A 54980-nucleotide genomic window follows, 5' to 3' on the forward strand; every position below is an offset into this window, starting at 1 on the left:
TGTTTAGCCCGCTTTTCTGCGGCTGAAATGAACGAGGCTGCTTCAAATACTTTCATTTACGTCTCCTTTCCGCTTCTATCTGTCTAAATTTTACCATAGGATATAAGATTAGATGAATCTCTTGCATTTGTCGAACTGCTTTATTTAAGATCATAAAATTTCAAACAAAACCTTACACGAAGGAATCTGGGATCGGCAAAACAAAGCCAAATATAACATATGTTGAAAAATCTCTTGCATTTCCACACCCGCCATGCTATATTGATATAGCGATGAGCTGAATTGTGTAAGCCGATGCACATGCCCTTGCGGCACACACGAATGTGGCGTGTGGTGTATCGCCTCAATACGCAAAAGACGTTTGCTTCTGCAAACGTCTTTTTTTATTATCCGATTTTCGTTCCGTTCGGTACTGTCTGCTCTGGCGTAAGCAGGACAACATCTCCTTTTTCCGGGATGCCGCCGAGAACGAGAACTTCTGACTTAAATCCGGCGATCCGCCGCGGCGGAAAGTTGACAATAGCGGTAACCTGTCTGCCCGTCAGATCACCCGGTTCGTACCGTTTTGTAATCTGGGCGCTTGATTGTTTCATGCCGATCTCTTCGCCGAAATCTATTGTCATCTTAATGGCCGGCACCTTTGCTTCCGGGAATACTTCCGCTTTTACGACCGTTCCTATTCTAAGATCAAGCTTGATAAAATCTTCGATGACTGCCATATCAAAAACTCCTTTTTTACAATCATGATACCAAAAAAAGAAGCAGTTTATTTAACCGATTTTCAGGATTATTTATCAGATTGAAAGGTGTTTCGGAAGACGCGCGGCGTTATTCCCTTATGTCTGACAAACCATCTGGTAAAGGAAGACAAATTTTGAAAGCCGACCTCCTGACTGATGTCTGTCAGCCGGCATTTTGTTTCAATAAGCATTTGTTCCGCTTTCTTCATACGGAGCTCAGCAATATAAGCTTGCGGGCTTTTTCCCGTCTGCTTTTTAAACCAGTCGGAATAATACGCCGGGTGGTAATGTTCCATTGCGGCGAGCTCTTTAATTGTAAAAGTCTTTGAGAGATTTCGGCGGATATACGCAATTGAATCATTCGTACGGTTTTCTTGTATCTTTTCAGCAATATATTCTGCAAGCAGACTCAATGAATGAGCCGACTGCTGCTTTGTCTCTTCTGTCAGCAGAAACCGAATCGATGTCCAAAAAGGATCAAGCTTATTCAGAACGCCGGGGTCAAAGGAACCTTTGAAAAAAAATGCCGGTATGTCGAGAACAAGACATTCATTTCGCTCCAAAGAACGGAACCGATGTTCATGCCCGGGCGGAATATACAGCATTTGATCAGGTTTTAATCTGATTTCACGTCTTTCTGTCTCCAGGTCCAGCTGTCCTTCGAGCGGAAAGAGCATTTGGCAGTATGTGTGTGCATGAGAATCAAAAATATGTGAATAGGTGCGCCGCTCACAAATGATATGTTGTAATGAATCCATTTGTCCCTCCTTTTTATTTAGTTTACATAATAATATTATTGTTCCCTCTCCTGCAAACCTCTTAGGAAAGCAACAACTGCAAACTTCCGGCTTTCCTTAATTGATTCGGTTAATTCAAATGCACTCTGTTTTCTCAACACGGCAAATCCGTGAAGAAGGCTCCTCAGTCCTCTCGCAGCATGAATCGCAGTGTCAGACTGTGCATAACCGTTCGCTGTCAGCTGCCTGACAACAAGCTCTACAAGCAGGCTTGACAGATTCTCAATCCGGCCGTCTTTTATCTTTTGAAATGTTGCGTCATATAATCCGGGATTGGCTTCGGCGAAATTGATATAGGCATCGGCAAGAGCAAGCAAAGCCGTTTCGCCCGTCAGTCCTTCTGCAGAGGCCGCCATTTTTTCATATAACATAGTTAAACCGGAGACAGCCAGCTCTGTTTTAATTCCTTGAAGGCCATTGACAAAATTGTAAAGGGAAGGCGGTTTTACGTTTAAGGACTTTGCAACAGCCGCAAGCGTCACTTCGTTCAGCCCTTTTTCGTCAGCGATGCCTGCTGCGGCTCTCAATATCATGTCAAGGCTCATTCCGACTCTCGGTGACATTATGATCGGCCTCCCGGCAGGCTTCGTTCGGCTTCCTCAGCAGCCTCAGCCATCATTTCAACGGGATTGCAGAGAACATTTCCATGTCCGGCGGCCAGACTGCTTGGTTGATGAGCGATAAGCGTTCTTGCTGTTTTTACAGCTTCTTCTTTATTCCACGTAGCAAAAGCCGGAAACGGAAATTTCCATTTCAGCTTCCCAGAAACAGCAAGGCCTCCCCGTACTTGAAAGGCATCTCCGACGATCAGCATATCATTTCTCATATCTTTAAAAGCGAGGCTTCCCGGCGTATGACCGGGAGCGGGAATGACAAGTAAAGATCCGATCCGCTCGCCGCCTTTCAGCAGGCGATCAGGTTCGGTCTGAACATTTTTCGGCACTCCCCCCTTTATCGGCGTTTGTGCTTCATGCTCAAATAAAGAAGTGTCACCTTTCAGCAAGAAAGAATCCCGCTCAGAAATACAGACGGAAGCATCCGGAAATTCCGCAGCTAATGAGTCAAGCGAACCGATGTGATCCCCGTGCGCGTGGGTGAGTAATATGTCATTCAGCGGCTTCCCAAGCTGCCGCAATGCTTGTTTAATTCCTTTATGACTGTTAGGCAGTCCGGCGTCAATCAGGGTTACTCCTTCTTCTTCTTCAACCAAATAACAATTCACCGGGAAAAGCGCTGGAAAAAAAGTCAACTGCCAAACGGTTCCGTATTGTAAGATTCTCATCAACATCCCCCTAAAACTAATATCATTAGTTTTATTATAACTAATACCGTTAGTTTATCAAGAGTTTTCTGACTAAATCCTGAAAAAGGCGCGGGCGCTTCTCTTATGCAAAAAAAAGAAACGCGCATACTGTGATAAAAGATGCTTTCAGCCTGCGAATAAATCACACTACTAAAACCAGCCGGATAAGCATACACTACTCAACGGAGGGGGAGTTCCACACCATGCATATCACACTTCAAAGCATCTGCCCTGTCTTAATGATTGCCTTTTTCCTGTATAAAAAGGTGAAACGGTCTGTCGGCTTTCAGCCTTTGAAACCCCGCTGGCTTTATACCAGAATGATTTTGTTTTCATTGCTGGCCGCAGCTCTGGCGTTTTTCAGCATCACACACCCGGCTTTATACGGCCATCTTATATTCGGCACTTTTTGCGGCTGGCTTCTGGTCCTGTTTGCCAAACGGAACATTTCTTTTGAAGAACGCCGCGGAAAAATGTATTTTCGCACTCACCTATGGATTGAACTTATTCTATTAACGTTATTCCTATCGAGATTTGTTTATCGCGTTATTGAAATTTACCGGGTCACAGCGGACTTTACCCATCCGGAGGCATACAGCCAAACGGTCGGGGCCGATCCGCTGACCATCAGTATCTTTTATTTCATCGCAGTGTATTACAGCGGCTTCTCTTTTTATGTTTTAAAAACGAGCAGAGACCAAACCAATAACAGTCAGTACGGCTGACATCCCTGTCTAAAAAGCAGGGATGTTTTTTAATCGTGCCGCGTATGGTGAATCATTTGCTGAAGCACATCTAACACATGTTCATCCTCAGGAGAATAATAGATGGATGTTCCTTCTCTGCGTGATTTGACGAGGCGCAGATTTTTAAGAAAACGCAGCTGATGAGAAACGGTAGACTGCAGCAAATTCAGTTTTTCTGCGATATCATTTACCGCGTGCTCACCCTGTGACAGCAAATGGAGAATTCTGATTCTGGTCGGATCAGACAGCGCCTTAAAAGTCTGGGCAACCAAAAATAAAGTTTCCTCATCTAAATCGACAGCGGGGTCATTCGTGTTTCCGGACTCGTGAAATTCAGTCATATACCTCACCCTTCTTTTCTCAAGTAGCCCAATTATACCAAATGTCAATTGATGCAGATACATCCTGCGCCTGACAAAAGAACCGTTATTTTAAATTTATGTTTCAAATACGGGTTTCCGCTTGGTTTCGCGCATTCATCTGTGTCATAATGAAAAAGTCATAATGCTCCTGAAATTGAGGGTGAAACACAGTGGAGAAAAAGAAAAAAGGCTGTTTCGCTGCCGCGGGTCTTATGATGATATGTGTTTTTGTCATGGTTTCCTTCTTCCTCATTCTGTTATTTTCAAATAATGAATTGCTCAAAAGTCTTCCGTTTGATGTTAAACCGATCGTCCTTGAACGGCTGACAGATTACAAACCGCTTGTTGAAGACGAGCTGGATGAAAAAGGACTCACCAAATATACATCGCTTGTACTCGGCATGATATATCAGGAGTCAAAAGGAAGAGGAAATGATCCCATGCAGTCTTCAGAATCTCTGGGTTTAAAGCGAAATGAGATTAAAAACCCTCAAACCAGTATCAAACAGGGAATCAAACAATTCACTCTCATGTACCAAACAGGCAAGAAAAAAGGCGTAGACTTGGATACGATTATACAAAGCTACAACATGGGAGCCGGCTATATTGATTTTGTGGCTGAACATGGAGGATCGCATACTGAGGAACTGGCAAAACAATACTCCGAGCAGCAGGTCAAAAAGAATCCGAAACTTTACACTTGCGGAGGGAACAAAGACAATTTCCGTTATCCCTACTGCTATGGTGATTACACGTACGCAGAAAAAGTAAAAGCAAAAACAAAAACCGTTGAACAATCCTTAAATGTAACAACACTTGAAACGCTTGAAGAGTAAAAGGCGCCCTGATGAGGCGCCTTTTTCAATCAATAGAAAAAAGCCGCGCAGAGCACGGCTTTTTTTAATAATACGGTGAGATCATTAAGTATACAATGACGCCCGTCAGACTGACATACAGCCAGAGCGGCATCGTCCATCTGGCGATTTTTTTGTGGCGCTCCACCTGCATACTGAATCCTCTGATCAGCGTAAACAGCGCAAGCGGCACGATGATGAAGGAAAGGCAAATATGCGTAATTAAAATAAAGAAGTAAATCCCGCGCATGATGCCGTGGCCGCCGAATAAAGTATTCTCAGCTATCGAGTGGTACACGACATAGCAGATCAAAAACAGCAAAGTCGTCGTAAACGCCGCTAAAATAAAACGTTTATGCGCTTGAATGTTTTTTTGCTTAATCATAAAGAGCGCTGCCAGCAAAAAGATAAACGTGAAGCTGTTAAAAATGGCATTTAACATCGGCAGAATATGAATATTGGCAATGCTGACCTGACCTGATTTCGGCATAAAAAACAGTACCGCAATTAACCCGTTGATCAGAACGGTCAATGTCAGCACGATACCGGTATAACTTTTAGGTTTGTTTTCTGTCTGATTCATCTTATGACCTCTCTCAATTTTACTGACTATCCAAATGGTATGAGAATTCAGCTTTGATGTCAACGGTTTCGTCCGCTTCGTCAGAAATTAGACAAACTTAAGCCCTAAAAAGACCGGGTGTTTGAGACCCGGCCTTTCGTCATATTATGCTTCCTTCAACAGTTCTTCTATCACCTTATGCTCGTTTTCATTCAACAGATTTTTTGGAATGATCCGATCTATCGGTTTATTCATATGCTGATCGAGAATATCGGCTGTTTCTTTGTCCCCTGCGATTACGAGACGCTCCCATTGGTGTGAAGCGGCCTTTTGATCAAGATTTGAAGCCAATCGTTTATACAGCCTGTTTTGGTTTTCTTCGACGTGGGCTTTGGCGGCGTCTTCGTCCATTGAGGCGGAGCTTCCGCTTACATCCTGCGGTTTCCACGATTCATTGATGACGTCGTATTGATAATGCTCCACCCCTTCAATTTTTCCGAGTACGGTTTCTATGATCTTCACTTCATTCTGCTGGGTGAGAATAAAAGCCGTGCTCGGAAATTGTTCACGGAGAAGTTCTAATTGATCAAGGACAGCCGTTTCTTCCCAATAAAATCGTGTTTCGACAGGCACCTGCAATTCAATCGTCTCCCAAATACCGCCTTCTCCCGATGCAAAAAATACGAGACTTCGCGGCATCTCTTTACCAAGCCCATCGATATATTGATAGACACGTTCCATGATGCGGACGAGAGATTTTTCTTCTTCCGGATCACTGGCAGACAGATACTCTTTTAATCTCCGAAAACCGGTTTTCAAGGCGATTTTCCACTCTCCCCCCTGCTGATCCGGATTTCTCATATCCGTATTTACATATAAGGAAAGCATTTTATCAGGAGATTCCGTCATTACGTACTTCAATTTGCCGATGAGTGAGTCAATTGCCATTATAGATTCCTCCTTTTTCCGCTGCTCACTGTTCCTTTCCCTATCCGCACCGCCTTAAAAACGTCAATCCACATATAAACGGCAGACTTTTCTAAAAAAGTTTTTGCAAAACCCATTTACAAACCAAGACATCATTTACTACAATGGATACTTGTGTTTAACTAAGACTTTTACGCTGTGAAAGGAGTATGATTTTGTTTACTGCAGAAGAAAGAGATCAGAAAGAGCTGGAAAAAGAGCTTCATAAACTTGAATTTCAGATTTTCAGAATGCGGGAAAATCTGATAGATGTATCAAAAGACGCGCGAGTGCTTGGTATTGATCAATCGAACAATGACGATTGGATCATTGTTTCCTCGATTGATGATGGCCAAACATGTAAGATTATGCTGACTGATTGTGAGTCAGCCTACCGGGGAAGAGGCTGTTTTTCACTGATCGCCTCTTATTATGACAATGCCATTCATATCGGGGACATTAAAGGCCCGCCGAACCACGGCTACGGCTCGATCTGCATGAAATTTTTAAAACATATCGCCAGAGAGCAGAATATCCCGAAAGTGACGGGCGACATCGCTAAGCGTGATTGGGATCATGTCGACAGACTCGTTCATTTTTATGAAAAGCATCAATTTGATGTCTGGATTGACAATGATACGCAATCAGGCGGCATTAAATGGGTCGACTTGTAAAAAAATAATAGAGAAACCCTCTTTTATATGGTGTAATAGATTAAACCATATAAGGAGGGTTTTTTTGTATCCGGAAAAATTGAAAAAAGGTGACGGCATTCGTATTGTGTCTCCGGCCACAAGCATGTCCGTTATGTCAGATGAAAATATAAATGCCGCAAAGTCAAAATTGGAGGAGCTCGGCTTTCGTGTCTCTTTTTCAGAGCATGCGAAAGAAATAAATGAATTTGATTCATCATCCATTGAATCGCGTGTACAGGATCTGCACGAAGCTTTCGCTGATCCTGACATCAAAGCGATTTTGACGACACTCGGCGGGTTCCAATCAAATCAGCTGCTTCGCTATCTTGATTATGAAAACATCAAGCGGCATCCGAAAATCCTTTGCGGCTATTCAGATATTACCGCTCTCGGCCATGCCATATATCAAAAAACCGGCCTTATTACATATTCCGGTCCCCATTTTTCTTCATTTGCCATGAAAAAAGGGCTGGACTATACGATTAACTCTTTCTTGGCCTGCTGTGCTTCTGACAACCCGTATGAGATAAAGCCTTCATCCGAGTGGAGTGATGATAAATGGTATTTGAACCAGGAGGACAGACGTTTTTATCGGAATCCGGGACCGCTCGTTATTCAACCCGGATATGCGGAAGGAACACTGATCGGAGGAAATCTATGCACGCTGAATCTTCTGCAGGGCACGGAATACTTTCCGGAGATGGAACAAGTGATTCTGTTTATAGAAGATGATCATATGTCGGACATTCATATGTTTGACCGGGATTTGCAGTCACTCATCCACCTTCCCGCTTTTTCAGCTGTGAAGGGAATTGTCATCGGACGTTTCCAGCATGCTTCAAATGTGTCTGAGGAGGCTCTCTGTGCCGTCATCCGTACAAAAGAAGAACTGTCATCCATGCCTGTTATCGCAAATGCTGATTTCGGCCATACCTCCCCTTTGATGACATTCCCGATCGGAGGAACATGCAGAATAGAAGCCGGCTCAGAAGGCGTAAGGATATGGATCGATCGGCATTAATACATAAAGACGGGAAAACCGCCCCGTCTTTTTATTTTGACGCCTTATGCCGCGGCGTGCGCGGAGCGATCATAATTCGTCCGCCAGCCGCTGCCGTCACCCATACGGAAGCTCCTTCATAAAAACGGCTGATCTCTTCATTATATACGGCATGTGTCAGTTCACGTTTATCATGCGTTCCGTCTTGGTTTTTTACGTTTAAAATAAGCACAAGCTCGTGCCTGCCATTCTTCATCACACCAGTACGTCTCACCTTTTCAATAACGGCTGGCCTTCCTCTCCCTCTGTCAAGCGCCTGAAACAGCCTGACAGCCGGCATAGACAGTCCGATAACGATCACAATGGCCAAAGCGGTACAGATACATGCTTGAAACACCGGTGATTCTGTGAAGGCATTCCATAAACATATAAATTCCGGCTCCATCAGATTCATACACCCCTTCTGATTCCGTTTTCACATCCATTCCTTCTATATAATATTAGAGAAACGCTTTTTCTTTTTCCGCATATAACGATTATATACAGTCAAAAAAGGGAAGAAAAAAAGAACACAAAGCATTTCGCCTTGTGTTCTTCATCTCTATATGAAACTAGTCTAATACTTTAACATTTACTGTTCTGACGCCCCAGTTGTTAGCGTCACTTTTCTTTGCAACAAATACGTCAATTTTATTTCCTTTAATTGCGCCGCCTGTATCTGCTGCTGTTGCCACTCCGTAACCTTCAACATAAACCTTAGAGCCAAGCGGAATGACACTAGGGTCTACCGCGATGACTTTTGCATCAGGGTTTTTGTTTAAGTCAACACCGGTTGCCGTTACACCGGAAATGCCGCCGTCGTTAGCAGAGTAAGCAGTTGCAGTCATTGTCAGCTGCTTTTTAGGCTCTTGTTGGTTTGTATTTGATTGAACAGGCTGCTGTTTTGCTTCGACAGCCTTCGCTTCTTGTTTAGGTTGTTGTTCTTGAACAGGTTCTTGTTTAGGCTGCTCGTTTTTGACAGCTTCTTGTTTCGGCTGTTCTGTCTCAGCAGCTGGTTTTTGTTCAGTTTGCGGCTGGCTGGCTTCTTGAGCCGGCTGTGCAGCAGCCTGAGCCTGACCTTTCACATTTAACGTTGTGCCTGCGTAAATTATATCTGATTGCAAGTTATTCAAGCTTTTCAGATTGCCGACTGATGTTCCGAATTTCTGAGCAATTTTCCAGAGGCTGTCGCCCTGCTTCACTGTGTACTGCCCAGATGTGGTTGTTTCTACTGAAGAAATAGTCAGTTTCTCTCCTTCAATGATTAAATCAGAAGATAACTGATTCCATTCTTTTAAGTCCTTTAGGTTCACTCCGTTTTTTTGCGAGATTCCCCAGAGCGTGTCACCCTTTTGCACCGTGATTTCTTTAGCAGAAGCGTGAGCTCCGAATGCAGTTGTTGAAATTGCTGCAACTGCGACAAAGGACATAATCGTCTTCTTCATAAGTAAATCCTCCCTTGTTAGCTTTTTATTGGCGGCTAACAGGTGATATCGTAACATATGAAAATGTCAGTTCAATAACAAAACGATTTGAATTAGATTACAGTTCCTTTACATGAAACATTTCTCTCGCTTGGTAAGTCTTGCTGAAACCTTGATACAGCAAGGGTTTTCAAGCTTATGATTTTTCCGGCGCCAATGAAAAACACAATGTGCAAATTTCTAAAAAAACTTTTTTTCACTCTGTTTCTCTTACATAATTTCGGATTTCTTCTAAAAAAACCGCTCCGTATTTCAATCTTTTTTGTTCCCCGACCCCTTTTACGGAAAGAAGATCCTGATCCGTTTTCGGAAGTTTCGCTGACATTTCTTTTAACGTCTGATCCGAGAACACGACAAATGGAGGCACACCCTGTTCAGCTGCAATCCCTTTGCGGAGACGCCGGAGAAGCTCAAATAATTCATCATTTTCGGTAACGGCGGCGGCCTGTAAGGCTTCTTTTCTCGAGACTGCGCTTTTTCCAAGCAGAACGTCCCTGCCTTTTTGGGTGACCATAAGCGTCGGAAATGTGCCGTCCGCCATTCTGATATATTCATCTGAAATAAGGAATTCGATAAAATCACTGATTTCCGCTGCGGATTGATGCTTCATAATGCCGTAAGTGGACAGGCTGCTGAAGCCGTTTTCCAGCACTTTTTTATTTTTTGAGCCGCTAAGCACCTGCGCCACCATCGTTTTTCCGAAGCGCTCATTCATTCTGATGATGCATGATAATACCATCTGCGCTTCTTTTGTGACGTCATGGGCGGTCCTTGTATCAGTGCAATTGCCGCATGCTTCGCAAGCTTCCGCCTCATTCTCGCCGAAATACTTCAGAATAAACCGCTGCAGGCAATCTTCCGTATGACAGTAATCCACCATCTGTCTCAGTTTTTTGAGATCCTGCTTTTGTTTTTCTTCTCCGGCGGCCGATTGGTCTATTAAAAAACGCTGCACCATAATATCCTGCGGCGAAAATAAGAGCACACACTCGCTGTTAAGACCATCGCGCCCGGCCCGTCCGGCTTCCTGGTAATAGCTCTCCATATCTTTCGGAATCTGCGCGTGCAAAACGAACCTGATGTTGCTCTTATCGATTCCCATTCCGAAAGCGGACGTAGCTACCATCACTTGTATCTGATCGTTAAGAAACCGCTCCTGCTGGTCTTTTCTGTCATCATCCGCCAATCCGCCGTGATAACGGCCGGCATTGATGCCGCTGCGCTTTAATTTCTCATATAAACGGTCGGTTTCTTTTCTTGTCGCTGTATATATAATGCCGGCTTCGTGTTTATTTTTTTCCAGATACCGCTCGATAAACCGATCTTTGTTTTCGCCCTTTACTACTTTAAACGTTAAATTCTCTCTGGCAAAACCGGTATATACAGTTTGTTCTTTCTTAATATGAAGCTGCTTGCAGATGTCATCATGAACCTCAGGCGTAGCCGTCGCCGTTAATGCGATGATGACGGGCGGTTCTTTTAATTCATTAAAAAGGATTTCGATATTCCGGTAACTCGGCCTGAAATCATGTCCCCATTGCGATATACAGTGAGCTTCGTCAATGGCGACAAGAGGAACCGTAATATTCTGCAGGATGTGAATGAATTCAGAAGAAGTCAAACGCTCCGGTGTGATGTAAAAGAGCCGGTAAGCCCCTTGTTTCAAACCGGTCAGGCGCTCATGAATGTCTCGGCTTGTCTGGGTGCTGTTAATATAAGCTGCCGCGATACCCGCTTCTTCAAGCGCGTCGACTTGATCTTTCATTAAGGAAATAAGAGGGGAAATAACGATTGTGGTCCCTTCAAACAGCAGTGCGGGAATCTGATAGCAGATTGATTTTCCGCCCCCCGTCGGCATAATGCAGACCGTGTTTTTTCTCTCCTCTGCAACTGATTGTATCGCCTGCTTTTGGCCTGCGCGAAGACTGTCGTAGCCAAAATAATGCGCCAGAAGGGATTGGGCTTTATCCAGCATAAGTTGTAAAACCTCACTTTGTCTTTGATTCTTTCATTTTATCATACAGATAAAGTACGCTGCTCAAGGGCAATTCAAAATAAAAAGCCATCTCCGCAAGGGAAATGGCTTTCGCTACGTATGCCGTACGCAAGTAAGAAAGTTTTAAACCACCACTCCTCAAAGTGGGTGTTTGCAGAAGCGTTCCTGTCGTCCTCTGCAATGGAGGCATGACATTCCGGCTTCGATATAAAACTCCCTATTACAGCTTAAAGGTTAAAACTTAATTAACAATACGAACAATGTAGCTTCTCTTATATCCTACACCATCAGTCGTATTTTGGCAAGAGGGTTAATTCTTTTACAGAAAACCTTTTTTCTTTGTGAAAAATGCTTTATTCTACATAAAAATTGTTTTTTCGACAAAATATCAATATATCAATATAAGATCAGATCGAAAGCTGCCGCCAGTTTCTTCTATAATATAAAAAACTCTCACACCCTGTATGGGCGCAAGAGTTAATGGAAATTAGAATTTTGCAGCCAGATCTTTCGCTTCTTGCAGTCCTTTTTCAATGATCGCTTGAGCGTTATCCGGTGCAGCATTATGGCCTTCAACGACAACAGTGTGAAGATCTTGGACACCCCAGAAACCGAGAACGGTTTTCATGAAGTTTAATGACATTTCAAGAGATGCCATCGGTCCTTCAGAATATACGCCGCCGCGTGCGTTTAAGAGCGCTACTTTTTTATCTCCCATCAGACCTTTTGGTCCTTCAGGCGTGTATGTGAAAGTAACTCCTGCGCGAGACAGGTAATCAACATAAGTATGAAGCACAGCAGGCACTGTGAAGTTCCAAAGCGGGAATGCAAACACGACTTTGTCAGCTTTGACGAATTGATTTAAGTAAATGTCAGCAGTTGACGCTTGTTTTTTCTCTTCGTCTGTCATTTCAATTCCTTTTGAAGCTTTGAATGTTCCGTTAATCATATCTCTTCCGAGGTAAGGAAGGTTTTCTTTATGAAGATCAAGTTCGATCACTTCATCATTCGGATTGTTTTCTTTATAAGCAGCCAGAAACGCTTCGTATAATTTTACGGATACGCCTTCTTCAGCCGTACGGTCACTTGATTTTACAAATAATACTTGAGACATTCTAAATTCCTCCCGGTAATCTTTTAATATTTACTTACAAATAGTATGTTACTTTCTTTTTTATATAAAGTCAATGATTTTATTTCGATTCTGAGATTTTTTATGGAATAAAAAAACAGGTACATATGAATGTACCTGCTGCTATTATTGTGAATCCTGCTCGCGATCCAGGATTTCGTAAGTTTGTGAGCTTTTTTGATCAACGGTTTCTTTATTTGAGAGGTCTTTCACCTGCTCGTGAAATTCCCTTTCATATGACGGAGCGTCTGTTTTCACATCCCCTTCTGTTTCTCGCTGCGCTTCGACGGTCATTCTGGCGTACGGCACAGCTTCAAGTCTTTCATAAGGAATTTCTTTTCCCGTTTTCTCGCAAATCCCGTATGTTCCTTTATCCATTCGTTCAAGCGCGGCGTGCACCTCATCTAAAAGATTCTGATCGACACCGTCCAGCGTCTGATTCGTGACTCTGTCCAAATAAATGCTTCCGTGATCAGCTAAGTGATTATCTACTCCGTTCGACAGTTCTCCTGTGTCTTCGCTCATTGAATGATTTTCTTTTGATTCTCCCTGAAGACTTTCCTTTAAATCGATTAATTTATGATAAAGGCTGTCCTGCTGTTCTTTTGATAATGACATATTCATCATCTCCTTTTTCGTCTGTATTCTTCGCTGCATCTGTTAATACATACCCTCGAAAAAGGAGGCTGAAACAACGGGGTCAATGCTTTCTTCCCCTGATGGTGACATTGGGTGTCTGCTGCTTTGTCTGGCTTTTTTCTTTCGCAGCATCATTTTGCGGGTTGTCCCGACATTCTTCAGCGCAGGCTTGTTTGAGCCTGTGCACCGGTGTATGGTAAGTGGCGCCGATATTCAGCATACCGCTCAGCTCTTCTATACTCAGCTTTTCAAAATCAATATTGTATTCAACCTTGTCCACTTTGACATGCTCAATATGGACATATGTTTTTTCCCCTTCAACCGTTTGCGGCTCAAAATGACACTTATCCTGAAGCTCATCAAGCTGTTGTTCCACTTTCTTAAGCCGGTCTAATTCTTCTTCACACACTTTTTTGAAAATCTCTTTCATTATTTTTTTCAAAGAAAATCACTTCTTTCCCCGTCACTCTTGGAAAGTTCTATGCGTCCCGCATTGCGAATATATAAACATGATATACAAAAAGGAGGCGAATCATGATGTTTTTTCCATCCGTTATCAACTTTGAGTATATAAAAATGAACGGAATCAGCGGCGGAGCAGCTTTTAACACCGGCTCTTCCGTTATGGTGAGAAACACAGCAGCCAATAAAAGAAATGAAGGGTACGGTGAACAAAACGGTGATTGCACCGTTGTCGTCATCCCTATCATGAGTATCGATGATTCAGATCTGATAGATGGCACAGCAAACAAGATCAGCCTTCGATAATGATCTGGCTTGCATCCCCCAGATGTTTAGCAATCGATATATATAAAATCCCGTCTTTGAATACCGCCTGCATTCCCTTCGTTCCCTGAGCGGAATGCGGAAGGTCGAGTTTTTTTTCAAAATCGCCGTATTTTCCGGTCTTCTGTTTAAAATCCTGTTCATTAAAAAAGGATTTTCTCGTGCCTTTTACGACGATATATTCTCCGTAGGACAGCAGCTGAACATCTTGTTTCCGGTAGCCGGGCAGATACAGCAAAAATTGGAGCTCATCATGGGTTTCCACAATATCTATAAGAGGAAAAGCATCCTCATTTCTTCTCATTTGCCCATCTCCCTGTTGAAAGGGAAAATGAGAATGGCCGTTTTGAAATGATTTCAGTTGTTCATCATCAAAAACGTTTTTCCAAAAGTCGCCGCCGGACATGTTTTGCGCCATTTCCATCCATTGCTTCATCTTATCGAAATCCATTTTTATCGCCCCCTGTCTAAGCATACGGTCATAACAGCCGGCATACACCTGTATTAAAGGAGGTTTGCCTGTGGTTCAACCAACTCCATATATCAATATTAATATTTTCATGTTGAAAATTAATTCCTTTGAAAATGCTTCAGCGGTGAATGTCGGACAAAATTTACTGGCGGAATGGCAGAATTCTGATAAAAAGAATCAGGGATACGGACAGAACTTCGGAGATGCAAGCGGCTTCATCGGCACGAACGGCAAAGTGGATGACCGGGATCAAATTGATTCTCCATCTGCCTTTGAGTCTGCATGCGATAAAATCCCTGCCGGAAAAGGAGGCCCATTATGATGTTTTCGCCAGTTTTGGTAAATGTAGGGGGCTTTAAAGTAAATGCAGTCGACCGCGGTTCTTCCATTACGATCGGCCCGTATCAGCAAATCGATTATTTTTTATCCAATAAGATCAACTACGGATTCGGTGAAGAAAATGGTGATTTGGCGCCGATTTATATCCCCATCAGTTCTATTGCTGATCCGGATCTCATTGATTCGAACTCCGGAAAAACAAGCATTATATAATAAAAAGGCCATCCGCATGCATTCGGATGGCTTTTATGTGATATTTAACTGCATAAGTATTTTGTTAAGATGGCTTGAACCTCAGTCAAGTCCGTTTCTTTTGCAAATTCCAATTCGAAAGTTTTTCCCCTTGTCATTAATACAAGCCCGGTATCGGGATCAAACATCCCTGCTTCTTGAATGGCGAAGCTTTCAATTGTTTTATATGGAAGAAATACGCGCACTTTCTTTTTGGAGAACATTTTATTATCAAAGAAAATCACTCGTTTATTCGTAAAGCATATTTGGTCAACCCGCAGTTTATAAATCGTTTCGATCCGTTCTCCCTCAACGAGCAAAGCCTCCAGCTTTTTTGTGTCGGTTGATCTGCTGACAGAAAAAATTCCCAATGAAGAACCCCACTTTCTGCTTCTATACTATTGTTTTATTACAATCATAAAAAAATAAGTTCTTTATCCCTATATAAGAATACGACATAGACGGCATTTAAACCATTACGAACAGATTACATTTTTAGAACGTTCATCAAAAAAGCCCTTCGCGAAAGGTGCCGCTGTTATGAAGTAGTACGGTTCAGCGAAAGAAAAGGTTTCAAGAAAACGGTATTTTTTTCGAAAAGTCAGTTTTTTATTTTCGCCATAAAAAACCGCGGCTTCTCCAATGCCGCGGTTTCAACAAAACATCAACGATCCGTATCTTCAATTGTTCCTTCTTTATAGGTATCTGAAATTTGTTCCATCGTCGTGTCGGTGCCTTCTTCAGGTTGCACTTGCTGAAGCTGATCTGATGTTTTATTTTGTTTGTCTTGCTCTGTTTTTTTCATTTTGCAGCCACCCTTTATATGTAGTCTTTTTTAGTATGGCTCAGGCAAAATAAATTCATACAGCTTTAAACTTCTTCAAAATACTCTTTGTAGAAGCCTCCGACTTTGTTTGTATTGTCTACAACAAAAATGAATTCTTCTGTTTCATTTTTGACTTCATACTCTTTACCCGGCGTCAGCACATTTTTGACAATGTATTTTTTCGCATCTGTATGTACGCATTTGACCTTTTTGACGCTTTCTTTTGTCTGCCAATTATTATGAATCATTTATAAAACTCCTTTTCTTAATCGATAAGCTTATTGTAGCCGTTTTTTCTTGTGAATTGCAATAACGGTTATCGATTGATTTTACCGGAGGTGTTATTATAGAATGACTGTATGCGCTTACTTTGCGCGGACATCAAGATGCTCAAAACAGACCATAAAAAAATTTCGGGAGGTTTGTTACGAATGAGTTCTTTAACGATGCAGATCACAAAAAGGCTGGAAACATTTTTACAGGGCACGAAGAAGCTTTATATTGACGGAAAATTTGTTCCGAGCGCTTCAGGATCAACATTTGTCACACCGAATCCGGCAACCGGGGAAACGCTGATGACGCTTTACGAGGCACAGTCAGAAGACATTGACAGTGCAGTGAAAGCGGCACGCAAAGCCTTTGATCACGGCGAATGGCGCACTATGCCGGCCGCTTCCAGAAGCAGGCTGATGTATAAGCTTGCCGATTTAATGGAAGAGCACAAAACGGAACTCGCGCAGCTTGAAACACTTGATAATGGAAAACCGATTAATGAAACGACGAATGGGGATATCCCGCTCGCAATTGAGCATATGCGTTATTATGCCGGGTGGTCTACAAAGATAACCGGACAAACGATTCCGGTCGCCGGCTCATATTTTAATTACACCCGCCATGAGCCTGTCGGCGTCGTGGGGCAGATCATCCCTTGGAACTTCCCGCTCCTTATGGCGATGTGGAAAATGGGCGCCGCCCTTGCCACAGGCTGCACAATCGTTTTGAAACCGGCGGAGCAGACACCGCTGACTGCCCTCTATTTAGCGGAATTAATAGATCAGGCGGGCTTCCCTGACGGCGTCATCAATATTGTCCCAGGGTTCGGCGAAACGGCCGGGGAAGCGCTGACCAACCATGACGATGTCGATAAACTCGCTTTTACCGGTTCTACACAAATCGGCAAAAAAATCATGGAAAAAGCCGCAAAAAAAATTAAACGCGTGACACTGGAGCTTGGCGGAAAGTCACCTAACATCATTTTGCCTGACGCCAATTTGAAGAAAGCCATTCCCGGCGCTTTAAACGGGGTCATGTTTAATCAGGGGCAGGTATGCTGTGCAGGCTCCCGTGTCTTCATTCACAAAGACAAATATGATGAGGTCGTCAGCGAAATGGTTTCATATGCGAAATCGCTTCAGCAAGGCGCCGGCCTTCACCAAGATACACAAATCGGCCCGCTCGTCAGTAAGGAACAGCATGAGCGCGTGCTTTCATATATTGAAAAAGGAAAAGCGGAAGGAGCCAAAGCTGTCGCGGGCGGCAGCTGCCCGTTTGAAGAAGGGTATTTTGTCTCCCCGACTGTATTTGCGGATGTGGATGACAGCATGACCATCGCAAAAGAAGAAATTTTCGGCCCGGTTTTAGCCGCCATTCCGTATGATACGGTAGATGAAGTGATTGAGCGGGCGAACCGCTCGGAATACGGCCTTGCAGCCGGACTTTGGACTGAGAATGTCAAAAACGCCCATTACATTGCTGACCGTCTCCAAGCCGGCACCGTTTGGGTCAACTGCTACAATGTTTTCGATGCGGCATCTCCTTTCGGCGGCTATAAGCAATCCGGCCTCGGGCGGGAAATGGGCTCTTACGCTCTGGATAATTATACAGAAGTGAAAAGCGTCTGGATCAATCTGGAAGATTAATCAAACAAGAAACTGCTGCCTGTCAGCAGTTTCTTTCTTTTGTCATGCGGCCTTTTACATATGAATATATATGCTTCTGAAGGAGTTGAGCGAGTGTGAGCACAATTCATGAAAACGTCAGAAGCCGCCAAAAGAAAACCATCTCCCTATTAAGAGAAACGCAAAATGCGGACGGCTCATGGTCATTTTGTTTTGAAGGACCGATTTTGACAAACGCCTTTCTGATCCTCCTCCTCACTTCTCTTGGAGACAATGATAAAGAACTGATCGCTGAGCTTGCAGAAGGCATTCGCGCTAAACAGCGCCCGGACGGAACTTTTGCCAACTATCCTGATGACCGGAAAGGAAATGTGACCGCCACTGTACAGGGCTATGCCGGCTTGCTGGCTTCCGGTTTATATAGCCGTTCTGAGGCGCATATGATTCAGGCCGAACGCTTTATCATCTCAAATGGCGGCTTGCGCAACGTACACTTCATGACAAAGTGGATGCTTGCGGCAAACGGCCTTTATCCATGGCCCGCGCTGCATCTGCCATTATCTTTCTTAGTCATTCCCCCATCCTTCCCGCTGCATTTTTACCAGTTCAGTACATACGCCCGTATTCATTTTGTACCGATGGCCGTGACGCTTAACAAAAGATTTTCGCTGAAAAATCCCAACGTTCCGTCTCTCGCGCATTTAGATCGGCATATGACTAAAAATCCGTTTACATGGCTTCGTTCCGATCAGGATGAGAACAGAGACCTCTCTTCTCTTTTCGCGCACTGGAAGCGGCTTTTGCAGATTCCTGCCGCTTTTCACCAGCTCGGTCTGCGTACGGCCAAAACGTATATGCTTGACCGGATTGAAGAAGACGGCACATTATACAGCTATGCGAGCGCCACTATTTTTATGGTGTACGGCCTGCTCGCTCTCGGTGTATCGCGCCACTCCCCCGTTATTAAAAAAGCGCTTGCCGGCACGAAAGCTTTGCTCACGTCTTGCGGCAATATACCGTACCTGGAAAATTCAACGTCGACCGTTTGGGATACGGCGCTTCTCAGCTATGCGCTTATGAAAAGCGGCATCCCAGATAACGATCAGATGATAACCAGCGCCGCCCGGTTTCTGCGTGAACGGCAGCAGACGAAAGTCGCTGATTGGGCCGTTCACAACCCGCATGCTGAACCGGGAGGATGGGGTTTTTCAAACATCAATACAAATAATCCTGATTGTGATGACACAGCCGCAGTGCTCAAAGCCATTCCGCGAAAACTTTATCCCGCCTCATGGGAACGCGGACTGAGCTGGCTTTTGTCCATGCAAAACAGTGACGGCGGCTTCTCTGCTTTTGAGAAAAATGTCAATCATCCGCTGGTCCGCCTGCTGCCGCTGGAATCGGCTGAGGAAGCTGCCATCGATCCTTCAACAAGCGACTTAACCGGACGGGTGCTGCACTGTTTAGGAGAAGCGGGGCTTTCTTCTGATCACCCTCAGATTGAAAAAGCCGTCCAATGGCTGATCCGCCATCAAGAAGAGGACGGATCGTGGTACGGCAGATGGGGTGTCTGCTATATTTACGGCACATGGGCGGCGCTGACAGGGATGAAGGCTTGCGGCGTGAGCCAAAACCACCCGGCCGTAAAAAAAGCGATCCGCTGGCTGAAGTCCATTCAAAACGAGGACGGAAGCTGGGGGGAATCCTGTAAAAGTGCAGAAGAGAAAACCTATGTTCCGCTTTCTTACGGGACGCTTATACAGACGGCTTGGGCGGCCGAAGCTTTGCTGCAATACGAAAAACCTCATCATCAAGCCGTCACAAAAGGCATATCTTTTCTTATTGAAAACCGGCATTACGAAGGAGCCGCTTTCAGCTATCCGACCGGAATCGGCCTGCCGAAACAGTTTTACATCAGGTATCACAGCTACCCGTATGTGTTTTCTTTGCTTGCGCTCAGCACTTTTATGAAAATGAGTGAAAAGGAGGAAGAAAAATGAAACGGCACGCTTATCAAACCGAGATGCTGAATTGGTGTGAAACCTTGAAGGAACAAGTCATTCAGCAAGGTCGGTTCGATCGCTTCGCGGCACAAATCGACCGGATTTTTCACACCCTTCAGGATGATGGATTAACGGAGGCGGAATGGTACGAACAGGCATCAGCACTTTACCGGGACATTACTGAACCCGAAGAGCCGGATGAGCGCAGAGCCTATGTGCCGATCGGCAAGCATGTCCTCCCTAAACTGCCTTACAGTTATTCCGCACTGGAACCGTATATTTCAAGAGAGATTATGAAACTCCACCATACAAAACACCATCAGAGCTATGTTGACGGTCTGAATAAAGCAGAACTGGAGCTCAAAAAAGCGAGACAGACGAAACAGTACGACTTAGTGGCACATTGGGAGCGGCAATTGGCGTTTCACGGCGCGGGCCATTATTTACACAGTATTTTCTGGTTTTCGATGAATCCAAACGGAAAAAGACGGCCGACGGGTGCACTCTTTCAAATGATTGATGTGTCATTCGGAAGCTATTCCGCTTTTAAAGAGCAATTTTCTCAAGCGGCGAAAAAAGTCGAAGGAGTCGGCTGGGCTATCCTAGTCTGGGCGCCGCGCGCCGGGCGGCTGGAGATTTTGGCCGCTGAGAAGCATCAGCTCTACAGCCAGTGGGACGTCATTCCTTTGCTTCCGCTGGATGTGTGGGAACACGCTTATTATTTACAATATAAAAACGACCGCGCGGCTTACGTGGATCAATGGTGGAATGTCGTTGATTGGCGGGAGGCGGAGAAACGGTTCGAGCAAGCGCACCGCGTGATATGGCCGCTTTATTAAAAAAGCCCCCGTCTTGAACGGGGGCGTGCTTCTTTTGGTTTAAAAAATACCAAGCACGTGCAGAAAAACGATAATAATGGCTACAGGAGCCACATAACGGATTAATAGGAGCCAGACTGCAAACCATTTTCGTTTTATACCGGAACCGCTTTTCAGTTCGTCAAACAACATCTGTTTCGGAATTTTCAGCGGTACGAAAACGGCAATTAAAAGCGCGCCCAGCGGCATTAAGACATTGCTGACCAGAAAATCCGCAGCGTCAAAAATACTGCGGTGAAAAAGAGAAACATCACTCAAAATTCCGTACGACAGCGCCGAAGGGACCCCGACAATAAATATAGCAAGTCCCCCGATCCATGCATACCGCTTCCGTTTTGCCGAATCGCCTTTTGACAAAACAGCAACTAAAATTTCAAGCATTGAAAAAGCCGATGTCAGCGTCGCAAATAAAAACAGCAGCAAAAAGGCGAGTAAAAACACGATGCCCAACGGCATTTGGTTAAAGACGGTCGGCAGCACGTTAAATAAAAGCTGCGGGCCTTGATCCGGCTTGAGGCCGAATGCAAACACCGCCGGAAAAATCGCCACTCCCGCCATCACAGCAACAAGGACATTTAATACCGTCACCGATACGGCGGATTGAACAATATTTTCTTCTTTTTCTAAATATGCGCTGTATGTAACCATTACGGACACTCCGACGCTTAACGAGAAAAATGATTGTCCCATCGCATATAAAATGGTATTGGCATCCATCGCGCCAAAATCAGGCATGAAGAAGAATTTTAATCCCTTCGCTGCATCATGCAGCGTAACGGAGCGGATCATTAAAAGAATAAACAGAATAAACAGAGCCGGCATCAGCACCTGGCTTACCTTTTCGATGCCGCTGCTCACCCCTTTTGCCACAACTAAAATCGTCAGCACGATAAACAGCAGCTGACCGAAAACGGCTGCATAAGGATTTGAAATGGTATCGATAAATAACGTATCAAATCCCGAAGAAAGCGATAAGCCGCCTGTAAAGCCTTTTATAATGTAGATTAATATCCATCCCCCCACTACGCTGTAGAAGGATAATAGAATAAAACACGTAATGATTCCGAGATATCCGATCCAGTGCCACTTTTTCCCCGGCGCGAGCGCCTTATAGGATTCAACGGCGTTTTTTTGTGTTTTTCTGCCGATAATAAATTCAGCAAGCAAAAGCGGCAGTCCGATTAAAACAGTAAATAAAATAAAAACAAGCAGAAAAGCGCCGCCTCCGCTGGTTCCCGCTACGTAAGGGAACTTCCATATTGCGCCGAGCCCGATTGCAGAGCCGGCCGTAGCTAAAATAAATCCCAGCTTAGATGACCATTGATTAGCTTCTTTCACTTCAGCACTCCCAATTCATTTCAGTATAAAAATCAATTGTAAGAATATATGTCTGAATAGTCAAGAAGATGTTAGTTTACATAATAATTTTATTGAAAACTTATATTAAATATTGAATTATTCAGAAAATTATTTATAATGGAATACAGAAAAGTCAGTCATATTTTCTGACTGATTGATTGAATGTAAAAGGAGCTGTGTTTATGGAATGGCTGAAAAAAATAAGCGGGTTTGCGGGCCAAACCTTTGGCTTGTGGGTTATCGTCTTTGCCGGTTTAGGATTCGCCTGCCCTGATTTGTTTTCTTGGATCAGTTCTTATATGACGATTTTCCTTGGTATTATTATGTTTGGGATGGGGCTTACTCTTCAAGCAGACGATTTTAAAGAATTAATCAGAAAGCCTTGGCATGTCGTGATCGGAGTCGCTGCCCAGTTTACGATTATGCCGCTTACGGCTTTCTGTTTATCAATCGGGCTCCGCCTCCCCGCAGAAATCGCCGCGGGCGTCATTCTGGTCGGATGCTGTCCGGGCGGTACGGCATCAAACGTCATGACATTTTTGGCGAAAGGCAATACGGCGCTTTCTGTTGCGGTCACCACGATCTCAACATTGCTTGCTCCTATTGTAACGCCGGCACTTATTATGCTGTTTGCGAAAGAGTGGCTCCCCGTTTCTTTCGGCTCACTGTTTGTTTCCATAATGCAAGCCGTGCTTTTGCCGATCGTCCTCGGGGTGATTGTGAAGCTGTTCTTCAAAAAACAGGTCGGACAAGCCGTGCACGCGCTTCCTCTCGTGTCGGTAATCGGCATCGTAGCGATTGTATCCTCTGTCGTCAGCGTAAATCGTGAGCATCTGCTTCAATCAGGACTGCTGATTGTGTCTGTCGTCATCTTACATAACGGAATCGGATATTTGTTAGGATTCCTGACTGCAAAGCTGTTCAAAATGGATTATGCTTCACAAAAAGCGATTGCGATCGAAGTCGGAATGCAAAACTCCGGACTGGGCGCAGCGCTTGCGACAGCGCATTTCTCCCCTTTGTCAGCCGTGCCGAGCGCAATTTTCAGCATATGGCACAATCTGTCGGGGTCTGTTCTTGCCACCTACTGGTCTAAGAAAAAAGAGAAAAACAGCGCCGAGGTAGAAGAAACGGCAAAGATTCCGTTTTCATAACTGAACAAGGATAGGATAGACTGGCCGCTCCTATCCTTTTTTATTCTGCAGATCATGAAACAGGCGCAAAAGCGCTTTTTTTACATCCCCCTGAAATAAACCTCCATGATAACAAATCAATTGGCGGATATCGTAATCGAGCAGCAGCTGCACAGAACGGACCGCATCATCCATATGTAACGTATAACTAGGATTAGCAAGGTTCAGCTTTCCGTCTTCAATGACGACCGCATCACCTGTGACCATAGTTTTTTCGGCAGGCAGATAAAGACTGATATGGCCGGGTGTATGACCCGGCGTGGCTACAACGCGAATGCCTCCGCACCAAGGCAGCAGCTCGCCGTCAGTAACTGTCCGGTGAACTGGAGCCGATTCGACTGATTGAAGCGAGCGGATGAACTGTTTTGCATAAGGCTTTGCATCCTCTGGCAATGAACAAAACGTTGATTCAGCCTGCTCAAGCCGTAAAGATTTTTTAGAGCCGTCAATATACGGCGCTTCACGCTCATGTGCTGTCACGCTGACATCCGGATGCAAACGGTGTAATGCAGCGAGTGAGCCGATATGGTCTATGTCGTGATGCGTTACAATAATTTTTGTCAATGAATGAAGCGACATTCCATGCCGGACGGCAGCATGTTGAAGATGGTTTGTAAAACCGGGATATCCGCAGTCTATTAATATCGTGTCATGTTCGTCTTGCAGAAGAACCGGAGTGATAGAATGCAATTCTTCATTATATTCAAATTCGATCTCAAGCGGATAACAGCTTTTCATATAAATTCTCCCCTTCTCTCAATAAAAAAAGTACACTGCTTGTAAGGGCAGTGTACTTTTTGTCTGTCTCAAATTATCCTTCCAGCAACAGCTGTTCCGGATCTTCAAGCAGGTTTTTAATGGTGACAAGGAATCCGACCGCTTCTTTACCATCTACAATTCTGTGATCATATGATAAAGCGATGTACATCATCGGACGGTTTTCAGAGCGCTCCGCATCAATCGCTACTGGGCGCAGCTGAATTTTGTGCATACCTAAGATCCCAACCTGAGGGCTGTTTAGGATTGGTGTTGACATTAGCGATCCGAATGTACCTCCGTTTGTGATCGTGAAGGAGCCTCCTTGCAGCTCACCTAATGTTAATTTATTGTTTCGCGCTTTTTTCGCAAGTTCGCCGATCTCTCTTTCAATGCCGGCAAACGTCAGGCGGTCAGCGTCACGCACGACTGGGACGACAAGCCCTTCTTCAGCCGCGACAGCGATACCGATGTCATAGAATTTTTTCACGATCAGCTCATCGCCTTGAATTTCAGCGTTAAGGAGCGGGAATTTTTTCAATGCAGCCACGACGGCTTTTGTAAAGAACGACATGAAACCGAGTTTTACTTCGTTTTGCTCAAGGAATTGGTCTTTACGGCGTTTTCTTAGATTCATAACGGCCGTCATGTCAACTTCGTTAAATGTAGTCAGCATCGCAGAAGTCTGCTGCACTTCAACCAATCGTTTCGCGATCGTCTGTCTGCGGCGGGACATTTTTTGCACTTCGACAGGTTTGTCAAAGCTTTGCTGTGTTTTTTGAGCCTGCTGTTTCGGCTGTGCCGCAGGTTTTGAAGCCGGTTTTTCATAAGCTTCCACATCTTGCTTGCGCACGCGGCCGAGCGGGTCCCCCGTCGGAATTTGTGATAGATCAATTCCTTTTTCCCTTGCCAGCTTGCGTGCAGCCGGAGACGCTATCGTTCTGGATTTCGCTTCTGATTGTGCTTCCTGGCTGACTTCTTGTGCAGCAGGTTCAGCTTTTGCTTCCTCTTTCGTTTGTTCATTGGCTGGAGCACTTTCTGAAGGGGCGGGTGCAGAACTTTCGCCAGCGCCTTCTGTAATAGTACCGATAATTTCTCCTACTTGGACGGTATCACCCGAATCTTTCAATACCTCTTTTAGAACACCCGATTCTTCTGCTGTCAATTCAACATTTACTTTGTCCGTCTCCAGTTCAAGCAAGTACTCACCCTGTTCTACATAATCACCGGGCTGCTTTAACCATTGGGCTATCGTTCCTTCTGAGATTGATTCTGCTAATTCAGGTACCTTAATTTCCGCCATTTTTTCATTTCCCCCTTAGTTTTTGCGAGTCAAGCTATCAGATACAATGCGTTCCTGTTCTTTTTTGTGGACTGTCGGATCTCCTTCTGCGGGACTGGATCGTCTTCTTCGGCCGATGTATTGGACATTTACTCCTTTTGGCGCGATTTCCGTCAGATACGGGCTGATATAACTCCATGCCCCCATGTTCTGCGGCTCTTCCTGAACCCAAACGATCTCTTGCAGGTTCGGCAGTTTGGCGAAAAGCTCCTTCGTATCTTTTGCCGGGAACGGATACAGCTGTTCGATTCTGGCAATATGAAGCCAATCCTTATCGCCTTCCATTTTGTTGAAGTGATCGCTGATATCAATTGACACTTTTCCGCTTGATAATACGACGCGAGTCACTTTTTCGTAAGCATGGGAAAGTCCGGACTGCTCATAGACAGGCTTGAATCGGCTTTCGCTCAGTTCCTGCACTTCAGATACCGTATTCGGGTTGCGCAGCAGGCTCTTCGGCGTCATGATCACAAGCGGGCGAATTTCCTCACGAAGCAGCATTTTCGCTTGTCTTCTTAAAATGTGGAAATACTGAGCCGCACTTGTCAGGTTGGCCACCGTCCAGTTGTTTTCCGCCGCCAGCTGCAGGAACCGCTCGACGCGGCCGCTGGAGTGTTCAGGGCCCTGCCCTTCGTAACCGTGAGGCAGCAGCATGACCAGGCCTGATTTTTGTCCCCATTTTGCCCGTCCTGCGGATATAAATTGATCAAAATAGACTTGAGCCGCATTGGCAAAGTCCCCGTACTGCGCCTCCCACATCACAAGCGTTTCAGGCGAATACACGTTGTATCCATATTCAAAGCCGAGAACCGATCCTTCAGAGAGCGGGCTGTTATGCACCGTAAATGAAGCAGCGCAGTCGTCTAAGTGATGGAGGGCAACAAATTCTTCTCCTGTTTCGCTGTCATGCAGCACAAGGTTTCTTTGAGCGAACGTTCCGCGCTCTGAATCCTGTCCGGTCAGCCGGATCGGCGTGCCGTCTTTCAAAATGGAAGCAAACGCAAGCGATTCAGCCAATGACCATTCAACTTTACGGTCATCATCAAACGCTTTTGCACGTCTTTCCAGAATTCTTTTCAGCTTGCCGAACACGTTAAAAGATTCCGGCCAGTTGATAAGTTCGCCGTTCAGCTTGCGGAGAACATCAAAATCAATGGCTGTGTCAACGTCTGGAAAACCGTTGGACACCGGTTCCGGCAATTCAATTTCCCGTACGGCGTCTTCTTTTTTGGCGGGCACCTTTTTATAGGCGTCTTCAATTCGTTTTGTCACTGCCGTTTCGATGTTTTGCGCTTGTTCCTCGCTGATCAGTCCTTCACTTACGAGTTTTTCCGCAAAGATCCGCTTGACAGTCGGGTGTTTTCTGACGGCGTCATACAGCATCGGCTGTGTCGTTGACGGCTCATCCATTTCATTGTGGCCGTACCGTCTGTATCCGATTAAATCGATTAAGAAATCTTTATTGAACCGCTTCCGGTATTCAACCGCAAATTTAACGGCTGACAGGCATGCTTCCGGATCATCCGCGTTGACGTGAACGATCGGGATTTCGTAGCCCTTAGCCAAATCACTGGCATATTTCGTGGACCGTGATTCATCGCTTTCTGTTGTAAAGCCGATCATATTATTGGCGATGATATGAATGGCCCCGCCGACCTGATAGCCTTTCAGAGAGCTTAAGTTCAGCGTCTCGGCGACAATGCCTTCTCCCGGAAACGCTGCGTCACCGTGAATTAAAATGGCGAGCGATTTTGTTTCGTCTTGAACCGGGTACCCCTTTTGCGTTCTTGTTTCCTGTGCCGCCCGCGTGCTTCCTTCCACAATCGGATTGATGAATTCCAAGTGGCTCGGGTTATTTGCAAGCGTAATCCGCGCGCTTTTGGTTTCAGCATCCTGAAGCTGTCTGTCTGCACCGAGGTGATATTTTACATCGCCCGTCCAGCCGTAGCTGATGCCGGTCGATCCTTCAGACGGCACAAGGTCTTTATTCGGCGCGTGCTGGAATTCCGAGAAAATAATCTCATACGGTTTGCCGAGCACATGCGCAAGCACATTTAAACGGCCTCTGTGCGCCATCCCGATATTGACATTGGTTGTGCCCGCTTTCACAGACTGGGCGATAATGTCGTCAAGAACCGGCACAAGCGCGTCTAATCCCTCAATTGAGAAACGCTTCTGACCGACGAATGTCCGGTGTAAAAATTGTTCAAATCCTTCTACTTCCGTCAGTCTTTCTAAAACGGCTGACAGTTTTTCCGGTGAATTTTTCCGGAACAGTTCTCCGGATTCGACCATTTTTGTAATCCATGCGCGCTCTTCGAAATCATGCACATGGTCAAACTCGAAGGAGATGGTTCTTTTATAGGTATTGCGTAAATGCTGGATGGCTTCTAAGCCGTTTGTTATATTGGCAGGTGCGTCTTTACAGATGACAGACGCGGGTATTGCTTTCATTTCTTCTTCTGTAAGCCCGTACTCGGATAACGGAAAGAGCTCGCTCTTTTTCGGATCCTTTCTGAGCGGATTGACGGAAGCGTTCAGATGGCCATAGGTTCGAATATCTTCTGCAAGTTTAACTGCTGCTGCGATCTTTTGAATCAGATCTGCGGTGACGCGTCCCTGTTCCTTTGTTCCCGATGCCTCTTTTATTTGGCTTGGCGGAGCGCCGAGTTCGTCAAACATGTCTTTCAGATCCGGATCAATGCTGTCTGGATCTTCAGCATATTGGTCGTACAGCTCCAGTGCGTAGCCGAGGTTCGGTCCGTAAAAATCTTCCCAATTCATTCTTTGTTTCATATTATTTTGAAACATTTGAATATTACCCCCAACCTAGATAATCAAGTGATCAATTCACTATCTTGAAATAACTTTTGAACGCTGTGCCCAAAATTATGTAATAAAAACGCTTCCAAGGATATTTTACCACTGATTGCGTTTGGATTCTACCTTGATTGTTCACAAAATAGTAAAAAAAACAGATCAATACCGAAAAAATTAAATCATTTTAAAATAAAAAGCGAAAAAGCATAGGAAAAAGCCTATCCTATGCTTTTATGAAGCAGTTTTTTCAAGAGCGGATACAGTACATCGGGCAGCTGATCGACATCCGGAACAAAAATACTGTACTTTCCGTACATATCCTGAATGGTTTTCATCTGTGATTCTTCTATCGCAGTATTGGACAGAAAAACATTTATGACTTCTATCCCTTTTTTTCTCGCTTCGATGACAGCCTCGCTCGTATCGACGATGCCGTTTTGTTCGTATCCGAATGCTGCCGGCTCTCCGTCTGAAAACACGATTAAAAATTTTTGCGCCTCACTCCGCCGCATCAGCTGTTTCGTCATTTGTCTGATGGCGTACCCGTCTCTGTTATCTTCTTCAGGCGCAAGCTGCATGATCAGCGGACCCGCCGCCTGCAGCAGCGACTCTTCAAACGGAATGACGGTATTGAAGAAATTCGGCTGGCTCGTTTCGGTCGCTTCGTTCGTATCCTCCCAAAATCCGACGATCTGGTGCGGTACGGACACTGATTTCAAGGCTTCATGAAAAAGAACGATCCCTCTTTTTGTTTCATCCATTTTGTCGAACATGCTGGCCGAACAATCGACAAGCAATGTAAAAACGGCGTCAATGTCTGAAGATGGGTCCTGCTTTTTATAGAAAAGGCGCGGGTTCCGCTCCGTAAAATAACGGATCAGTTTGCGATTCAGCCGGCCTGCGTGAAGGTCGGTCCGCGGGAGCGTTTTTTTGTGCTCAAGTGTTTTTTGTATCATCTGCTTCAGGCGTTTTTGATATGATTCTATCGTTTTTGCCTGTTCTTTATAAGACTGCTCCTCTTCAGGAGACGCTTTATGAGGCGTTTGATAAACCGGGAAGGCAAATTTGTTTTCTTTTCCGTCAGCCAGCCCCGCGCCCTTATGTTCATCCTGAATGGATTCAAGCGCTTCCAGTTTGGAGTAATCCTCTCTTTTCGTCTGACGTGCGGAGCCTTGAACGGAGCCGAGCGCCTGGTCACCGTCATCGCCTTCTCTGGCCGCGTCTTTCCCAAGATCTGATTTCGCGCCGTGCTCAATATCAAATTGAAGGAAACTTTTTGACGGCGCTTCGGTTTCCCGGTGCCACGTATTCATTTTCTCTTCAAGGATTTCTTCATCTCCGTCGGAAGACTCAGGGAGCGTGAGATCGTCACTTAACGAAGGCGCTTTTTTTACGCTTTCGAATAAAGGCTCTTCAGCCGCTTTTTCGTAATCAAGTTCCGGCAGAAAAAAGTACGTGTTCAGCATATCTTTCTCAAGCACTTCATCAAGGCCTTCCATGAGGTCTTCCGTTATTCTTGCGATTTGTTCCGTAGAATCCGCCTCATACACCCGGATGAGCTGACGTTCAATATACGGTATCATCATATCAATATGTTCATGCATGGAAGGAATGCCTTCAAGCGGAGACTCAGCCGTCAGCTTGACAAACATCGCGCAATACAAAGCGTCGGTGAAAATGCTCCGTTCTAAATTCAATGTCAGCTGCGTCGTGAAATATTTCCTGTACATCTCCCTCCGCTTCTGAAAAACACGTTTCGTTCCCGGCCGTTCTTTTTTGATCAGCTCTTCAATTCTGATATCCTCAAGCAGCATAAACAGCTGCTTGGCAAAGCTTTGGCGGGTAAAGTGCCGGTGAACGTCATTTAAAAACCCCGCAAATTCCCGAAATGAGCTGCTGCGTGTTCCGACAGCGCGCAAATAGACATCGCTTTTCAGGCCGGCTTCCATATCCCCGGCTGAGCGGTCTTTCCAAAAGTGGCTCATGTAAATTTTCTTTTCAAAGGGATTGTAGTAAGACTGCACGCCGTATTCCACTTCAACTTCACTGCTTCTGGTCAGTGTTTTGGCCAGATCAGTCAGCATCATGAACAAAAACGAATCAATCGTGCTGTCGTTAAATTTGATAAACTTCATTGTATGTCCCTCATTCGAACAGCGTTTCTGCAATATTTCTGACAGCGGCTTTTTCCCTGTCGTCGTCAAGTTTTTCTACGATGCCTCTTTCAATCGCCCGTTTCGGCGGGATGTACGCAGCCAAGTCGCACGTATCAATGAGAGCCCTGATGGACGCCGCTTCTTCTGACACTTGTCCGTTATGCGCTTGTGCGATTAAATCAGAAGACAGCGTCATAAAGCGTTCAATTAATTTCTCATCTTTTAAGACAGACTGAGAGGTCAGCACCTGTTTCAGGAGGCTTCCTTTAATATACGGAACATCAATGATGACAAAACGGTTTTTAAGGGCTTCGTTCAGCGGAACGGTGCCGACGTAGCCTTCATTAATCGCGGCGATAACACCGAATCCTTCGCTTGCCTTAATCACTTCTCCTGTAAAGGGATTTGTCATCATTTTTCTGTAATCAAGCACGCCGTTTAGAATCGGAAGGGTTTCAGGCTTTGCCATATTGATTTCGTCAATGTATAAAAAATGTCCCTCGTTCATTGCGGTTGTTACAGGTCCGGGAACGAATTCAATTGTCGCCTGTCCCTGTTCATTTTCAATCGTTTTATAGCCGACAAGCGCTTCTGCATCAAGGTCTACGGAGCAGTTGACGCTGTGCATCGGTTTATGAAAATAGTTCGAAAGCGTTTCCGCCAATTTTGTTTTCCCTGAGCCCGTCGGTCCTTTTAATAAGATATTTTTTCCCATTGTCAAAGCGATGACGGCATCGAATACAATCGCTTTATCTTCGGCCTCATAGCCTGATGATCCGATTAAATCCCGGAATTCTTGGGAAACGGGATGATTTTGATAAGCCTGCAGTTTGTTTTGTATATCTTCCGGAAGTGATAGGTGCTGTAATTCTGAAGTCATAGGTGATGTTTCCTTTCCATTTGTATTCCATAACCGAGTATACTAAAAAAGCCCTTGTATACTCAATACAAAAGGGCTCATTCCCTGCGGGCGCTTTTTGTCAGGGGAGCGCAGGCGATTCTGGCTCCGGAATTTCCGCTTGGGTTTGTTAAATAATCGTCCGTATGTTCATGAATGACGAACGCACTTCCGTCCCGGTCGAGCAGGCTGAGTCTGCTCCCTTCTTTTAATGAAGTTTGCGGCGCGTTCATAATGACATCCACTTTACCGTCAGCCCCCACTTCAAGATTGGGGAGATCCCCGGCGTGATGACCCATCGGATTGTTGAAGCCGTGTTCTTTGTTCAAAGGGTTGAACGGTCCCCCGGCTGATTCGAAATCAGGTGCCTGACAAGTCCCTTTTTCATAAATATGAAATCCGAGAGAAGTGCCGGGCGGCAGATGCCCCGCTGATATATGAATGTCTGACCCTTCATCATCAGATTCCCTCACTTCGATATATCCGATCGTTTTTCCGTTTTGATTGATGAGTCCGGCATGCTCACGGTATGCAGATGCTTCCAATGCGCGGCTTTCCTCATGTTTTTTGGGCGGAACGGGAGCGGGTCTCCCCCCGCAGCCGCAAAGCGTAATTGATGCGAGCATGAGAAAAAGCAAGAGACGATGCATGCTTCCTCCCCCTTGTTTTTTTACCCATCAGTCTTGTCAAAACGTGAAAATGGTAAACAAAAAAAAGCCCCGAAAGGCTTTTTTTAAAAATAACTGCGCGCTCCTAAATACGCTTTTTTCCAATACGGATTGCTTAAGTTTGAAACTTCAACCCCGGAGGAGCTTGCGTGAATAAAATCTCCTCCGCCCAAATACATTCCCATATGAGAAGGGCCCGCTTTATATGTCGTAAAGAAGACGAAGTCGCCAGCTGACGGCTGGCTGATATGTTTCATCGTATTCCAATATCCGGCCGTGCTCAGACGGGAAACAGAGCTTACCTTATTTAAAAGGTAATAGATGTAACCGCTGCAATCGAAGCCCGCAGGCGTATTGCCTCCCCAGCGGTAAGGCACGCCGACATGTTTTTTCGCCTCGCCTATCATTCTGTCAATCTTTGACCCTGTCACCGGAGGTTCGGGAGTATTCGGCTTGTTTGGCTTTGCCGGTTTGTTATCCGGCTGCCGCACAGGATCTTCTGTTTTTCCCGTTCCGTTAATCACCAGAACTTGTCCGATTTGAAGCACATCAGTTGTCAATTTATTTTTTTCTCTGATGAGCTGAGCGGTGATGCCGAACCGATTAGCAATTTTCCAGAGGGAATCGCCTGCTTTTACTTTGTAAGTGGATGGCTTCTCAGAAGGGTTTGAATGAGATGGCGGTGTTGTGCCGCTGTTTCCGTTATGTGAACCTTTGATCTTTAACACTTGATTCGGATACAGCATGTCTGATGTTAATTGATTCAGCTTTTTCAGTTCGGCGATGGTGACGCCGGTTTGATTGGCGATTTTCCACAGCGAGTCACCCGGCTTCACAGTGTAAGTCCCTGATGCGCCTTTATCAGGCTTTGTCTGTCTGCCGCCTCCGTCCGTGCCGCCGGCAGACCCTTTAATTTTCAGTTTCTGGCCGGGATAGATGACATCTGAACTCAAACGGTTCAGGCTTCTCAGCTCAGAAACGCTCATTTTGTATTTTTTTGCGATCACCCATAATGAGTCTCCGTATGTAACTGTGTAAGCACCCGTGCTTCGTTTTCCTTTTTGACCCGTTTTATGTGTGCCGCTGCCGTCAGGAATGTGCAGCCGCTGTCCTGGGTGGAGTATCGTTGATTTCAGTTTATTTTCCGCCTGCAGGGCTGAAATACTTGTATGATATTGCCGGGAAAGCTTCCAAAGAGAGTCGCCGCTTTTTACTTGAATGGTTTTTGCTTCAGCTGGATGCACGGCGAAGGTTGAAGTCATTACTGCAGATACAGCCAGACCGGCTGCGATTTTTTTCTTCATATAACGAAAAACCTCCTATTTATCATTGCTGAAAGGGACGTTCCTTTTCTTTGGACGCCGCCTGTTATGCAGGATTCATTCAGAAGTCGACATTAATTCCGATTCATTTGGCCTTAGATCATCACCAATGCCACACATTTTACATAAATTGAGAACATTTCACAAAAGACTTTGGAATCATTTTCATAACATGGCTTTTTTCCGCGACATTCCACCTTTCTTGTCTGTTTTTCATACAATTCTCTTTACGGCGTGAAAAATCCTCCCGAAAAACAATCAAAAAAAGCCCGCTTCCTTTAAAGGAAGCGGGTGACGGCTGTGATTACAGAACCCGGGTCTCGGCAGTTTTCACGTCTTCTGCTATCAATTCCGCTGCACGCTGTGCTCCGCCGGCCGCTTTCAGGGATTCTCCGATTTCAGAAGCTTTTGTCTGATATTCAGGATTTTCGCTCAATTCTTTTATTGCTTCAGTGAGCAGTTCGGCTGTTACATCTTCTTTTTTAAACATCTTGCCCGCGCCCGTGTTTTCCACTTGGCTTCCGACGGCGAACTGATCTGCGCCCATCGGAATGACGATCATCGGGGTTTTGTAGTAAAGCCCTTCGCTCGTACTGTTCATTCCGCCGTGAGTGATAAATAAGTCCGCTCTCTTCAGGATCTCAAGCTGCGGAACATAAGGCTTTACAATGACATTCTCAGGAATTTCATCAAGCTCCGCCGGATCAAGATGTTTGCCGATTGACATGACGGCTTTTCCGTTAAAGTTTCTGGCCGCTTTTAAGCATTTATTAAACAATTCCTTCTGATTGTTAAAAATCGTGCCCATGGAAATAAACAGGACGTTTTCTCCTTCAAGCTGTTCAAACGGGAAATCTTGAGCCGCCGCCCTTTCGGTTATGGACGGACCGACAAAGAGATAAGATTCGCCAAACTCTTCTTCTTTCGGCTGAAACGCTCTTGAAGTAAACACGATGGTTTTTCTGCCGTCATTTGAGAAAATATCATACGGCGTTTTAATGTCTGCGCTGAATTCTTCATTGAGCCGGCTGACCGCTTCGGTATAAGCCGGATAATGAGATGATTCCTCTGATACAAGGTTTGTATTTGAAAACACTTCTTTAATAAATGCTTCATTCATTGCAAATGTCGTACAAAGTGAATATGCCGGCAGTTTCAGCTGGTTTCTCACGAGCCTTCCTGCCAGAAAATGATGATCATACAGGATGTAGTCGTAGGATTCATCCTTTACTTCTTCAAGAATACGGAGAGCGGCTTTTTTGGAAGTCTCAATCATTAATAGTAAAAACTCGGTAGCGTCCCGCTGTTCATCACCCGTTGCGTTTTTTCCGAATTCATCTTTTCGGAAATCTTCATATTCACGGAATTCCGCTCCGCTTGACGCGATTTTGTTCTCATATTCCTTCACGCCGTAATATACGACATGTTCCCCTTTTGCCTTCAGTTCTTTTACGACTCCTAAAGACGGATTGATATGGCCTTCTCCCGGAAAGCCGATCATCAATACATTTGCCATCTTTCCACTCCCTATTCTTTTAAATTTTATGTATATTTAAACGATAACATCAATACAGAAAAAGGTAAAGATGTTCACCTTATTAATATTAAATGGGTACAATATTCCCATTTTCTTATTATTTCGTATGAAGCGCCCGCGGCGAAACAAGCGGATACAGTCCGCCGTCTTTAGCAAAGGACATTTTTCCCGTTTCTTCTGAAACAACGAGCACGAGTGCATCAGTCACGGCCGAAAGACCCATCGCGGCCCTGTGGCGCGTCCCGTATTTGAGATCGACATGTTTTGTTGTGAGCGGAAGCACATTGGCTGCTGATACAACCCGGTTTTCTCTGACCAATACGGCTCCGTCGTGAAGCGGATTGCCGGGATAAAAAATACTCTCAATTAAAGCCGCACTGATCTCGGCATGCAGGCTGGTCCCTTTTTGTATTATTCCGTCCAGCGGATCTGCACGTTCAATCACAATCAGCGCTCCGTGTTTTTCTTCCGCCAGATGCTGCACGGCCCTCGCCAGCTCTGTATAGGAAGGCGTAAAATGTTCGATATATGTCTGCAGGTAAAACGACGAAGCGACAGCCTGCATTTCCTGAAACGTATGTCCCAGTTCATCTAATTCGCAAAGAAGGCATTGGTCTTTTTCATCCAATGTCCGCAGTATCATTCCGGCATCCTCCGTAATTTGTTTCAAATACGTTTGAACGGCAGCGGTAAACGCGCTTTCCGTCATTTGAGTGTGGCGCATGTCACATCAGCTCCTTTCCCTTATTTTCTGCATCGCGCGCATGGATATGCGCCGCTGTGTGCACCATAATCATGAAAGGAGGCGCACATCATATGGAATTCGCACGGCTGATGCAATATATCTGCACTTTTTTAGGGGTCATTTCACTTTCATTCATTTATGCCAAGATGTTTAAAAAGCCGAAACCGGACAAAAAAGAGTAGGCCGGCTTTCATTGCTTTTTATACATAAAATGTTATAATTTCTCTCGTTAAAATAAAGAAACGGGGAACCTAACTTGAGAGAAACGAACACGATCGGCCAAAAGGTCAGACAGCTGTTACATATCTTCATTCCGATTTTAATCACACAGGCGGGCCTTTCCCTGATCACCTTTTTGGATACGGTGATGTCAGGAAAAGTGAGCGCCGCCGATTTAGCCGGGGTTGCAATCGGTTCAAGCCTGTGGACACCGGTTTATACGGGCCTTGCAGGAATATTAATGGCCGTTACGCCCGTTGTTTCGCAGCTGTTTGGAGCCGGCAGACAAAAGGAAGTGCCGTTTTCCGTCATCCAGGCCGTTTATGTAGCGGCCGTTCTCAGTGCGGCGGTTATCCTGATCGGCTTTTTCACCGTTGATATGATCTTGGGACATTTGGGACTGGAACCTCGTGTCCGGACGATCGCAAAACACTTTTTAGGATTTTTATCCCTCGGTATTTTTCCTTTGTTTGTGTACACCGTTTTGCGCTCGTTTATTGATGCACTCGGCAAAACGCGAGTCACAATGCTTATTACGCTTTGCTCATTGCCTATTAATTTTGTTTTAAATTATGTATTTATTTTCGGGAAATTCAACATGCCGGCATTGGGCGGAGTCGGTGCGGGGTTCGCTTCCGCCCTGACTTACTGGTGTATTTGCGCCATCAGTTTTTTTATCGTCTGCAGATTTGAGCCGTTTGCCGGGTACTCTGTATTTCGGAAACTGTACCGTTTTTCTCCGTCTGAATGCAGAAAACTTTTGAAAATCGGTTTGCCTATCGGTTTTGCGGTATTTTTTGAAACGAGCATTTTTGCGGCTGTCACACTGCTTATGAGCCATTTTCAGACGGTGACGATTGCAGCCCACCAGGCGGCAATGAATTTTGCCTCCCTCTTGTATATGCTGCCGCTCAGCGTATCCATGGCCATGACCATTTTGGTCGGCTTTGAAGCAGGCGCAAAGCGCTATAGAGATGCCCGCTCATACAGCTATATCGGGATCGTGATGGCGCTTAGTTTTTCTTTATGCACGGCGGCTTTCATTTTACTGTTCAGACCGCAAATCGCCGGAATGTATACATCAGATCCGGCGGTGCTCATGTTGACGCAGCACTTTTTAATCTATGCGCTGTTTTTCCAGCTTTCTGATGCCGTAGCAGCTCCGATACAAGGCGCTCTGAGAGGATATAAGGATGTCAACTATACACTCGGCGCGGCTTTTGTGTCGTATTGGATTATCGGGCTTCCGCTCGGTTACGCAGTCGGCACTTATACGGGCCTCGGGGCATACGGCTACTGGATCGGGTTAATTGCAGGACTTGCCGCAGGAGCTGTCGGTTTATTCTTCAGACTGATGAAACTGCAAAAGCGTTATGTGAAAAAAATGATGATTTTATAAAGGAGGAGCAGCAATGCCAAAACATAAACTGCTGTACGATTATTTAACTGAACGGGCGGAGGACATCAGTCAGACATGGTTTGATACGCTTCATGAAACGGATCCTGATTCTGTTTATGCTTCTACTGACCCGGCTGTACTCACAAATCTGAAAAAACAAAATCTGGCGTTTAATTATCAACTCAATCGGATTTTTTCTGAAGAGAAGGAAGTATATACAGCGGCCTTGGAAAAGTGGGCGTTTAAAGCCGCACGGGATAAAGAACATTTAAAAACTCCCATCCATTATATTATTCGCGAGTTTATCAGAGTTCGTGATTTGTATGTCGGCCATGTCAAGCAGTTTACCAGACTTCATACGGACACCGTGACAGAAGAAGATGCCGAAGATATATTCCATACGCTGATCAAATCGTTTGATGTGGTCATTCATATTTTCATAGAGGAAATGTATAAAAACACAAACATTCAGCTTGAAGCGCAAAAAGAATTGATCACCGAGCTGAGCTCGCCGGTAATTGTGCTTTTTGACAATGTCGGACTGCTGCCGCTGATCGGGGATATTGACACGGCAAGAGCCAAAATGATTTTGGAGAATACGCTGCACTAGTGTTCAGAGAAGCGCATCACTCAGCTGTACATTGATTTATCGGGCGTAGCCATGATTGTTACGATGGTTGCCCAACAGCTTTTCACCTTAATTGAATCACTCGGAATGCTCGGCGTGAAAGCGACATTATCCGGAATCCGTCCTGAAATCGCCCAAACCGCGGTGCAGCTCGGACTGAGTTTTTCAAATTTATCAATACGGTCTTCGCTTGCGGAAGCGATCGCTTCCGATCTGGCACAAAAAAAGGGATAAGGCATTTCAGCCTTATCCCTTTTTTATCAGTCTTTCCACGGATATGTCCAATACACTTCTTCTTCAAACCATGTCTGAAGAACCGGCTCGTTATTTTTTATTTTTTCTTCCAGCTCTCTCAGCATGCCTTCCGTTTGGGTGCGGTGCGCTTTTAAGGCATTCATTTTTATATCGGCAACCTCTTTAATATCAAGAATGACATCAGGCTTGCCGACGGCTTCCTCCCTGTTGCGGGTGATTGCCATGCAAAGTGTGCGCGGGCGGTCCTCTTTTTTCTTTCTGTAAAGCGCTCTGATGACCGCTTCGCCGCATGCATCATGATCCGGATGGACGCCGTGCTCCGGATAGAATGTGACAATCAGACTCGGTTTTACATCGTCGATAATCTCTTCCATCATATCCGCGAGCCACTCGTCATCTTCAAATTCAAGTGTTTTATCACGAAGCCCGAGCATTCTCAGGTCAGTAACGTCCATTGCTTTGCATGCGTCAATCAGCTCTTGCTTTCTTAACAGCGGCAGTGTTTCACGGTTCGCGAAAAAAGGGTCTCCCATGTTTCGGCCCATTTCGCCAAGCGTTGCGCATGCATACGTAACGGGAATATCTTTTTGTCTGTGTAAAGCAATCAGCCCTGCCACTCCGTATGATTCATCATCAGGGTGAGGCAGGATGACGAGTACATGTTCTTTCATGATTTTCACCCTTTTCTTTAAACTGTAAACGGCTTTTCGCTGATTTGAAGCGAAATCGCCAATTTTCCGCCCGGCAGATGCCCTGCCATTAACAGACGGTCTTCGTCATCTACTGTATACTCAGTCAGACCTTCTGCGTAAATCCAGCCCTCTTCTGTTTTCAAACCGACGCGGTACGGGCCGTTTCCTTTGATTTTCGCCTGATGGTACGTCACTTTTGCATTGCGTATATAGGCTACAACCGTCATGTTTTTCTCATTCAGATGCGCTGAATAAGAACCGGTCGTTGTTTCCAAATGGATATATACAGGACGATCGGCATATCGCTCTAAAGAAGTTTGCACATCTTCTTTTATGATCGCTTTCATAGCTGCTCCCCTCTTTCTTCTTTTAAAAATTGCAAACGCTTCGTATGTAGTTCAACCAATTCATATTTCTCAATCGGCCGCAGCCGGGAATCTACAATTCGCTGCACCGCCAGAGCAAACTTTTCCTCGGGTGACTTCCGGAGCCTCGGATGTGTTCTTTGATCAAGCAGTTCAAGATCAATTGCCTTCTCCGCTTCTTCAAGAGTTGAAGCCGGGAGAGTGCGGTTATTCCACAGTGTCTGATAGGCTTTTGCTATGTCTTTATCAGTGCCCATTGTACAGCTCCTTTACATACTCGTAATGATTATACATAATTTAAGCTATCGCTGGAAAGCGAAAGGCTTAGCGGCTTTTTATCGGCCGCTTCCATTTGATCTGTGAAAAGGTAAACAAAAGCAATGCTGCCCATATACAAATGAAGGTAAACGCTTTTTGCCCGGAAAATGGTTCATGATACACAAATACGCCGAGCATAAGGGTAATGGTCGGCGCTATATATTGCAAAATGCCGACTTGATACAGCAGCAGACGCTTTGCCCCCTCTGCAAACAGTAACAGCGGTAAGGCCGTAAATACGCCTGCGAAAAATAGGAGCGCCCATGTTCCTGCCCCCAAGGACCCGGAAGTGCTCCCGTCAGCTGTATATCCTAAATAAATAAGTGCAGCCGGGGTAATCAAAAGCGTCTCCAGCGTCAGTCCGATCGTGCTGGACATGCGGGTTCTTTTTTTACATAAGCCGTACAGGCCGAAGCTGAATGCAAGCAGCAATGCGATATAAGGAACCGCGCCATATTGAAACGCAGATATGATCACGGCCGCCCCGGCAATAGAAACGGCTGCTGTTTGCATCTTGTTAAGCTTTTCTTTTAAGAATAGGATGCCCAAAAGAACGGAAACGAGCGGATTAATGTAGTACCCGAGACTTGCTTCAAGCAAAAAGCCGTGATTGACGGCCCATATGTACACAAACCAATTAACGGAAATTAAAACGGAAGCGAAAAAAAGCGCCAGCAGGCCCCCTTCCGATTTCAAAAGACGCAGTTCACGCCATCCGGTTTTCCACTTCTTAAGCACAGTTAAAAGCACACACATGAAAACAAATGACCATAAAATCCGGTGAGCTAAAATGTCCAATGCGGGTATTTGTTCAAGAAGTTTCCAATAGACCGGAAACAGCCCCCACATGGCGAAAGAACAAGCGGTATAAATGATTCCTTTTCTTGCGTTATTCCCTTGCACGGCCTTCCCCTTCCTTTCTGTAAACAGATTATATTATATCACGGGAAGCTTCCGGCGGGCATATACTATGTTGTCCGTTAAGAAAGGGTGAGATGCCGTGTTTGATTGGAACAGATATTTTCCCTTCCAAAATCAGTTCTCTAAAGAAACGTTTAAAAATGCTGATCCGAAAGATGTCGAGACATATGTCAACCGAGTGATGGAAAGCGTATTCGGCGCCGGTTATGCCGGACAGTTCCCTTTTCGCGACCCAATGTCCAAAAAGGCCGATCCGGTCGAAGCGGAACCGCCCAAGCCGGAAATTGACCTGTTTGAAACATCCGATCATGTTTTTGCGAAAATTCCCGCAGAACAAGAGGAACTCGACCGTATCAGGATTAAGCATACGTCACACAGCCTCGTTGTAGAGAACAGCAGTCTGGGAGAAGGAAAAAAAGAAATCATCCTTCCGAGCCTCGTCAAACGGAAAGGAACAAAAGCAGTCTATAAAGACGGGATGATTGAAGTTATGTTTTCAAAACAGGAAGACTACAATTTATCGGAAGTGGAGATTTTAAGATAAAAAAAACGGCCCGCGCGATGCAGGCCGTTTTTTCTTTAATAAAATGGCGGATAACCGCCGGCTCCCGGACCGAAACCGCCGTATGGGACGCCTCCGTATCCGTAACCGGCGAACCCGTACGGATAGCGGGGTCTTGTAAAACCTGTGGCAATTACGCCTCCGAGAAGACCGCCTAAAAATCCGCCGAATAAAGGAGCGCCGAACAAAAAAGGACTTCTCGCCGGAAATCCGGCAGGACCGAAATTCCCGCGATACAATGCATGACGAGGGTACATGTTTTTCCTCCTTTATGTCTGCCTATTCTTAAGCGTATTCATAAAATGAGGAAATTGATTGGGCGATTGTAACAACATGTGCCTCTCTCTGATATTGCATTAACGTATAAATATTTTGGTTATAATTTGATTACATTTTGATTAACTGTTATACTTTTTTACAAGTTGCGACATTATAAAAAACCATCAGGGGGAATAAAATATGCCATTACTTCGTTTTGACGTTATTGAAGGCCGGGATGACGCAGCATTAAAAAAACTACTGGATACCGCCCATTACGCCATGGTTAAAGCTTTTGACGTCCCTGTAACGGACCGTTATCAGATCGTTCACCAGCATCGGCCTCATGAGCTTATCATTGAAGATACCGGGCTCGGTTTCAAAAGAAGCAAAGATCTTGTCATCATCAGCATTGTCAGCAAAGCGCGCACCGAACATCAAAAAGAAACATTATATCAACTGATGGCTGATCAGCTTAAAACAGAATGCGGCATATCACCCGAGGACGTCATGATTTCCATTACAGAAAACGGGAACGCCGATTGGAGCTTCGGGCTTGGTGAGGCTCAGTTTTTAACCGGCAAACTGTAAAAGGCCTCCCCGCTTGTTCTGAATGATTGCAAACTGAATAAAAGAGGGATGTATGTTGGTTAGTGAGTTGTACCCTTGTTTGATATGCGGATTTAAAGGATTAGAGACAAGTCCCGTTTATAACGGCGAATATCAAAAAACATTTGATATTTGCCCCTGCTGCGGGTTTGAATTCGGCTACAGTGAGGACCATGACGTAAGCTTAGGGTTTATTGTAACGCCTGATCATTTAATTGAAGCGGCATTTCAGTTATACCGGAAACAGTGGATTGATCCGGCGGAATGTAAAAATGATCATTTCCTTACATTCGATGCTTTATTAAAGCAATTAAAAGGCTTGAACCTCAATCTGAACAATTTTGATATTAATGGTTTTTATGACGAGTAAACATTATTATTAAGAAAAGGCTGCCTTGGGCAGCCTTTGTTATTCATCACATGTGTCGTTGGCAGATCCCCCGGGCTCGCAAAAACTGTCTGCCCATTTTTGCATTTCCTGAAAAACGGCTTGCAGGGCCATGCCTTTATCAGTCAGTTTATAAATGACTTTGACAGGTGTTTCAGGCAGCACCTGACGCTCGACGATTTCATTTTGTTCCAGCTCTTTGAGCCGCTCCGCGAGCATTTTTTGGCTGATTGTCGGTATCGTTTCGGTCATATCTTTAAATCGTTTCGGCCCGTCCATCAGTACATGGATAATGAGGCCGTTCCAGCGCTTTCCCAAAAGAGAAAAAGCGGATTCCATTTTAGGACACATTGTATATCCCACGTGAGTTCATCCCTTCATCTATGAATTGACAAGTTTTTTGTGATCCATTAAAATTAGTTTTCGAGTTACATTTAGTAAGCTTCTAACTTTTCTATTATGATAACACGTTTATCCGAAGGAGGAAACATGATGACATCCGTATTAGACGTTTTAAAGGAACGCGCATCTGTTAAAGAATACGATAAAGACGCGGTCATTACAAAAGAGGAATTAACAGAACTCCTTGAAATCACAACGCAAGCGCCTTCCGCCTGGAACCTTCAGCATTGGCATTTTCAAGTCTTTCACAGTGATGAAGCAAAAGCTGCCCTGCTTCCGGTTGCTTTTAATCAAAAACAGATTATTGATTCATCAGCAGTTATTGCCGTATTAGGCGATTTAAAAGCAAATGAAAATGGTGAAGACGTTTATGCTGAACTGGCTGAGCAAGGCAATATCACAGAAGAGATTAAACAAACGCTTTTAGGCCAGATTAACGGCGCATACCAAAATGATCAGTTTGCCCGTGATTCAGCATTTTTAAACGCTTCTTTAGCAGCGATGCAGCTGATGCTTGCCGCTAAAGCAAAAGGCTACGACACTTGCGCGATCGGCGGATTCAATAAAGAGCAATTCGTTAAGGAATTCGACGTGAGCGAGCGTTTCGTGCCCGTCATGCTGATTTCAATCGGCAAAGCCGTTAAGCCGGCGCATAAAAGCAACCGGCTGCCTGTATCTAAAGTGTCAACTTGGCTGTAAGATGAAAGAAACCCTTAGTCCGCTTAAGCAGACTAAGGGTTTTTTATAGGAATCGCTCACTGTACCAGGTTCTCGCCTGCTCTGCTTCCTGCTGTGTGAGCTGATGACCGCCCTCCTGCCAAACAAGAGAAACGGATGCATGAGCATCTGTCAGATACTGATAAAGCTCCTCCGATTCTTCTTTTGTACATAGGGGATCGCGTTTTCCCGCACCGATAAACACAGGCAGCCCTTCCATATCAGGCAGCTTCACTCCGCGTATCGGCACCATCGGATGATGCAGAACCGCTCCTTTCAGTACATCTTTATAATGAAACAAAAGACTTGCTGCAATATTGGCGCCGTTTGAATAGCCGGCAGCAATCACGTTTTCTCTGCTGAATCCGTACATTTGCGCCGCTTCATCAATAAAATTCTTTAATTCTTCCGTCCGTTCAATTAAATCTTTCTCGTCAAATACGCCTTCTTTCAGCCGCTTAAAAAAACGGGGCATGCCGTTTTCCGACACTGATCCTCTGACCCCGAGCAAACTTGCTTTCGGATCGATAAAACGTCCGAGCGACAGAAGATCATGTTCATTTCCCCCCGTTCCGTGCAAAAGCAGCAGAACATTCTCTGACGTTCCCTGTTCAAACACATGTTTCATTATCATTCTCCTTTCTCCATTTTGGGCAGAACAGCTGTAATCTGGCTGCGATGCTCTTCCAGCCATTCCGGAAGCTTCAGCTCTGTTCCGAGATTTTCAAAGGATTCATCCGTCATAAAGCCCGGTTCATCGGTTGCCATTTCAAATAAAATGCCGCCGCTTTCTCTGAAATAGATTGAAGTAAAGTAAGACCTGTCAAGAATGTCAGATGAAGCAAGATGAGAAGCAGCAAGAATGTCCTTCCACTCCGCCTGCTCTTTTTCGGTAGTGCGGAAAGCGACATGATGGACTGTCCCGTAACCGCCGATACCTGCTTCTTTCGGCGCGAGATCAACATCTATAATATGTCCGATCCGGGCCTCCGATTGCAGCCTGACAATCTGATTTTCTTCTCCTGTCTTTGAATAACCGAAGCGTTCTATGAGAAATTGAATGGTTGCTTCAGGACGGTACGAGTACAAAAGAACACCTCTCATGCCTGTGATCGCTTCTTTTTCAGTAATGCCCGAAGGCGTCCATTCACTCTGTCCGCTTCTTTCATCTTCCATTATGGCAAGCGGCAGGTCTTCTGTATCATTAAAGAGAAGCACTTGTTCAGACAGCATGATCTGTTCTTTTACATTCAAGCCGTTTTCTTCAAGCCGGCGCTTCCAAAATGCGAGTGCTCCTTTCGGCACGGAGAAATAAATTCTTCCGGCCTGCCCTTTTCCCACGGTTCCCGGGCGGCTTCCCTGAAAAGGAAAAAATGTAATGATCGTGCCTGGCTCTCCGTTTTGGTTGCCGAAATAAAAGTGGTAAGTGGCCGGGTCGTCAAAATTAACGGTTTTTTTAACGAGCCGCAAACCCAGCACTTCAGTATAAAACCGAAGATTTTCAGCAGGATCTTTTGCAAATGCGGTAACATGGTGCAATCCTTGTGTATTCAATGTATTCACTCCTAAATATCTTGATTTCGAGATATTAACTATTCTAATTTAATATGAATGAAGATGCAACTAAAGTGTTTCAGTTAAAAAAGTAATAGAATTCTTTTTTTTCTGAAAAATATCTTGTGATCTTTTCTGACACCTGCTATGATAAGGAGCATTATCAAGTTTCAGGAGGAAAGTAAATGGTCAGAAAAGCACTAATTTTCGTTCTCATCTTAATCCCTTTCAGCCAGCTGGCCCTGCTGTCAGTCTCTAATCGGGTTCATCCGATCATTATCGGGCTGCCTTTTTTTCATTTCTGGCTGCTTTTATGGATCGCAGTCACTCCATTATGTTCGTTTCTTATTTATAGGCTGCAGAAGAAACAAGGAGGACTGGACTGATGCCCGCAAATATAACAGCATTGATCATTACAGCCGTCATCGTTTTAACCGTTGTCTGCATCGGCTTTATAGCCGGGAGAGACAAATCATCACGCACTTCTGTTGAGGAATGGTCTGTCGGCGGCAGACGGTTCGGGGGGCTCCTCGTCTGGTTTTTAGTCGGCGCGGATCTTTATACGGCTTATACGTTTTTAGGCTTAACAAGCACAGCCTACACAGGGGGAAGCGTTGCTTTTTTTGCAATCCCGTATTCTGTTTTGGCGTATTTTATCGCTTATTTCTTTCTGCCGAAGCTGTGGAAAGTGGCAAAAATACACAAATTAACGACACTTGCCGATTATGCCCGTGAGCGTTTTGACAGTAAACTTTTGGCCAGTCTTGTCGCGATTGTCGGCGTTCTTATGCTCATTCCTTATATTTGTCTCCAGTTGAGCGGAATTCAAGATACGCTTCAGGTGGCCGGAACGGGTGTCATTAATGTCAATATGGTCGTCATCATCTCTTTTATTCTTGTAGCGCTGTATACTTTTTTCAGCGGAATTAAAGGGCCGACGTTTACGGCGATTATTAAAGACATTCTCGTGTGGGTGATTATGCTGTTTATGGTCGTCTCACTCCCGCTGATCCATTTTCACGGCTGGACGCCGATGATTCACACTTTGGCTGAAAAAGCGCCGCAAATGCTGACGATCCCGGACTCGGGGCCGAAAGGAATTCCTTGGTTTATCACAGCTTCCATCGTATCTGCGCTGGCGCTCTTTATGTGGGCGCATGCGGCAACCGGCGTATTTACGGCAAAAAGCGCAGATGCCGTCCGCAAAAACAGCATGTTTCTGCCGCTTTATAATATTGTTTTGATTCTTGTTATTTTTCTCGGCTTTATCGCGTTTCTTGTCCTGCCGGAAGATACCAATCCGCGGCTCGCTTTATTGAAGCTGATTCAAACGTCTTACGGCGGGGTCGCGCAGGGCTTTGCTTACTCCACGATTGCCCTTGCGTCATTGATTCCCTGCTCTATCATGGCCATCGGAGCATCAAACTTATTTGCGAATAACTTATATCGGGATTTGATTCACCCGAATGTGTCACCAAGCAAGCTGACGATGATCACCCGTTCAATGGTATTTGTCGTCATCGGGCTCGCGCTTTTATTCGGCATGCTGTTCCCGACTGCGCTCGTTACCCTTCAGCTTCTCGGTGTTTCCGGCATGGTTCAGATCTTTCCGGCTATCGCCGTCAGTCTGTTTTGGAAGAATCAAACGAAAGAAGCGACAATTATCGGTCTTCTCGTCGGTCTTATCGTGACATTCACGGTAAATATCACCCAATCCGCCCACGGTATATATGAAGGCTTTTGGGGTTTGACCGCTAACATGGCAGCCGTTATTATCCTTAACCCGTTTTTTGTAAAAAAAGCGGCTTCAAACGCCGTCAAAGACGGTTTATTCAATAAAGCGCCTTCTGATCAACTGAACCAAAAAGGCGCTTAACAGAAAGAAGCCGGCACGTAAATGTGCCGGTTTTTACTTTTTTTGCTTCCATTTGTAGGTAGCCACAGTTTTAGCCGGGATGACAGCTTCAAACTGCCGATTTTCTGAAACGACATGGAATTTTTGATCGGCGGATGTCTGGTTGATTACGACTGTCACAATGGATTGATCAGGATTAAGGAACGATACATTCGAGACTGTGTTTTTGGAGCCGTAATTACTTTCTATCCGCTTTGCTCCCCGGTCGATAAATTTTGAAAAGTTGCCTGTCATATGAAAGATCGGGATATTCCAATAGCGGTCAGGGTTTTTGGCATCCTGAATAAACAGCGTCGGGTCCGGGGTGCCTATCCAATGATGCGTCTTGATTTGACTGTTGAGCATCGTCACCCACGCATTGTAGCTCGACGCGCCGTTGCGGAAATACTGCGCGATCCGGTCCGCCCCTGCCGTCCCCCAGACAGACCGCTCCGTTAAGTGAATAGATTGATCAGGATATCTCTTTCCGATTTCCGACATGACGGAAAGGTCACCGTCATAATCGTGAAAAGCGATGCCGTCTGCCGCCCGGTTTCCTTTTTTATCATCTAAAATCGGCGGAATATAGTTCCACGCCCCGCTCGCATTGTGATCATAAATCCAAATTTTCGTGTCAATTACGTGTTTTTTCATTTCTTTTTTTAAGGCCAGTGCCAGTTTACGCTGCTGAGACGGCGGCATATACATGCTCGGATAGTCGATTTCCAGCAAAGGTTCATTTTGAAGGGTCATCGCATAAATCGGAATTCCCTGCTTTTCGTACGCCTCAATAAATTTGCGGAAGTAAACAGCCAGTGCGCCGATATATTTATCTTTCAGCTTTCCCCGCTTGAGGTTTTCATTCGTTTTCATCCAAGCCGGCGGGCTCCACGGCGAGGCAACGATTTTCAGTTCCGGATTTATCGCCAGCGCTTCCTTGATGGTTGCTGTAATGTGTAAATCAATATCCTTTTGGATCGAGAAATGACGGAGCTTAGGATCTGTTTGGCCTTCAGGCATATCATCATACGTATAAAATTCCTGTGCCGTAAAATCAGATGTCCCAATCGTTATGCGCATAACGTCCATTCCGATACCATCTTTTGGATCAACCAGTTTTTTCAGCACTTCTTTTCTTTTTGCGGGTGTCATTTTTGATAAATTATGGATTGTGGATTCTTCCAGGGACGATCCTACGCCTAACACACTTTGATAGCGGCGCGACGGATCAATATACACAGCGGCGGAGTCAGAAGCCTTCTTTTTTGTCAATGTAAGCGGTGTTTGTTCGTCTAAGGCGTATTTCACTTCCAGCGGCCCGTCATACCACGTACGGGAAGCCGGATCTTTTTCAGAACTGACCCACACCCTTACTTTGTTTTTGTCTGAAGCCTTCCGATCAGCCGCATACACTTCGGTTTCCGTGCTGCTTGATATGAAAAAGAAAAACATAAGAAAAACCAGCGTCATGTGCAGACCTTTTTTAAAAAACATGAGCCACCATCCCTTTCCTTATTTTTATAAGCGATTCTAAATGAAAAGCCGGACAGTCACCTCCTTCCTGCTTGAATGAATACGCTTTCAAAATTACTGATAAAAAGCCGGCTTCACACAACGGTGAAGCCTTCCCTTTTACACCTTTAGGATACATATGAGCCGTTTGTTTCAATCACTTTTTTATACCATTCAAATGAGTCTTTCTTAAGCCGCCTCATTGAACCGTTGCCTTCATTATCCCGATCAACATAAATCATGCCGTAGCGTTTTTTCATTTCTCCGGTTGTAAATGACACGATATCAATAATTCCCCATGGTGTATAGCCCATTACATCCACACCATCATATGTGATTGCTTTTTTCAAAGCTTTTATATGTGACGATAAATATTCAATTCTTGAAGCGTCATGAATTGAACCGTCCTCTTCTAATGTGTCAATGGCGCCGAATCCGTTTTCCACGATAAATAATGGAATCTGGTAGCGGTCGTATAAGCGGTTTAATGTGTACCGTAAACCGGTCGGGTCAATCGCCCAGCCCCAATCACTCGCTGTAATATAAGGATTTTCCACGCCGTTTGGCAATCCTCCGTTTACGACATCCCCGGTATTATCGTTTGATACATCACTTTTTACGGTTGTAGACATGTAATAGCTGAATCCGAGGTAGTCCACCCGGCCGTTTTTCAAAATCTCTTCATCACCGTCTTCAAAGTGTATCTGATAGCCTTCTCTTTCAAATTCTTTTAACGCATAGCTTGGATAATATCCGCGAACCTGCACGTCCGGGAAGAAAAAACGCTGTCTCATCGTTTCTTCAGCCAGCATCACATCATCGGGGTGAGATGAGTACGGGTAAATCGGGACATGTGATACCATCGCGCCGATCCTGAACTCGGGATTGATTTTCCTTCCCTTCGAAACAGCCAATGCGCTTGCCAGCAGTTCGTGATGGCCGGCCTGATACATGACTTCTTTTGCGTTTTCGTTTTCTTTAACGGCGACGCCTGAGTTCGTCCATAAAAAGATCGGATTATTCACATCCATCTTATTATTGATTTCGTTAAACGTCATCCAATACTTCACCTTATGTTTATAGCGTTCAAAACACACTTCAGCGAATTTCACAAAAAATCCGACTGTTTTTCTGTTTCTGAAACCGCCGTATTCCCTCGCCAAATGCAGCGGCATCTCAAAATGTGACAGCGTGATTACCGGTTCAATCCCATGTTTCAGCAATTCATCAAACACCCGGTCGTAAAAAGCCAATCCTTCCTCATTGGGCTCGGCTTCATCACCTTTAGGAAAAATTCTGCTCCAGCCGATGGACGTTCTTAAACATTTCAGACCCAGCTCGCTGAATAATGCGATGTCCTCTTTATAACGATGATAAAAATCGATCGCTTCATGATTCGGATAAAATTCCCGCTCTTCAATTGTATCTGTTATTTTCCGGGGCACACCATGCGCGCCTGCCGTCATGACGTCCACTACACTCGGCCCCTTGCCGCCTTTATTCCATCCCCCTTCAAATTGGTGGGCGGCGAGAGCGCCTCCCCATAAAAAATCTTTTGGCAATGTCCCCATCGTTTATATCCTCCTTTATTTGACTGCCGCTTGCATGCCGAATAAATGCACTACAGCCGCTTCAAGCATCCGCTTCGATAGTGCAGAAGAATTCCTGCCTTTATTTTCATATTATACGTTTACATTATAATTGTACCGGTATAATTTATCAATACATAAACAATTATAGTTACTTTACGAAATGGCTTTTAAAAACGATTATGCTATAATTCTGAAAGAAGCGGGACAATAAATGAATGAGGAATGTATATGTTAAAATACCAGCAAATCGCGATAGATATTGAAAAATACATAGAAGAACATCAGCTGCAGCAAGGGGATAAACTGCCTGTGCTGCAAACCTTAATGACCCGGTTTAACGTGAGCAAAAGCACGATCACCAAGTCCTTGGATTTATTAGAAAAAAAGGGGATTGTGTTTCAAGTGAGGGGAAGCGGCATTTTTGTCAGACGGAATAAAAGAAAAGGGTATATCAGTCTGCTTTCTAATCAGGGATTTAAAGAATCACTTGAAGATTTTAATGTCACTTCCAAATTATTAGCTCTGGAAGTGAGAAAACCCACGCCTGAGGCTGCCCAAAATCTGAATATGCCGCCTGACGGCGACGTGTATTATGTTAAGCGAATCAGATATATTGACGGGCTGACATTGTGTATCGAAGAGTCATTTTACAACAAATCGATTATTACGTATTTGAATAAAGAGATCGTGGCAGAATCAATATTTGATTATATTAGAGAAGGTCTCGGGTTAAAGCGCGGTTTTTCAGATTTATATCTGTACGCGGGGATGTTAAATGAGGAAGAAGCGGAGTACTTAGGTCTGTTTACAGGAGCGCCTAAGCTTTGCGTTGAAACGATTTTTCATTTAACCAACGGCCAGCCGTTTGACTACTCAAAAGTCACCTATCACTATGAGCAATCACAGTTTTTCATTCAGGCGAACAGCCACCTTTTTGAACAGGAAACGACATAAGACGGGCTTTTCGCAAACAAAAAACACCCAATGCGCGAGCGACGCATCGGGTGTTTTTTACTATTTCATATTCTTATTTAATGTTTCAACGGCTTTTTTCATTTGTGTATCGTTGTCCGCAAGCTGTTTTTGCAGATCCGTCATCAATTTTGCCGTTGTGTCTCCCGTTACAATGCCTGTTTGTTTCAGTTTCTCTTTTGCTTGGAATTGTTTAACGGCTTGTTCAAATGCTTTATCATACGTGCCGTTTACTTTCACGCTGTACCCCAGCGCTTTCATCATTTTTTGCGCATTGGTGACGGTGGCTCCGGAATCCCCGTATTTGTATGTTTTTTTCGCATCTAAATACGGCAGGTTCGCATATTCAGGAAGCTTAACCTGATATTGCGGTTTGATGCCTTTTTTATGAATCCACTCTCCGTCCGCTGTCAGCCATTTAGCGATTGTCAGTTTAACGGTAGAACCGTCGCTGTAATCTTTTGCCGTCTGCACGGTTCCTTTTCCGAACGTTTTCTCGCCGATCAGCGGAATGCCCGATGATTCATGCAGCGCAGCCGACATGATTTCCGCGGCGCTCGCGGTGCCGTCATTGACGAGGACGACTGTCGGTTTTGTCACTTTGCGCTCTTTCGTCGCTTTCATGACCTCTTTCGTGCCGTCTTTGTATTCGACCTGCATGATATTTTTCCCTTTATCGATAAACATGTTGCTCATTTTGATGGCTTCATCCATCAGTCCGCCCGGGTTGCCCCTTAAATCGAGAATGTATCCTTTCGCTCCTTGTTTTTCGAGGCTGTCAATGGCTGAATTCAGCTCTTTTGCCGTCGATTCGGAGAAGGATGTGATTTGGATTTCGCCGATGTCTCCTTTTTTCATTTCAGAGTACACCGTTTCAACCGGGATGGTGTCACGTTTGATCGACAGGTTCAGATCGCCGACACCCGCTCTGTGCAGCACGAGCTTGACGTTTGTTCCCTTTTTGCCGCGGATTAATGCGACGGCTTCGTTTACATTAAGGCCTTTAACGCTTTTGCCGTTGACCTTCAAGATCTGGTCATTCGGTTTAACCCCCGCTTTTTCCGCGGGTGACCCTTTAATCGGCGATACGATCAGGATGCTGCCGTCCTTTTCTTCCACTTGTGCGCCGATGCCTTCAAACGAAGCGGAAATTGTTTCTTCAAAAGACTTTCCTTCCTGCGGGTCCATATAAGAAGAATATGGATCATCCAGGGAACTGATCATGCCTTTTATCGCTCCGTCTACTAATTTGCTGTCATCTGTTTTTTGATAGTAATCACTTTTAATCTGCTCGTAGGCTTTATTGAATTTCTCAAATTTGCTGTTCGTCAAAGCAGCCGGGCCTTGTCCGAAAATGGTCGTATTGCCCGTGATAAACAGCGTAAGCGCCGAGGCTGCGACCGCAGTGATCAATATAATAAAAAACAGTTTAAATTGCCGCTTCAAGAAAACACCACCTTTTTATTCTTACATTATTATCATAGACGAACGCTCATTCGTCAACTTCAAACGTGAGGCGCCCTTCTTTCCCGTTTACCCAAACCTATGCTTTTCTCTCAACATATGCTGAGGAAAAAAGGAGGATTCGGCCTTTGAGCAAATATTTAGAAATGCTGTCCTTATTCGGAGTCGGAGGGGCTCACCCCGGCGGACTCGCTTTTTCCAAAGCCGTTCTCACAAAAGCGGCTCCTCCTCCTGGCGAACCGATTCTTGACGCCGGCTGCGGAACGGGACAGACGGCCGCTTATCTCGGCCACCTGCTGTATCCCGTCACCTGTGTTGATAAGGACCCCCTTATGCTTGAAAAAGCAGCAAAACGATTTGCCGCTGAAGGCTTAACCATTCCGGGCTATTTGGCGGAGCTTGAGCGGCTTCCGTTTGCTGAAAATCAATTTTCCGCCGTTCTTTCCGAATCAGTTCTCACCTTTTCAAATCTTGATGCATCGCTGTCTGAAATCCTGCGGGTCCTTAAACCCGGGGGTATGCTGATCGGCATTGAAGCTGCTTTACAAAAGCCCATGCCGGAAAACGCCATCACGCAGATAAAAGACTTCTACGGTTTTACCGTATTGCAGGATGAAACGGCATGGAAACAGAGATTGCTTCAGCAAGGCTTTCAGAAAGCGGATTTCATTCCCGCTGTCTATGAAAACAATGCGCAGGAGCCGACTACAGAAATGGATTTATCGCCCGTTATTCAGCCGGTTCACTACGATACGCTGACGGCTCATTACGAGCTTATGCAGACGTACCGTGAATATATGGGACACTGCGCTTTTGTCGCTTACAAGTAAAACGGCGATTGTCCTCCTGTTTTCGTCCAACCTTTTTACCGCACTCTATCATAAGCTGACATAGAAAGATAGGTTGGATAGGAGGAGAAAAGATGCAAAACTATTATCATCTTTGCCGGCAGCACCAGGGAAAAGTAGCAAGAATTACAGAACGAAACGGCAGAGTCCACGTCGGAAGAATCGTACGGGTGACTAATAGCAAAGTGTATATCGCCCCTGTCGGCGGCCGTCACAGAGGATACGGGTTCGGCTATTGGGGAGGCTGGGGAGGCTGGGGAGGCTGGGGAGCAGCCTACGGTATCGGCCTTGGTTTAATTACCGGATTTGCGCTTGGAGGTTTACTCTTCTGGTAATAAAGAAAGCCCGCTTTCTATTTTTCAAGCGGGCTTCTTCTCATTACACTTTCTTTACTTCATTAAAATATTCTTCAAGCGTTAATTGATGGTCATGGATGGCTTTTGCCGCTTTTTTGCCTACATAGCGTAAATGCCATGGTTCATACTCATACTTTGTGACATTTTCTTTGCCTTTAGGATAGCGGATGATAAAGCCGTATTCATACGCATGGTCTTTCACCCATTTGCCGTCCGCCGTGTTTCCGAACGCTTCATTCAGCTCATATCCGTTGCTTTTGCTGGAAATGTCCATGGCAAGCCCCGTCTGGTGTTCGCTTTGCCCCGGATATGCGACGGCTTCTTTCGCCTTTTTTTCACCTTTCAGACTGACTTCATTATCGAAAATAACTTTCTGTCTGTCATAAGAGCGGTATCCTGAAACGGCAACCAGGTCATAACCTTCTTTTTTCCCGGCGCTGAATAGTTCCGCCAAAGCATCGGCGGCAGGTTTGCGGATATATCGTTTCTCGATTTTCTCAGTAAAAGAAAATTCGACTTTCGGGATCACGAGATCATTCGGTTTATAATCTCCCGGCAGCGTGTATGTCTTATTCACGAGCGCAAGTGTATTTGTCGGGTTTTGAATGGTCTCAAGCCCGTTCACTTCTTTAATATCATTAAAATATTTGCTCTCCAATACAAAATCGCTGTTTTCTGTCTTCGTTGTTTTTTTGCTTGATGTGTCATCTGATTGTTTTGTTTCAGCTGCTGTTTTTGTGTCCTTGTGGCTGTCGCCGCCTGAAATGCTGCAGCCGGTGCCCACGATTGCGGTTACGCTGAGAGCGGCAGCGAGCGAGAACCATTTAGTGGATTTCTTCATTTTACACTTACCTTTCTTTTTTTGAATCAGGGCGATGCATAAAGAAGAGGGCTGCTTTAATCAGCATAACCCTCATCTCAAGTTTACGATACAGTATGCAGCGCCAGTTTAATCATATCATGAAAAGTCGTTTGACGCTCTTCTGCCGTTGTTTCTTCTCCCGTTAATACGTGATCGCTTACAGTCAGGATAGACAGCGCTTTTTTGCCGTATTTAGCGGCAAGCGTATATAAAGCAGTCGTTTCCATCTCTACGCCGAGCACGCCGTATCTGGCAAGCTTTTCGATTTGGGAGTCTTCATTGTAAAACTGATCAGCGGTGAATACGCTTCCGACCGCTACAGGAAGATTGTTTTTTTGCGCTTCCTGGTACGCTTTATGGAGCAGTTCGAAGTCTGCGCAAGGAGCATAATCTACACTGCCGAAGGCGACACGGTTCATCTGTGAATCCGTTGAAGACGTCATAGCCAAAATCACATCACGCACCTTCACGTCATTACGGATGGCTCCGCATGAGCCGACTCTGATTAAGTTTTGAACATCATAGCTTTGAATCAGTTCATTCACATAAATAGAGATAGACGGAACACCCATGCCTGTGCCTTGGACTGATACTTTTTTGCCGTTATATGTACCCGTAAATCCGTACATTCCTCTGACTTCATTATAGC

At 45.0% G+C, this 54980-nt stretch carries 61 protein-coding genes, 1 other RNA gene and 1 pseudogene (1 of these 63 running past the window's edge); 22 read left to right on the forward strand and 41 right to left on the reverse strand.

Annotated features, from left to right (window positions below; translation table 11 throughout):
• Positions 1–386: 386 nt before the first annotated feature.
• From csaA to G9F75_RS10240, 4 genes are all read right to left on the reverse strand, one after another.
• Complete coding sequence (csaA, locus tag G9F75_RS10225; RefSeq protein WP_007611940.1) at positions 387–719, reverse strand: chaperone CsaA; 333 nt, start codon at positions 717–719, stop codon at positions 387–389.
• Positions 720–787: 68 nt separating this feature from the next.
• Positions 788–1498 carry an AraC family transcriptional regulator gene (locus tag G9F75_RS10230; protein ID WP_014418102.1) on the reverse strand — a complete coding sequence of 237 codons (711 nt, stop codon included), beginning with the start codon at positions 1496–1498 and terminating at the stop codon, positions 788–790.
• Between the two features lie 35 nt (positions 1499–1533).
• Positions 1534–2100 (reverse strand): TetR/AcrR family transcriptional regulator, encoded by a 567-nt coding sequence (locus tag G9F75_RS10235; protein ID WP_012117734.1) that lies wholly within the window; start codon positions 2098–2100, stop codon positions 1534–1536.
• Positions 2100–2819 carry an MBL fold metallo-hydrolase gene (locus G9F75_RS10240; protein WP_014418104.1) on the reverse strand — a complete coding sequence of 240 codons (720 nt, stop codon included), beginning with the start codon at positions 2817–2819 and terminating at the stop codon, positions 2100–2102. The genes G9F75_RS10235 and G9F75_RS10240 overlap by 1 nt, the downstream gene beginning before the upstream one ends.
• A gap of 224 nt (positions 2820–3043) precedes the next feature.
• Between G9F75_RS10240 and G9F75_RS10245 the strand changes: the two genes are divergently transcribed.
• Positions 3044–3565 (forward strand): CcdC protein domain-containing protein, encoded by a 522-nt coding sequence (locus G9F75_RS10245; RefSeq protein WP_007407994.1) that lies wholly within the window; start codon positions 3044–3046, stop codon positions 3563–3565.
• Positions 3566–3594: 29 nt separating this feature from the next.
• On the opposite strand, the gene czrA is transcribed toward G9F75_RS10245, so the two are convergent.
• Positions 3595–3927, reverse strand: coding sequence for a Zn(II)-responsive metalloregulatory transcriptional repressor CzrA (gene czrA / locus G9F75_RS10250; protein WP_007407993.1), 333 nt, complete (start codon positions 3925–3927; stop codon positions 3595–3597).
• Positions 3928–4118: 191 nt separating this feature from the next.
• Between czrA and G9F75_RS10255 the strand changes: the two genes are divergently transcribed.
• Positions 4119–4784, forward strand: a complete 666-nt coding sequence (locus G9F75_RS10255; protein ID WP_017417956.1) for a lysozyme family protein — start codon at positions 4119–4121, stop codon at positions 4782–4784.
• A gap of 64 nt (positions 4785–4848) precedes the next feature.
• Here the strand turns inward: G9F75_RS10255 and G9F75_RS10260 are convergent, their stop codons facing one another.
• Both G9F75_RS10260 and G9F75_RS10265 read right to left on the reverse strand, forming a co-directional pair.
• Positions 4849–5385, reverse strand: a complete 537-nt coding sequence (locus G9F75_RS10260) for a DUF420 domain-containing protein (protein ID WP_007611945.1) — start codon at positions 5383–5385, stop codon at positions 4849–4851.
• A 144-nt stretch (positions 5386–5529) separates the two neighbouring features.
• Positions 5530–6312, reverse strand: a complete 783-nt coding sequence (locus G9F75_RS10265) for a VLRF1 family aeRF1-type release factor (protein WP_017417957.1) — start codon at positions 6310–6312, stop codon at positions 5530–5532.
• Positions 6313–6500: 188 nt separating this feature from the next.
• On the opposite strand from G9F75_RS10265, the gene G9F75_RS10270 reads away from it, so the two are divergent.
• Positions 6501–7004 carry an N-acetyltransferase gene (locus G9F75_RS10270; protein ID WP_014305189.1) on the forward strand — a complete coding sequence of 168 codons (504 nt, stop codon included), beginning with the start codon at positions 6501–6503 and terminating at the stop codon, positions 7002–7004.
• Between the two features lie 64 nt (positions 7005–7068).
• Positions 7069–8046, forward strand: a complete 978-nt coding sequence (locus G9F75_RS10275) for a S66 family peptidase (RefSeq protein WP_021493902.1) — start codon at positions 7069–7071, stop codon at positions 8044–8046.
• 31 nt (positions 8047–8077) lie between these two features.
• Here the strand turns inward: G9F75_RS10275 and G9F75_RS10280 are convergent, their stop codons facing one another.
• From G9F75_RS10280 to gerPC, 7 genes are all read right to left on the reverse strand, one after another.
• Positions 8078–8470 (reverse strand): hypothetical protein, encoded by a 393-nt coding sequence (locus G9F75_RS10280; RefSeq protein ID WP_017417958.1) that lies wholly within the window; start codon positions 8468–8470, stop codon positions 8078–8080.
• A gap of 166 nt (positions 8471–8636) precedes the next feature.
• Positions 8637–9509 (reverse strand): 3D domain-containing protein, encoded by an 873-nt coding sequence (locus tag G9F75_RS10285; protein WP_100261837.1) that lies wholly within the window; start codon positions 9507–9509, stop codon positions 8637–8639.
• Between the two features lie 235 nt (positions 9510–9744).
• Positions 9745–11523, reverse strand: a complete 1779-nt coding sequence (gene recQ, locus G9F75_RS10290; protein ID WP_109567002.1) for a DNA helicase RecQ — start codon at positions 11521–11523, stop codon at positions 9745–9747.
• 107 nt (positions 11524–11630) lie between these two features.
• Positions 11631–11816, reverse strand: a non-coding RNA gene (gene ssrS, locus G9F75_RS10295) — 6S RNA.
• 215 nt (positions 11817–12031) lie between these two features.
• Entirely contained in the window at positions 12032–12658 is a 627-nt protein-coding gene (locus tag G9F75_RS10300) for an FMN-dependent NADH-azoreductase (protein WP_003153791.1), read from the reverse strand.
• 144 nt (positions 12659–12802) lie between these two features.
• A complete protein-coding gene (locus G9F75_RS10305) occupies positions 12803–13294 on the reverse strand; it encodes a TraR/DksA family transcriptional regulator (RefSeq protein ID WP_017417961.1) in 492 nt (163 codons plus the stop codon).
• An 82-nt stretch (positions 13295–13376) separates the two neighbouring features.
• Positions 13377–13757, reverse strand: a complete 381-nt coding sequence (gerPC, locus tag G9F75_RS10310) for a spore germination protein GerPC (protein WP_014418112.1) — start codon at positions 13755–13757, stop codon at positions 13377–13379.
• 92 nt (positions 13758–13849) lie between these two features.
• On the opposite strand from gerPC, the gene G9F75_RS10315 reads away from it, so the two are divergent.
• Positions 13850–14083, forward strand: coding sequence for a hypothetical protein (locus G9F75_RS10315; RefSeq protein WP_014418113.1), 234 nt, complete (start codon positions 13850–13852; stop codon positions 14081–14083).
• Here G9F75_RS10315 and G9F75_RS10320 read toward each other — a convergent pair.
• Positions 14070–14552, reverse strand: a complete 483-nt coding sequence (locus tag G9F75_RS10320) for an Hsp20/alpha crystallin family protein (RefSeq protein WP_003153787.1) — start codon at positions 14550–14552, stop codon at positions 14070–14072. The genes G9F75_RS10315 and G9F75_RS10320 overlap by 14 nt on opposite strands.
• 70 nt (positions 14553–14622) lie before the next feature.
• On the opposite strand from G9F75_RS10320, the gene G9F75_RS10325 reads away from it, so the two are divergent.
• On the forward strand, positions 14623–14895 hold the full coding sequence (locus tag G9F75_RS10325) for a hypothetical protein (RefSeq protein ID WP_014418114.1): 273 nt from the start codon (positions 14623–14625) through the stop codon (positions 14893–14895).
• Positions 14892–15125: a hypothetical protein gene (locus G9F75_RS10330; protein WP_003153785.1), complete on the forward strand. Its 234-nt coding sequence runs from the start codon at positions 14892–14894 to the stop codon at positions 15123–15125. Before G9F75_RS10325 ends, G9F75_RS10330 begins: the two co-directional genes overlap by 4 nt.
• A gap of 44 nt (positions 15126–15169) precedes the next feature.
• Here G9F75_RS10330 and G9F75_RS10335 read toward each other — a convergent pair whose 3' ends face one another.
• The 3 genes from G9F75_RS10335 to G9F75_RS10345 form a co-directional block, all read right to left on the reverse strand.
• Positions 15170–15514, reverse strand: a complete 345-nt coding sequence (locus G9F75_RS10335; protein ID WP_003153783.1) for a PH domain-containing protein — start codon at positions 15512–15514, stop codon at positions 15170–15172.
• Between the two features lie 293 nt (positions 15515–15807).
• Positions 15808–15948, reverse strand: coding sequence for a DUF4025 domain-containing protein (locus G9F75_RS10340; RefSeq protein ID WP_003153781.1), 141 nt, complete (start codon positions 15946–15948; stop codon positions 15808–15810).
• Positions 15949–16013: 65 nt separating this feature from the next.
• Entirely contained in the window at positions 16014–16217 is a 204-nt protein-coding gene (locus G9F75_RS10345) for a DUF6501 family protein (protein ID WP_007407979.1), read from the reverse strand.
• A gap of 183 nt (positions 16218–16400) precedes the next feature.
• On the opposite strand from G9F75_RS10345, the gene G9F75_RS10350 reads away from it, so the two are divergent.
• The 3 genes from G9F75_RS10350 to G9F75_RS10360 all read left to right on the forward strand — a co-directional run bounded on the left by G9F75_RS10350 (position 16401) and on the right by G9F75_RS10360 (position 20709).
• A complete protein-coding gene (locus tag G9F75_RS10350; protein WP_099721961.1) occupies positions 16401–17888 on the forward strand; it encodes an aldehyde dehydrogenase family protein in 1488 nt (495 codons plus the stop codon).
• A 95-nt stretch (positions 17889–17983) separates the two neighbouring features.
• Positions 17984–19867: a terpene cyclase/mutase family protein gene (locus G9F75_RS10355; RefSeq protein ID WP_167409090.1), complete on the forward strand. Its 1884-nt coding sequence runs from the start codon at positions 17984–17986 to the stop codon at positions 19865–19867.
• Positions 19864–20709, forward strand: a complete 846-nt coding sequence (locus G9F75_RS10360) for a superoxide dismutase (RefSeq protein ID WP_007611962.1) — start codon at positions 19864–19866, stop codon at positions 20707–20709. The genes G9F75_RS10355 and G9F75_RS10360 overlap by 4 nt, the downstream gene beginning before the upstream one ends.
• A 39-nt stretch (positions 20710–20748) precedes the next feature.
• Here G9F75_RS10360 and G9F75_RS10365 read toward each other — a convergent pair whose 3' ends face one another.
• Positions 20749–22086, reverse strand: coding sequence for a sodium-dependent transporter (locus G9F75_RS10365; protein WP_061862282.1), 1338 nt, complete (start codon positions 22084–22086; stop codon positions 20749–20751).
• 203 nt (positions 22087–22289) lie between these two features.
• Here G9F75_RS10365 and G9F75_RS10370 point away from each other — a divergent pair, with 203 nt between their 5' ends.
• A complete protein-coding gene (locus G9F75_RS10370; protein WP_017417964.1) occupies positions 22290–23261 on the forward strand; it encodes a bile acid:sodium symporter family transporter in 972 nt (323 codons plus the stop codon).
• A 30-nt stretch (positions 23262–23291) separates the two neighbouring features.
• Here G9F75_RS10370 and G9F75_RS10375 read toward each other — a convergent pair whose 3' ends face one another.
• The 9 genes from G9F75_RS10375 to cdaS all read right to left on the reverse strand — a co-directional run bounded on the left by G9F75_RS10375 (position 23292) and on the right by cdaS (position 35523).
• Positions 23292–24038 carry an MBL fold metallo-hydrolase gene (locus G9F75_RS10375; RefSeq protein ID WP_021493910.1) on the reverse strand — a complete coding sequence of 249 codons (747 nt, stop codon included), beginning with the start codon at positions 24036–24038 and terminating at the stop codon, positions 23292–23294.
• Positions 24039–24111: 73 nt separating this feature from the next.
• Positions 24112–25359 carry a 2-oxoglutarate dehydrogenase complex dihydrolipoyllysine-residue succinyltransferase gene (odhB, locus tag G9F75_RS10380; protein WP_021493911.1) on the reverse strand — a complete coding sequence of 416 codons (1248 nt, stop codon included), beginning with the start codon at positions 25357–25359 and terminating at the stop codon, positions 24112–24114.
• A 15-nt stretch (positions 25360–25374) separates the two neighbouring features.
• Positions 25375–28209 carry a 2-oxoglutarate dehydrogenase E1 component gene (sucA, locus tag G9F75_RS10385; protein ID WP_014418120.1) on the reverse strand — a complete coding sequence of 945 codons (2835 nt, stop codon included), beginning with the start codon at positions 28207–28209 and terminating at the stop codon, positions 25375–25377.
• Between the two features lie 227 nt (positions 28210–28436).
• Positions 28437–30353, reverse strand: a complete 1917-nt coding sequence (locus tag G9F75_RS10390) for a nitric oxide reductase activation protein NorD (protein WP_017417967.1) — start codon at positions 30351–30353, stop codon at positions 28437–28439.
• 10 nt (positions 30354–30363) lie between these two features.
• Complete coding sequence (locus G9F75_RS10395; RefSeq protein ID WP_003153758.1) at positions 30364–31254, reverse strand: AAA family ATPase; 891 nt, start codon at positions 31252–31254, stop codon at positions 30364–30366.
• Between the two features lie 77 nt (positions 31255–31331).
• Positions 31332–31922 carry a superoxide dismutase family protein gene (locus tag G9F75_RS10400; RefSeq protein WP_029974251.1) on the reverse strand — a complete coding sequence of 197 codons (591 nt, stop codon included), beginning with the start codon at positions 31920–31922 and terminating at the stop codon, positions 31332–31334.
• Between the two features lie 83 nt (positions 31923–32005).
• Positions 32006–33244 (reverse strand): C40 family peptidase, encoded by a 1239-nt coding sequence (locus G9F75_RS10405; protein WP_128496681.1) that lies wholly within the window; start codon positions 33242–33244, stop codon positions 32006–32008.
• Positions 33245–33566: 322 nt separating this feature from the next.
• Complete coding sequence (locus tag G9F75_RS10410) at positions 33567–34778, reverse strand: macrolide family glycosyltransferase (RefSeq protein WP_017417971.1); 1212 nt, start codon at positions 34776–34778, stop codon at positions 33567–33569.
• 118 nt (positions 34779–34896) lie between these two features.
• Positions 34897–35523: a sporulation-specific diadenylate cyclase CdaS gene (gene cdaS, locus G9F75_RS10415; protein WP_014418125.1), complete on the reverse strand. Its 627-nt coding sequence runs from the start codon at positions 35521–35523 to the stop codon at positions 34897–34899.
• Positions 35524–35800: 277 nt separating this feature from the next.
• Between cdaS and G9F75_RS10420 the strand changes: the two genes are divergently transcribed.
• Complete coding sequence (locus G9F75_RS10420) at positions 35801–37162, forward strand: MATE family efflux transporter (RefSeq protein WP_021493914.1); 1362 nt, start codon at positions 35801–35803, stop codon at positions 37160–37162.
• A gap of 13 nt (positions 37163–37175) precedes the next feature.
• Positions 37176–38024: pseudogene (locus tag G9F75_RS10425) on the forward strand (STAS domain-containing protein).
• A 26-nt stretch (positions 38025–38050) separates the two neighbouring features.
• On the opposite strand, the gene bshB2 reads toward G9F75_RS10425, so the two are convergent.
• The 4 genes from bshB2 to rarD all read right to left on the reverse strand — a co-directional run bounded on the left by bshB2 (position 38051) and on the right by rarD (position 40323).
• Positions 38051–38716, reverse strand: coding sequence for a bacillithiol biosynthesis deacetylase BshB2 (gene bshB2 / locus G9F75_RS10430; protein ID WP_007407961.1), 666 nt, complete (start codon positions 38714–38716; stop codon positions 38051–38053).
• A 17-nt stretch (positions 38717–38733) separates the two neighbouring features.
• A complete protein-coding gene (locus G9F75_RS10435) occupies positions 38734–39084 on the reverse strand; it encodes a YojF family protein (protein WP_007611980.1) in 351 nt (116 codons plus the stop codon).
• Positions 39081–39359 carry a hypothetical protein gene (locus G9F75_RS10440; RefSeq protein WP_017417975.1) on the reverse strand — a complete coding sequence of 93 codons (279 nt, stop codon included), beginning with the start codon at positions 39357–39359 and terminating at the stop codon, positions 39081–39083. Before G9F75_RS10440 ends, G9F75_RS10435 begins: the two co-directional genes overlap by 4 nt.
• A 67-nt stretch (positions 39360–39426) precedes the next feature.
• Entirely contained in the window at positions 39427–40323 is an 897-nt protein-coding gene (gene rarD, locus G9F75_RS10445) for an EamA family transporter RarD (RefSeq protein WP_021493915.1), read from the reverse strand.
• 97 nt (positions 40324–40420) lie between these two features.
• Here rarD and G9F75_RS10450 point away from each other — a divergent pair, with 97 nt between their 5' ends.
• Entirely contained in the window at positions 40421–40885 is a 465-nt protein-coding gene (locus G9F75_RS10450; RefSeq protein WP_014418128.1) for a hypothetical protein, read from the forward strand.
• Between the two features lie 35 nt (positions 40886–40920).
• On the opposite strand, the gene G9F75_RS10455 is transcribed toward G9F75_RS10450, so the two are convergent.
• Complete coding sequence (locus G9F75_RS10455) at positions 40921–41160, reverse strand: hypothetical protein (protein ID WP_003153736.1); 240 nt, start codon at positions 41158–41160, stop codon at positions 40921–40923.
• A 202-nt stretch (positions 41161–41362) separates the two neighbouring features.
• Between G9F75_RS10455 and G9F75_RS10460 the strand changes: the two genes are divergently transcribed.
• Entirely contained in the window at positions 41363–41752 is a 390-nt protein-coding gene (locus G9F75_RS10460) for a tautomerase family protein (RefSeq protein WP_003153733.1), read from the forward strand.
• 55 nt (positions 41753–41807) lie between these two features.
• On the forward strand, positions 41808–42140 hold the full coding sequence (locus G9F75_RS10465; RefSeq protein WP_395940723.1) for a hypothetical protein: 333 nt from the start codon (positions 41808–41810) through the stop codon (positions 42138–42140).
• A gap of 39 nt (positions 42141–42179) precedes the next feature.
• On the opposite strand, the gene yodB is transcribed toward G9F75_RS10465, so the two are convergent.
• Positions 42180–42521 (reverse strand): transcriptional regulator YodB, encoded by a 342-nt coding sequence (yodB, locus tag G9F75_RS10470; RefSeq protein ID WP_003153729.1) that lies wholly within the window; start codon positions 42519–42521, stop codon positions 42180–42182.
• A gap of 129 nt (positions 42522–42650) precedes the next feature.
• Here yodB and G9F75_RS10475 point away from each other — a divergent pair, with 129 nt between their 5' ends.
• Positions 42651–43259 carry a nitroreductase family protein gene (locus tag G9F75_RS10475; protein WP_003153727.1) on the forward strand — a complete coding sequence of 203 codons (609 nt, stop codon included), beginning with the start codon at positions 42651–42653 and terminating at the stop codon, positions 43257–43259.
• A 43-nt stretch (positions 43260–43302) separates the two neighbouring features.
• Here G9F75_RS10475 and G9F75_RS10480 read toward each other — a convergent pair whose 3' ends face one another.
• Together G9F75_RS10480 and G9F75_RS10485 are read right to left on the reverse strand one after the other, a co-directional pair.
• On the reverse strand, positions 43303–43905 hold the full coding sequence (locus G9F75_RS10480; protein ID WP_021493917.1) for an alpha/beta hydrolase: 603 nt from the start codon (positions 43903–43905) through the stop codon (positions 43303–43305).
• Positions 43906–43907: 2 nt separating this feature from the next.
• Positions 43908–44831, reverse strand: a complete 924-nt coding sequence (locus G9F75_RS10485) for a ring-cleaving dioxygenase (protein ID WP_021493918.1) — start codon at positions 44829–44831, stop codon at positions 43908–43910.
• 185 nt (positions 44832–45016) lie between these two features.
• Here G9F75_RS10485 and G9F75_RS10490 point away from each other — a divergent pair, with 185 nt between their 5' ends.
• Together G9F75_RS10490 and G9F75_RS10495 are read left to right on the forward strand one after the other, a co-directional pair.
• Positions 45017–45217 carry a DUF3311 domain-containing protein gene (locus G9F75_RS10490; RefSeq protein WP_021493919.1) on the forward strand — a complete coding sequence of 67 codons (201 nt, stop codon included), beginning with the start codon at positions 45017–45019 and terminating at the stop codon, positions 45215–45217.
• Entirely contained in the window at positions 45217–46707 is a 1491-nt protein-coding gene (locus G9F75_RS10495) for a sodium:solute symporter family protein (protein WP_012117763.1), read from the forward strand. Before G9F75_RS10490 ends, G9F75_RS10495 begins: the two co-directional genes overlap by 1 nt.
• Positions 46708–46740: 33 nt before the next feature.
• Here G9F75_RS10495 and G9F75_RS10500 read toward each other — a convergent pair whose 3' ends face one another.
• Both G9F75_RS10500 and bglA read right to left on the reverse strand, forming a co-directional pair.
• Positions 46741–48219: a glycoside hydrolase family 30 protein gene (locus tag G9F75_RS10500; RefSeq protein WP_167409092.1), complete on the reverse strand. Its 1479-nt coding sequence runs from the start codon at positions 48217–48219 to the stop codon at positions 46741–46743.
• Between the two features lie 146 nt (positions 48220–48365).
• Complete coding sequence (gene bglA, locus G9F75_RS10505; protein ID WP_160216901.1) at positions 48366–49808, reverse strand: 6-phospho-beta-glucosidase BglA; 1443 nt, start codon at positions 49806–49808, stop codon at positions 48366–48368.
• Positions 49809–50057: 249 nt separating this feature from the next.
• Between bglA and G9F75_RS10510 the strand changes: the two genes are divergently transcribed.
• Positions 50058–50783, forward strand: coding sequence for a GntR family transcriptional regulator (locus tag G9F75_RS10510; RefSeq protein WP_014418133.1), 726 nt, complete (start codon positions 50058–50060; stop codon positions 50781–50783).
• Positions 50784–50843: 60 nt separating this feature from the next.
• Here G9F75_RS10510 and ctpA read toward each other — a convergent pair whose 3' ends face one another.
• The gene (gene ctpA, locus G9F75_RS10515) at positions 50844–52247 is read right to left on the reverse strand and encodes a carboxy-terminal processing protease CtpA (RefSeq protein WP_167409093.1); all 1404 of its coding nucleotides are present in this window, start codon (positions 52245–52247) and stop codon (positions 50844–50846) included.
• A 146-nt stretch (positions 52248–52393) separates the two neighbouring features.
• Between ctpA and G9F75_RS10520 the strand changes: the two genes are divergently transcribed.
• Both G9F75_RS10520 and G9F75_RS10525 read left to right on the forward strand, forming a co-directional pair.
• Entirely contained in the window at positions 52394–53095 is a 702-nt protein-coding gene (locus G9F75_RS10520; RefSeq protein WP_094295951.1) for a class I SAM-dependent methyltransferase, read from the forward strand.
• Positions 53096–53187: 92 nt separating this feature from the next.
• Entirely contained in the window at positions 53188–53448 is a 261-nt protein-coding gene (locus G9F75_RS10525) for a hypothetical protein (protein WP_121984824.1), read from the forward strand.
• Between the two features lie 43 nt (positions 53449–53491).
• On the opposite strand, the gene G9F75_RS10530 is transcribed toward G9F75_RS10525, so the two are convergent.
• Both G9F75_RS10530 and deoD read right to left on the reverse strand, forming a co-directional pair.
• The gene (locus G9F75_RS10530) at positions 53492–54310 is read right to left on the reverse strand and encodes a M15 family metallopeptidase (RefSeq protein WP_003153703.1); all 819 of its coding nucleotides are present in this window, start codon (positions 54308–54310) and stop codon (positions 53492–53494) included.
• Between the two features lie 83 nt (positions 54311–54393).
• Positions 54394–54980: the 3' portion of a purine-nucleoside phosphorylase gene (deoD, locus tag G9F75_RS10535; RefSeq protein WP_003153702.1), read on the reverse strand. The gene runs 112 nt beyond the window's last position; only the last 587 of its 699 coding nucleotides appear in the window; its start codon lies beyond the right edge, outside the window; the stop codon is at positions 54394–54396.

Source organism: Bacillus sp. EKM208B, from assembly GCF_011800725.1.
Classification (GTDB): Bacteria; Bacillota; Bacilli; order Bacillales; family Bacillaceae; genus Bacillus; species Bacillus velezensis.

What these genes read in the sequence shown, in the direction of transcription:
- cdaS (WP_014418125.1), bottom strand. Translation starts at nt 35,523, where the DNA reads ATGCGCCACACTCAAATGACGGAAAGCGCGTTTACCGCTGCCGTTCAA.
- G9F75_RS10475 (WP_003153727.1), top strand. Translation starts at nt 42,651, where the DNA reads ATGACATCCGTATTAGACGTTTTAAAGGAACGCGCATCTGTTAAAGAA.
- G9F75_RS10495 (WP_012117763.1), top strand. Translation starts at nt 45,217, where the DNA reads ATGCCCGCAAATATAACAGCATTGATCATTACAGCCGTCATCGTTTTA.
- G9F75_RS10400 (WP_029974251.1), bottom strand. Translation starts at nt 31,922, where the DNA reads ATGCATCGTCTCTTGCTTTTTCTCATGCTCGCATCAATTACGCTTTGC.
- G9F75_RS10280 (WP_017417958.1), bottom strand. Translation starts at nt 8,470, where the DNA reads ATGGAGCCGGAATTTATATGTTTATGGAATGCCTTCACAGAATCACCG.
- recQ (WP_109567002.1), bottom strand. Translation starts at nt 11,523, where the DNA reads ATGCTGGATAAAGCCCAATCCCTTCTGGCGCATTATTTTGGCTACGAC.
- G9F75_RS10270 (WP_014305189.1), top strand. Translation starts at nt 6,501, where the DNA reads ATGATTTTGTTTACTGCAGAAGAAAGAGATCAGAAAGAGCTGGAAAAA.
- sucA (WP_014418120.1), bottom strand. Translation starts at nt 28,209, where the DNA reads ATGTTTCAAAATAATATGAAACAAAGAATGAATTGGGAAGATTTTTAC.
- G9F75_RS10455 (WP_003153736.1), bottom strand. Translation starts at nt 41,160, where the DNA reads ATGTACCCTCGTCATGCATTGTATCGCGGGAATTTCGGTCCTGCCGGA.
- G9F75_RS10370 (WP_017417964.1), top strand. Translation starts at nt 22,290, where the DNA reads ATGGAATGGCTGAAAAAAATAAGCGGGTTTGCGGGCCAAACCTTTGGC.
- G9F75_RS10500 (WP_167409092.1), bottom strand. Translation starts at nt 48,219, where the DNA reads ATGTTTTTTAAAAAAGGTCTGCACATGACGCTGGTTTTTCTTATGTTT.
- G9F75_RS10230 (WP_014418102.1), bottom strand. Translation starts at nt 1,498, where the DNA reads ATGGATTCATTACAACATATCATTTGTGAGCGGCGCACCTATTCACAT.
- G9F75_RS10240 (WP_014418104.1), bottom strand. Translation starts at nt 2,819, where the DNA reads ATGAGAATCTTACAATACGGAACCGTTTGGCAGTTGACTTTTTTTCCA.
- G9F75_RS10410 (WP_017417971.1), bottom strand. Translation starts at nt 34,778, where the DNA reads ATGGCAAATGTATTGATGATCGGCTTTCCGGGAGAAGGCCATATCAAT.
- G9F75_RS10265 (WP_017417957.1), bottom strand. Translation starts at nt 6,312, where the DNA reads ATGGCAATTGACTCACTCATCGGCAAATTGAAGTACGTAATGACGGAA.
- bglA (WP_160216901.1), bottom strand. Translation starts at nt 49,808, where the DNA reads ATGGGGACATTGCCAAAAGATTTTTTATGGGGAGGCGCTCTCGCCGCC.
- G9F75_RS10440 (WP_017417975.1), bottom strand. Translation starts at nt 39,359, where the DNA reads ATGGGCACTGATAAAGACATAGCAAAAGCCTATCAGACACTGTGGAAT.
- G9F75_RS10245 (WP_007407994.1), top strand. Translation starts at nt 3,044, where the DNA reads ATGCATATCACACTTCAAAGCATCTGCCCTGTCTTAATGATTGCCTTT.
- G9F75_RS10405 (WP_128496681.1), bottom strand. Translation starts at nt 33,244, where the DNA reads ATGAAGAAAAAAATCGCAGCCGGTCTGGCTGTATCTGCAGTAATGACT.
- csaA (WP_007611940.1), bottom strand. Translation starts at nt 719, where the DNA reads ATGGCAGTCATCGAAGATTTTATCAAGCTTGATCTTAGAATAGGAACG.
- G9F75_RS10510 (WP_014418133.1), top strand. Translation starts at nt 50,058, where the DNA reads ATGTTAAAATACCAGCAAATCGCGATAGATATTGAAAAATACATAGAA.
- G9F75_RS10350 (WP_099721961.1), top strand. Translation starts at nt 16,401, where the DNA reads ATGAGTTCTTTAACGATGCAGATCACAAAAAGGCTGGAAACATTTTTA.
- odhB (WP_021493911.1), bottom strand. Translation starts at nt 25,359, where the DNA reads ATGGCGGAAATTAAGGTACCTGAATTAGCAGAATCAATCTCAGAAGGA.
- G9F75_RS10490 (WP_021493919.1), top strand. Translation starts at nt 45,017, where the DNA reads ATGGTCAGAAAAGCACTAATTTTCGTTCTCATCTTAATCCCTTTCAGC.
- G9F75_RS10480 (WP_021493917.1), bottom strand. Translation starts at nt 43,905, where the DNA reads ATGAAACATGTGTTTGAACAGGGAACGTCAGAGAATGTTCTGCTGCTT.
- G9F75_RS10525 (WP_121984824.1), top strand. Translation starts at nt 53,188, where the DNA reads ATGCAAAACTATTATCATCTTTGCCGGCAGCACCAGGGAAAAGTAGCA.
- G9F75_RS10330 (WP_003153785.1), top strand. Translation starts at nt 14,892, where the DNA reads ATGATGTTTTCGCCAGTTTTGGTAAATGTAGGGGGCTTTAAAGTAAAT.
- czrA (WP_007407993.1), bottom strand. Translation starts at nt 3,927, where the DNA reads ATGACTGAATTTCACGAGTCCGGAAACACGAATGACCCCGCTGTCGAT.
- G9F75_RS10300 (WP_003153791.1), bottom strand. Translation starts at nt 12,658, where the DNA reads ATGTCTCAAGTATTATTTGTAAAATCAAGTGACCGTACGGCTGAAGAA.
- G9F75_RS10460 (WP_003153733.1), top strand. Translation starts at nt 41,363, where the DNA reads ATGCCATTACTTCGTTTTGACGTTATTGAAGGCCGGGATGACGCAGCA.
- G9F75_RS10305 (WP_017417961.1), bottom strand. Translation starts at nt 13,294, where the DNA reads ATGTCATTATCAAAAGAACAGCAGGACAGCCTTTATCATAAATTAATC.
- G9F75_RS10435 (WP_007611980.1), bottom strand. Translation starts at nt 39,084, where the DNA reads ATGAAAGCGATCATAAAAGAAGATGTGCAAACTTCTTTAGAGCGATAT.
- G9F75_RS10375 (WP_021493910.1), bottom strand. Translation starts at nt 24,038, where the DNA reads ATGAAAAGCTGTTATCCGCTTGAGATCGAATTTGAATATAATGAAGAA.
- G9F75_RS10260 (WP_007611945.1), bottom strand. Translation starts at nt 5,385, where the DNA reads ATGAATCAGACAGAAAACAAACCTAAAAGTTATACCGGTATCGTGCTG.
- G9F75_RS10285 (WP_100261837.1), bottom strand. Translation starts at nt 9,509, where the DNA reads ATGAAGAAGACGATTATGTCCTTTGTCGCAGTTGCAGCAATTTCAACA.
- G9F75_RS10315 (WP_014418113.1), top strand. Translation starts at nt 13,850, where the DNA reads ATGATGTTTTTTCCATCCGTTATCAACTTTGAGTATATAAAAATGAAC.
- G9F75_RS10395 (WP_003153758.1), bottom strand. Translation starts at nt 31,254, where the DNA reads ATGACTTCAGAATTACAGCACCTATCACTTCCGGAAGATATACAAAAC.
- bshB2 (WP_007407961.1), bottom strand. Translation starts at nt 38,716, where the DNA reads ATGAAAGAACATGTACTCGTCATCCTGCCTCACCCTGATGATGAATCA.
- G9F75_RS10360 (WP_007611962.1), top strand. Translation starts at nt 19,864, where the DNA reads ATGAAACGGCACGCTTATCAAACCGAGATGCTGAATTGGTGTGAAACC.
- G9F75_RS10390 (WP_017417967.1), bottom strand. Translation starts at nt 30,353, where the DNA reads ATGAAGTTTATCAAATTTAACGACAGCACGATTGATTCGTTTTTGTTC.
- G9F75_RS10340 (WP_003153781.1), bottom strand. Translation starts at nt 15,948, where the DNA reads ATGAAAAAAACAGAGCAAGACAAACAAAATAAAACATCAGATCAGCTT.
- G9F75_RS10320 (WP_003153787.1), bottom strand. Translation starts at nt 14,552, where the DNA reads ATGGATTTCGATAAGATGAAGCAATGGATGGAAATGGCGCAAAACATG.
- G9F75_RS10530 (WP_003153703.1), bottom strand. Translation starts at nt 54,310, where the DNA reads ATGAAGAAATCCACTAAATGGTTCTCGCTCGCTGCCGCTCTCAGCGTA.
- G9F75_RS10345 (WP_007407979.1), bottom strand. Translation starts at nt 16,217, where the DNA reads ATGATTCATAATAATTGGCAGACAAAAGAAAGCGTCAAAAAGGTCAAA.
- G9F75_RS10235 (WP_012117734.1), bottom strand. Translation starts at nt 2,100, where the DNA reads ATGTCACCGAGAGTCGGAATGAGCCTTGACATGATATTGAGAGCCGCA.